Origin of the sequence: Streptomyces sp. NRRL S-244, from assembly GCF_000717915.1 — a bacterium.
Lineage (GTDB): Bacteria > Actinomycetota > Actinomycetes > Streptomycetales > Streptomycetaceae > Streptomyces.
This window is the reverse complement of sequence record NZ_JOCX01000028.1, coordinates 1-55,428: the sequence shown is the minus strand read 5'-3', so window position 1 is coordinate 55,428 and position 55,428 is coordinate 1. Positions and strand designations below refer to the sequence as shown.

The 55,428-nt window shown below is 69.7% G+C and carries 57 protein-coding genes and 1 pseudogene (1 of these 58 only partly in view); 33 read left to right on the top strand and 25 right to left on the bottom strand.

The genetic code is table 11. The features are described 5' to 3' along the window. Positions 1-866 carry the 3' portion of an MBL fold metallo-hydrolase gene (locus IF02_RS0126820; protein WP_051696586.1) on the top strand. It extends 214 nt beyond the left edge of the window, so the window shows 866 of its 1,080 coding nt (coding positions 215-1,080); the start codon falls outside the window, past its left edge; it ends in the stop codon at positions 864-866. 61 nt (positions 867-927) lie between these two features. Here the strand turns inward: IF02_RS0126820 and IF02_RS0126815 are convergent, their stop codons facing one another. Next, entirely contained in the window at positions 928-1,692 is a 765-nt protein-coding gene (locus IF02_RS0126815; protein WP_030161283.1) for an SDR family NAD(P)-dependent oxidoreductase, read from the bottom strand. Positions 1,693-1,763: 71 nt separating this feature from the next. Continuing rightward, the gene (locus IF02_RS0126810; RefSeq protein WP_030161281.1) at positions 1,764-2,099 is read right to left on the bottom strand and encodes a YnfA family protein; all 336 of its coding nucleotides are present in this window, start codon (positions 2,097-2,099) and stop codon (positions 1,764-1,766) included. A 141-nt stretch (positions 2,100-2,240) separates the two neighbouring features. Here IF02_RS0126810 and IF02_RS0126805 point away from each other — a divergent pair, with 141 nt between their 5' ends. Then, positions 2,241-2,771, top strand: a complete 531-nt coding sequence (locus IF02_RS0126805; RefSeq protein WP_051696585.1) for a hypothetical protein — start codon at positions 2,241-2,243, stop codon at positions 2,769-2,771. Positions 2,772-2,791: 20 nt separating this feature from the next. Here IF02_RS0126805 and IF02_RS0126800 read toward each other — a convergent pair whose 3' ends face one another. Together IF02_RS0126800 and IF02_RS0126795 are read right to left on the bottom strand one after the other, a co-directional pair. Then, positions 2,792-3,529: a Mut7-C RNAse domain-containing protein gene (locus IF02_RS0126800; protein WP_030161277.1), complete on the bottom strand. Its 738-nt coding sequence runs from the start codon at positions 3,527-3,529 to the stop codon at positions 2,792-2,794. Positions 3,530-3,569: 40 nt separating this feature from the next. Continuing rightward, positions 3,570-3,989 (bottom strand): winged helix-turn-helix transcriptional regulator, encoded by a 420-nt coding sequence (locus tag IF02_RS0126795; protein ID WP_030161275.1) that lies wholly within the window; start codon positions 3,987-3,989, stop codon positions 3,570-3,572. Positions 3,990-4,162: 173 nt separating this feature from the next. On the opposite strand from IF02_RS0126795, the gene IF02_RS0126790 reads away from it, so the two are divergent. Continuing rightward, positions 4,163-5,062, top strand: coding sequence for an NADP-dependent oxidoreductase (locus IF02_RS0126790; protein WP_030161272.1), 900 nt, complete (start codon positions 4,163-4,165; stop codon positions 5,060-5,062). 90 nt (positions 5,063-5,152) lie between these two features. Here the strand turns inward: IF02_RS0126790 and IF02_RS0126785 are convergent, their stop codons facing one another. From IF02_RS0126785 to IF02_RS0126775, 3 genes are all read right to left on the bottom strand, one after another. Continuing rightward, entirely contained in the window at positions 5,153-5,746 is a 594-nt protein-coding gene (locus tag IF02_RS0126785) for a disulfide bond formation protein B (protein ID WP_030161270.1), read from the bottom strand. A gap of 13 nt (positions 5,747-5,759) precedes the next feature. Next, a complete protein-coding gene (locus IF02_RS34970) occupies positions 5,760-5,921 on the bottom strand; it encodes a hypothetical protein (protein WP_158708573.1) in 162 nt (53 codons plus the stop codon). A gap of 104 nt (positions 5,922-6,025) precedes the next feature. Further along, the gene (locus IF02_RS0126775; RefSeq protein WP_030161268.1) at positions 6,026-7,192 is read right to left on the bottom strand and encodes a TDT family transporter; all 1,167 of its coding nucleotides are present in this window, start codon (positions 7,190-7,192) and stop codon (positions 6,026-6,028) included. 129 nt (positions 7,193-7,321) lie between these two features. On the opposite strand from IF02_RS0126775, the gene IF02_RS0126770 reads away from it, so the two are divergent. Next, positions 7,322-8,791, top strand: coding sequence for an FAD-binding oxidoreductase (locus IF02_RS0126770; protein WP_078622355.1), 1,470 nt, complete (start codon positions 7,322-7,324; stop codon positions 8,789-8,791). An 86-nt stretch (positions 8,792-8,877) separates the two neighbouring features. Then, positions 8,878-9,939, top strand: coding sequence for a serine hydrolase domain-containing protein (locus tag IF02_RS0126765; RefSeq protein WP_234318342.1), 1,062 nt, complete (start codon positions 8,878-8,880; stop codon positions 9,937-9,939). A gap of 13 nt (positions 9,940-9,952) precedes the next feature. Here the strand turns inward: IF02_RS0126765 and IF02_RS0126760 are convergent, their stop codons facing one another. Continuing rightward, positions 9,953-10,390: a hypothetical protein gene (locus tag IF02_RS0126760; RefSeq protein ID WP_030161262.1), complete on the bottom strand. Its 438-nt coding sequence runs from the start codon at positions 10,388-10,390 to the stop codon at positions 9,953-9,955. A 305-nt stretch (positions 10,391-10,695) separates the two neighbouring features. Here IF02_RS0126760 and hemL point away from each other — a divergent pair, with 305 nt between their 5' ends. The 8 genes from hemL to IF02_RS0126720 all read left to right on the top strand — a co-directional run bounded on the left by hemL (position 10,696) and on the right by IF02_RS0126720 (position 18,833). After that, positions 10,696-12,030, top strand: a complete 1,335-nt coding sequence (hemL, locus tag IF02_RS0126755) for a glutamate-1-semialdehyde 2,1-aminomutase (RefSeq protein WP_078622354.1) — start codon at positions 10,696-10,698, stop codon at positions 12,028-12,030. Continuing rightward, positions 12,027-12,701: a histidine phosphatase family protein gene (locus IF02_RS0126750; RefSeq protein WP_030161258.1), complete on the top strand. Its 675-nt coding sequence runs from the start codon at positions 12,027-12,029 to the stop codon at positions 12,699-12,701. The genes hemL and IF02_RS0126750 overlap by 4 nt, the downstream gene beginning before the upstream one ends. 84 nt (positions 12,702-12,785) lie before the next feature. Beyond that, a complete protein-coding gene (locus IF02_RS0126745) occupies positions 12,786-14,027 on the top strand; it encodes a hypothetical protein (RefSeq protein ID WP_030161256.1) in 1,242 nt (413 codons plus the stop codon). A 67-nt stretch (positions 14,028-14,094) separates the two neighbouring features. Beyond that, the gene (locus IF02_RS0126740; RefSeq protein WP_030161254.1) at positions 14,095-14,691 is read left to right on the top strand and encodes a TlpA family protein disulfide reductase; all 597 of its coding nucleotides are present in this window, start codon (positions 14,095-14,097) and stop codon (positions 14,689-14,691) included. Positions 14,692-14,695: 4 nt separating this feature from the next. Beyond that, positions 14,696-15,475 carry a cytochrome c biogenesis CcdA family protein gene (locus IF02_RS0126735; RefSeq protein WP_030161252.1) on the top strand — a complete coding sequence of 260 codons (780 nt, stop codon included), beginning with the start codon at positions 14,696-14,698 and terminating at the stop codon, positions 15,473-15,475. 13 nt (positions 15,476-15,488) lie between these two features. Next, positions 15,489-17,213, top strand: a complete 1,725-nt coding sequence (gene resB, locus IF02_RS0126730) for a cytochrome c biogenesis protein ResB (RefSeq protein ID WP_030161250.1) — start codon at positions 15,489-15,491, stop codon at positions 17,211-17,213. Continuing rightward, positions 17,210-18,298, top strand: a complete 1,089-nt coding sequence (ccsB, locus tag IF02_RS0126725; RefSeq protein WP_030161248.1) for a c-type cytochrome biogenesis protein CcsB — start codon at positions 17,210-17,212, stop codon at positions 18,296-18,298. The genes resB and ccsB overlap by 4 nt, the downstream gene beginning before the upstream one ends. Before the next feature lie 25 nt (positions 18,299-18,323). Continuing rightward, a complete protein-coding gene (locus tag IF02_RS0126720) occupies positions 18,324-18,833 on the top strand; it encodes an SRPBCC domain-containing protein (RefSeq protein WP_030161247.1) in 510 nt (169 codons plus the stop codon). On the opposite strand, the gene IF02_RS0126715 is transcribed toward IF02_RS0126720, so the two are convergent. Together IF02_RS0126715 and IF02_RS0126710 are read right to left on the bottom strand one after the other, a co-directional pair. Then, positions 18,809-19,279, bottom strand: coding sequence for a hypothetical protein (locus IF02_RS0126715; RefSeq protein WP_051696584.1), 471 nt, complete (start codon positions 19,277-19,279; stop codon positions 18,809-18,811). The genes IF02_RS0126720 and IF02_RS0126715 overlap by 25 nt on opposite strands. 31 nt (positions 19,280-19,310) lie before the next feature. Next, positions 19,311-19,778 carry a MarR family transcriptional regulator gene (locus IF02_RS0126710; RefSeq protein WP_030161245.1) on the bottom strand — a complete coding sequence of 156 codons (468 nt, stop codon included), beginning with the start codon at positions 19,776-19,778 and terminating at the stop codon, positions 19,311-19,313. Positions 19,779-19,864: 86 nt separating this feature from the next. Between IF02_RS0126710 and IF02_RS0126705 the strand changes: the two genes are divergently transcribed. Further along, positions 19,865-20,236, top strand: coding sequence for a cupin domain-containing protein (locus tag IF02_RS0126705; RefSeq protein ID WP_030161244.1), 372 nt, complete (start codon positions 19,865-19,867; stop codon positions 20,234-20,236). Positions 20,237-20,322: 86 nt separating this feature from the next. Continuing rightward, positions 20,323-21,210, top strand: a complete 888-nt coding sequence (locus tag IF02_RS0126700) for a hypothetical protein (RefSeq protein ID WP_030161243.1) — start codon at positions 20,323-20,325, stop codon at positions 21,208-21,210. A 22-nt stretch (positions 21,211-21,232) separates the two neighbouring features. Here the strand turns inward: IF02_RS0126700 and IF02_RS0126695 are convergent, their stop codons facing one another. Beyond that, positions 21,233-22,012 carry a YqjF family protein gene (locus IF02_RS0126695; RefSeq protein ID WP_234318341.1) on the bottom strand — a complete coding sequence of 260 codons (780 nt, stop codon included), beginning with the start codon at positions 22,010-22,012 and terminating at the stop codon, positions 21,233-21,235. Between the two features lie 3 nt (positions 22,013-22,015). Then, a complete protein-coding gene (locus IF02_RS0126690) occupies positions 22,016-22,312 on the bottom strand; it encodes a PLD nuclease N-terminal domain-containing protein (RefSeq protein WP_051696582.1) in 297 nt (98 codons plus the stop codon). Positions 22,313-22,402: 90 nt separating this feature from the next. On the opposite strand from IF02_RS0126690, the gene IF02_RS0126685 reads away from it, so the two are divergent. From IF02_RS0126685 to mqnP, 3 genes are read left to right on the top strand one after another with little or no spacing between them, the layout of a single operon-like run. Next, entirely contained in the window at positions 22,403-23,860 is a 1,458-nt protein-coding gene (locus IF02_RS0126685; protein ID WP_030161238.1) for a menaquinone biosynthesis decarboxylase, read from the top strand. Continuing rightward, the gene (locus tag IF02_RS0126680; RefSeq protein ID WP_030161236.1) at positions 23,857-24,333 is read left to right on the top strand and encodes a hypothetical protein; all 477 of its coding nucleotides are present in this window, start codon (positions 23,857-23,859) and stop codon (positions 24,331-24,333) included. Before IF02_RS0126685 ends, IF02_RS0126680 begins: the two co-directional genes overlap by 4 nt. Beyond that, positions 24,330-25,253 carry a menaquinone biosynthesis prenyltransferase MqnP gene (gene mqnP / locus IF02_RS0126675; protein ID WP_420708214.1) on the top strand — a complete coding sequence of 308 codons (924 nt, stop codon included), beginning with the start codon at positions 24,330-24,332 and terminating at the stop codon, positions 25,251-25,253. Before IF02_RS0126680 ends, mqnP begins: the two co-directional genes overlap by 4 nt. A gap of 47 nt (positions 25,254-25,300) precedes the next feature. Here mqnP and IF02_RS0126670 read toward each other — a convergent pair whose 3' ends face one another. Then, on the bottom strand, positions 25,301-25,903 hold the full coding sequence (locus IF02_RS0126670; protein ID WP_030161232.1) for a rhomboid family intramembrane serine protease: 603 nt from the start codon (positions 25,901-25,903) through the stop codon (positions 25,301-25,303). A 78-nt stretch (positions 25,904-25,981) separates the two neighbouring features. Here IF02_RS0126670 and IF02_RS0126665 point away from each other — a divergent pair, with 78 nt between their 5' ends. Beyond that, positions 25,982-26,668, top strand: a complete 687-nt coding sequence (locus IF02_RS0126665) for a UbiX family flavin prenyltransferase (protein WP_030161230.1) — start codon at positions 25,982-25,984, stop codon at positions 26,666-26,668. Between the two features lie 8 nt (positions 26,669-26,676). Here IF02_RS0126665 and IF02_RS35250 read toward each other — a convergent pair whose 3' ends face one another. Continuing rightward, positions 26,677-26,817, bottom strand: coding sequence for a hypothetical protein (locus IF02_RS35250; protein ID WP_166682056.1), 141 nt, complete (start codon positions 26,815-26,817; stop codon positions 26,677-26,679). 138 nt (positions 26,818-26,955) lie between these two features. Between IF02_RS35250 and IF02_RS0126655 the strand changes: the two genes are divergently transcribed. From IF02_RS0126655 to IF02_RS34965, 7 genes are all read left to right on the top strand, one after another. Beyond that, entirely contained in the window at positions 26,956-27,411 is a 456-nt protein-coding gene (locus IF02_RS0126655) for an Lrp/AsnC family transcriptional regulator (protein ID WP_030161227.1), read from the top strand. Positions 27,412-27,467: 56 nt separating this feature from the next. Next, on the top strand, positions 27,468-28,631 hold the full coding sequence (gene mqnE / locus IF02_RS0126650) for an aminofutalosine synthase MqnE (protein ID WP_030161226.1): 1,164 nt from the start codon (positions 27,468-27,470) through the stop codon (positions 28,629-28,631). 89 nt (positions 28,632-28,720) lie between these two features. Beyond that, complete coding sequence (locus tag IF02_RS0126645) at positions 28,721-29,245, top strand: GNAT family N-acetyltransferase (RefSeq protein WP_030161223.1); 525 nt, start codon at positions 28,721-28,723, stop codon at positions 29,243-29,245. Positions 29,246-29,391: 146 nt separating this feature from the next. Then, positions 29,392-29,658 carry a DUF4229 domain-containing protein gene (locus IF02_RS0126640; protein ID WP_051696588.1) on the top strand — a complete coding sequence of 89 codons (267 nt, stop codon included), beginning with the start codon at positions 29,392-29,394 and terminating at the stop codon, positions 29,656-29,658. A 305-nt stretch (positions 29,659-29,963) separates the two neighbouring features. Then, positions 29,964-31,271 carry a dicarboxylate/amino acid:cation symporter gene (locus IF02_RS0126635; protein ID WP_030161219.1) on the top strand — a complete coding sequence of 436 codons (1,308 nt, stop codon included), beginning with the start codon at positions 29,964-29,966 and terminating at the stop codon, positions 31,269-31,271. A 216-nt stretch (positions 31,272-31,487) separates the two neighbouring features. After that, positions 31,488-31,874, top strand: a complete 387-nt coding sequence (locus tag IF02_RS33300; RefSeq protein WP_051696581.1) for a hypothetical protein — start codon at positions 31,488-31,490, stop codon at positions 31,872-31,874. Then, positions 31,871-32,758 (top strand): hypothetical protein, encoded by an 888-nt coding sequence (locus tag IF02_RS34965; RefSeq protein WP_158708572.1) that lies wholly within the window; start codon positions 31,871-31,873, stop codon positions 32,756-32,758. Before IF02_RS33300 ends, IF02_RS34965 begins: the two co-directional genes overlap by 4 nt. Here the strand turns inward: IF02_RS34965 and IF02_RS0126615 are convergent. From IF02_RS0126615 to IF02_RS32745, 3 genes are read right to left on the bottom strand one after another with little or no spacing between them, the layout of a single operon-like run. Further along, a complete protein-coding gene (locus IF02_RS0126615) occupies positions 32,742-33,062 on the bottom strand; it encodes a hypothetical protein (protein WP_051696580.1) in 321 nt (106 codons plus the stop codon). The two genes, IF02_RS34965 and IF02_RS0126615, sit on opposite strands and share 17 nt — an antisense overlap. Beyond that, complete coding sequence (locus tag IF02_RS0126610; protein ID WP_051696579.1) at positions 33,059-34,450, bottom strand: hypothetical protein; 1,392 nt, start codon at positions 34,448-34,450, stop codon at positions 33,059-33,061. Before IF02_RS0126610 ends, IF02_RS0126615 begins: the two co-directional genes overlap by 4 nt. Continuing rightward, entirely contained in the window at positions 34,447-34,893 is a 447-nt protein-coding gene (locus IF02_RS32745) for a hypothetical protein (protein WP_234318340.1), read from the bottom strand. The genes IF02_RS0126610 and IF02_RS32745 overlap by 4 nt, the downstream gene beginning before the upstream one ends. 138 nt (positions 34,894-35,031) lie before the next feature. Between IF02_RS32745 and IF02_RS0126600 the strand changes: the two genes are divergently transcribed. Beyond that, positions 35,032-35,673, top strand: coding sequence for a hypothetical protein (locus tag IF02_RS0126600; protein WP_030161204.1), 642 nt, complete (start codon positions 35,032-35,034; stop codon positions 35,671-35,673). Positions 35,674-35,682: 9 nt separating this feature from the next. Here the strand turns inward: IF02_RS0126600 and IF02_RS0126595 are convergent, their stop codons facing one another. Together IF02_RS0126595 and IF02_RS0126590 are read right to left on the bottom strand one after the other, a co-directional pair. Beyond that, on the bottom strand, positions 35,683-35,931 hold the full coding sequence (locus IF02_RS0126595) for a DUF397 domain-containing protein (RefSeq protein WP_030161202.1): 249 nt from the start codon (positions 35,929-35,931) through the stop codon (positions 35,683-35,685). Then, positions 35,928-36,788: a helix-turn-helix domain-containing protein gene (locus IF02_RS0126590; RefSeq protein ID WP_030161200.1), complete on the bottom strand. Its 861-nt coding sequence runs from the start codon at positions 36,786-36,788 to the stop codon at positions 35,928-35,930. The genes IF02_RS0126595 and IF02_RS0126590 overlap by 4 nt, the downstream gene beginning before the upstream one ends. 155 nt (positions 36,789-36,943) lie before the next feature. Here IF02_RS0126590 and IF02_RS0126585 point away from each other — a divergent pair, with 155 nt between their 5' ends. Together IF02_RS0126585 and IF02_RS0126580 are read left to right on the top strand one after the other, a co-directional pair. Continuing rightward, on the top strand, positions 36,944-37,351 hold the full coding sequence (locus IF02_RS0126585; protein WP_234318339.1) for an ATP-binding protein: 408 nt from the start codon (positions 36,944-36,946) through the stop codon (positions 37,349-37,351). 213 nt (positions 37,352-37,564) lie between these two features. Continuing rightward, the gene (locus IF02_RS0126580) at positions 37,565-38,389 is read left to right on the top strand and encodes a DNA-binding protein (RefSeq protein WP_037837187.1); all 825 of its coding nucleotides are present in this window, start codon (positions 37,565-37,567) and stop codon (positions 38,387-38,389) included. Between the two features lie 65 nt (positions 38,390-38,454). Here the strand turns inward: IF02_RS0126580 and IF02_RS0126575 are convergent, their stop codons facing one another. Further along, positions 38,455-38,775 (bottom strand): hypothetical protein, encoded by a 321-nt coding sequence (locus IF02_RS0126575; RefSeq protein WP_030161193.1) that lies wholly within the window; start codon positions 38,773-38,775, stop codon positions 38,455-38,457. Between the two features lie 178 nt (positions 38,776-38,953). Here IF02_RS0126575 and IF02_RS32740 point away from each other — a divergent pair. Then, positions 38,954-39,308: pseudogene (locus IF02_RS32740) on the top strand (hypothetical protein); the annotation flags it as partial. A gap of 844 nt (positions 39,309-40,152) precedes the next feature. On the opposite strand, the gene IF02_RS0126565 reads toward IF02_RS32740, so the two are convergent. Together IF02_RS0126565 and IF02_RS0126560 are read right to left on the bottom strand one after the other, a co-directional pair. Beyond that, entirely contained in the window at positions 40,153-40,602 is a 450-nt protein-coding gene (locus tag IF02_RS0126565) for a hypothetical protein (protein WP_158708571.1), read from the bottom strand. 11 nt (positions 40,603-40,613) lie between these two features. Continuing rightward, entirely contained in the window at positions 40,614-47,252 is a 6,639-nt protein-coding gene (locus IF02_RS0126560) for a polymorphic toxin-type HINT domain-containing protein (RefSeq protein ID WP_051696578.1), read from the bottom strand. A 425-nt stretch (positions 47,253-47,677) separates the two neighbouring features. Here IF02_RS0126560 and IF02_RS0126555 point away from each other — a divergent pair, with 425 nt between their 5' ends. Then, entirely contained in the window at positions 47,678-51,316 is a 3,639-nt protein-coding gene (locus IF02_RS0126555; protein WP_078622352.1) for an FG-GAP-like repeat-containing protein, read from the top strand. 7 nt (positions 51,317-51,323) lie between these two features. Next, positions 51,324-51,572: a hypothetical protein gene (locus tag IF02_RS0126550; RefSeq protein WP_158708570.1), complete on the top strand. Its 249-nt coding sequence runs from the start codon at positions 51,324-51,326 to the stop codon at positions 51,570-51,572. A gap of 234 nt (positions 51,573-51,806) precedes the next feature. On the opposite strand, the gene IF02_RS35995 is transcribed toward IF02_RS0126550, so the two are convergent. Continuing rightward, the gene (locus IF02_RS35995) at positions 51,807-51,929 is read right to left on the bottom strand and encodes a hypothetical protein (RefSeq protein ID WP_267880930.1); all 123 of its coding nucleotides are present in this window, start codon (positions 51,927-51,929) and stop codon (positions 51,807-51,809) included. An 83-nt stretch (positions 51,930-52,012) separates the two neighbouring features. Here IF02_RS35995 and IF02_RS0126540 point away from each other — a divergent pair, with 83 nt between their 5' ends. Then, entirely contained in the window at positions 52,013-52,447 is a 435-nt protein-coding gene (locus IF02_RS0126540) for a VOC family protein (protein WP_030161183.1), read from the top strand. A 23-nt stretch (positions 52,448-52,470) separates the two neighbouring features. On the opposite strand, the gene IF02_RS0126535 is transcribed toward IF02_RS0126540, so the two are convergent. Together IF02_RS0126535 and IF02_RS0126530 are read right to left on the bottom strand one after the other, a co-directional pair. Then, a complete protein-coding gene (locus IF02_RS0126535) occupies positions 52,471-53,454 on the bottom strand; it encodes a hypothetical protein (protein ID WP_030161180.1) in 984 nt (327 codons plus the stop codon). Positions 53,455-53,725: 271 nt separating this feature from the next. Continuing rightward, complete coding sequence (locus IF02_RS0126530) at positions 53,726-55,345, bottom strand: ABC-F family ATP-binding cassette domain-containing protein (RefSeq protein WP_030161178.1); 1,620 nt, start codon at positions 55,343-55,345, stop codon at positions 53,726-53,728. Positions 55,346-55,428 lie beyond the last annotated feature (83 nt).

Genomic DNA, 55,428 nt, shown 5'->3' with positions numbered 1-55,428 from the left:
TGTTCCTGACCACGCACGGGCATCCCGACCACGTGGCCAACAACGACCTGGCCGACGAGCTGGGCGTGCCGGCCGAGCACTGGGTGCCCGCTCCCGACCTCGACCAGATGCGGGATCCGGACTCGTACTGGGTGCGGTCCTTCGAGCGCATCGCCGGGGTGGCGCCGCTGCCCCCTCCCGCGGTGGTCGCCCCCCGGCTGGTGTCGCTCTTCCGGCCGTACCGGCCCTTCGGCGCGAGCACCCGGACCTACGAGGAGCGGCCGCTGGAGCGGATCCGGATCGGCTCGGCGCGCTTCACCGGGTGGACCTTCGCCGACGGCGCGGTCCGCGTGCTGCGCAGCCAGGGTCACTGCGCCGGGCACGTGGTCGTGCACCTGAGGGACTGCGGCGTCCTGCACCTGTCGGACGAGGCCAACGGGGCCTGCGGTGCGATGGCCGACGCCGACCAGCTCAAGATCCAGACCGTGCTCGGCGCCGTGGCCCTCCTCTTCGAGGAGGGGGAAGTCTCACTCCTCACCGACGGGCACACCTTCGCCGTGCGCCGTGGCGCCGAGGTCGTGGTGCCGTATCTGGACGGCCTGCTGGAGCAGGCCGCCGCCCTGCAGGAGGCGGCGGTCGGGCTGACCGGAGGGGGCGAACCGGTCCGGCCGGGCGAGTTCGCCGCCCGGTACGCGGAGGCCTTCGCCGAACTGGGCGGCGGCGGGGCCAATCCGAACGCGATGTTCGCCGCCATGATGGCGGTCAACCAGCTCCGCGAGCTCGGACTGCGGCCGGAGTCCGCGGACGCCGATGCCCCGTGGTCCCGCCCCGCGATCCACGACCCCGCGCCGCACCCCCCGGCCCCTCCGGGGCAACCGGGGGATTGACGGGGGGGCAAGGCGTGCGGGGCAAGGCGCGGGGCGGGGCGGGGCGGGGCCGGGCGGGCGGTTACAGGTCGCGGTGGACCTTGGTGTTCGAGGCCTGGGCGCGGGGGCGGACCACCAGGAGGTCGATGTTGACGTGGCTGGGGCGGGTCACGGCCCAGGTGATGGTGTCGGCCACGTCGTCGGCGGTCAGGGGGGCGGCGACGCCCGCGTAGACCTTCTCGGCCTTCTCGGCGTCGCCGCGGAAGCGGGTCTTCGCGAACTCCTCGGTCTTCACCATGCCCGGGGCGATCTCGATGACGCGGACCGGCTGGCCGACGATCTCCAGGCGGAGGGTCTCGGCCAGGACGCGGGCGCCGTTCTTGGCGGCGACGTAGCCGGCGCCGCCCTCGTAGGTGGCGTGGCCCGCGGTGGAGGACAGGACCACGACCGTGCCGTCGCCGGAGGCGATGAGGGCGGGGAGGAGGGCCTGGGTGAGGTTGAGGGTGCCGATGACGTTGACCTCGTACATCGTGCGCCAGTCGGCGGGGTCGCCGGTGGCGACGGGCTCGGCTCCGATGGCTCCGCCGGCGTTGTTGACCAGTACGTCGCAGCGGTCGAGGGAGGCCGCGAAGGCGTCGACGGAGGGTCGGTCGGTGACGTCGAGGGCGTGGGCGGCGGCGGAGTGGCCGGCTGCCGTCAGCTCGGCGGCGAGGGCCTCGATGCGGTCCTTGCGGCGGGCGGTGAGGACGACGTGGTAGCCGGCGTCGGCGAGCTGGCGGGCGGTGGCCGCGCCGATGCCGCTGCTCGCGCCGGTGACTACGGCGGTACGGGTGGCGGCCGTGCTCATGTGCGGGCTCCTCGGGTCGTTCGATCGTTCAGTCGTTCGTACGGGCGAATACCCGCCAGCATAGGCGGGGCTCAGCGGCCGCGCGGGGCGTACATGATCACCGCCATGCCGGCGAGGCAGACGAGGGCCCCGGCGACGTCCCAGCGGTCGGGGCGGTAGCCGTCGGCGGCCATGCCCCACAGGAGGGAGCCGGCGACGAAGACCCCGCCGTACGCGGCGAGGACGCGGGCGAAGTCGCCCTGGGGCTGGAGGGTGGCGACGAAGCCGTAGAGGCCGAGGGCGATGACCCCGGCGCCGATCCAGGCCCAGCCCTTGTGCTCGCGTACGCCCTGCCAGACGAGCCAGGCGCCGCCGATCTCCAGGACGGCGGCGAGGGCGAACAGGGCGGCGGAGCGGGCGATGAGCATGGCTCGAAGCGTACGCAGACGGGCCGCGGGTCCGGATCGCCGCCCGCCTGTGCCCGTCGGTGCCCGCCGGTTGGGCGAGGGCTCGCCCTCGTTCGTGTGATGGTCCGACCGGTCGGGGGCGGTGCTGGCTAGCCTCCGCGCGTGGAGGTGGTGGCGGTGCGCCGTGGTGCCGTACGGAGTGTGGTGGTGGCGGGCTTGCTGGTGCTCGGGGTCTCCGGGGTGTCCGGAGTGTCCGGGGAGGCGGGGGCGGCCGCCCGGAGTGGTCCTGGTTCGGGTCCGGGTTCGGGTCCCGAGGCCGACGTGGCGTACCACGGGCGGGTGTCCCTGTCGCAGGGGCGGCTGCGGGTGTGGGTGGTGCCGCAGAACGAGGGGCCGGCCGCGCTGCCCAACGCGACGCTGCGGGTGCGGCTGTCGGCGGAGCTCGCGGACCGGCAGGAGCTGGCGCAGGGCTGTGCGCGGGCCGGGCTGCGCGAGGTGGTGTGCGAGACGGGCGCGCTGCCGCTGCACGGCCGGGGCCGGCACATCGGGCTGCTGCTGGAGCTGAAGGAGCCGGTGTCGGAGGTGGTGGTCCGGATCGACACGTGGTGGAACGGCGGGGCGTCCGACCGCGACCTGTCCAACAACCAGCACGCGGTGCTGGCGCTGGACACGGGCGACTCCTACGCCTTCTGACCCGGCTCTCGTGGCCACGCCTACGGGGTGGCCACGCCGCCGAATTCCTCGACCGCCTCGCTGACGATCCGCTCCAGCCGGGCGTGGTGGGCTCCGCGCCAGTAGACGCGCTCGCACGCCGTGCACTGCGCGAAGACGTCGTACGAGCGCTGCGTCCCGCTTTCGAGGCGGTCCCCGACGCTGTCCTTGTCGGCCTCGCGGAGCGACCCGTTGCACGCGGTGCAGCGGGTCCACGGGGCGAGGGCGGGTGCGAACCGGCCGAGGACGTCGCGGAGTTGCTCGTCGGGGTTGTCGCTGTAGACGTACGCGCCCGCGAACAGCTCGCGGCGGCGCAGCAGTCCGCGGTCGCGGGAGAGCAGGACGCGCTGCTCGGCGGCGGAGCGGGTGGCGAGGGCGGGGTCGCCGATGTCCTCGTTCTCGTACGCGGTGTCCACGCCGAGCAGGCGCAGGCGGCGGGCGAGCGTGCCGAGGTGGACGTCGAGGAGGAAGCGCAGCGGGGCGCCCCCGATCTGCTGCGGGCGCTCGACGCCGAAGACCTCCACGTTCTGTCCGGCCTGCGGCACGTACGAGACGGGCACCTCGTGGCCGTCGACGAGGAGCCGGCCGACCTCGGTGAGCGGGACGCCGGCCGATTCGACGACGTGGCCGAGGCTGGAGGCGCCGTCGGTGGTGGTCGGTACGCGGTCGGCGCGCCGGCTGGGCGGCGCGAACAGGCGTAGTTCGGGGGCGAGGGTGAGCTGAATGCCGGGTCCGTTCACGCTGTCAGCATGCCATTGGGGGGCGGGTGGTGCGGGGGAATTACGAGGTCGCGGCGGTGGCGCCGTCGTAGGCGGTGCGGTGGGCGTCGACCTCGTCGAAGTGGTTCTCGGCCCACTGCTTCACGGAGGTGAGGAGGCAGGCCAGGCTGCTGCCGAGTCCGGTGAGGCGGTAGTCGACGCGGACGGGGACGGTGGGGGTGACGGTGCGGGTGACGAGGCCGTCGCGTTCGAGGGAGCGCAGGGTCTGGGTGAGCATCTTCTGGCTGACGCCGGGGATCTTGCGGCCGAGGTCGCTGTAGCGCATGGAGTTGTCCTCGGCCTGGGCGAGCGCGGCGACGATGAGGCCGACCCATTTGTCGCTGATCCGGGCCAGGAGCTGGCTGGTGGGGCACTCCTTGAGGAAGGCGTCGTAGGCGTAACGGGCCTCTTCGCGGCGGTCGGCGGCGGTACGGGTGGCCATCGGGTGCCCCACTTCCGGGTCGGGTACGCACCTCCAAGTACGTACTTACGAAAGGAGAGTACCTCTCCCTAGGTTAGTGCTCAGCGGAACGCAGGAAACGACCGGGCGAACCGAACCGAGCCCAACCGAACCGGGGAGACACCATGAGCGAGAACGCGCAGACCGTACGGACCATGCAGGCGGCCGTCGTGAACGGCTTCGGCGGGCCGGAGCAGGTGGAGATCGTGCGGGTGCCGGTCCCGCGGCCGGCCGCCGGCCAGGTCCGCATCCGGGTCGCGGCGGCCGGGGTGAACCCGGTGGACGGCGCGGTCCGCGTCGGCGTCTTCGGCGGCGCGGGGACGCGGCTCGGGCTCGGCTGGGACGTGGCGGGCGAGATCGACGAGGTCGGCGCCGGGGTCACCGGCTGGGCGGCGGGGCAGCGGGTGGTCGGACTGCACTACGGGCCGGTCAAGCCGCTGGGCACGCATGCGGAGTACGCGGTGCTCGACGCCTCGGCGGTGGCGGCCGCTCCGGCCACCGTGGACGCCGTGGCCGCGGCCTCGCTCCCGCTGAGCGGGCTGACGGCCGGTCGGGCGGTGGGGCTGCTGGGGCTGGCTCCGGGGTCCTCGGTGCTGGTCACGGGGGCCGCGGGGATGGTCGGCGGGCTCGCGGTGCAGCTCGCGGTACGGGCGGGGCTGGTGGTGACGGCGCTGGCGGGGGAGTCGGACGAGGAGTTCGTACGGTCGCTCGGCGCGACGGAGTTCGTCCCGCGCGGGTCGGCTCCGGCCGGGCCGGTGGACGGGGTCGTGGACGCGGCCGTACTGGGGGAGCCGGCGCTGGGCTTCGTCCGTGACGGCGGGGTCTACGTGGGCCTGCGCCCGCACGCCGGTCCGGCCGCGGAGCGGGGGATCCGGGTGGTGGAGCAGGAGGTCGCGGCGGACGGCGCGCACCTGGCGGAGCTGGTGGGCCTGGTGGACGCGGGCGCCCTGACCCTGCGGGTCGCGGAGACGATCCCGCTGGCGGACGCGGTGAAGGCCCACGCCCGCCTGGCGGAGCCGGGCACCCGCGGCCGCCTGGTCCTGACGACCGCCTGACGGCGCCCGGCCCCCAAGCCGCTCCGGCCCCCGAGCCGCTCCGGCCCCCGAGCCCCTCCGGCCCCGAGCCTTCACCGGCCCCCCGGTTCCTCAGTGGAACAGGGCGTAGCCGGTGGGGTCGCCCGGCATCTGCCAGGCGAAGCCCTGGAGGAAGAAGCAGGCGACCAGGTTGCTCGCGGCGAAGGCGAGCAGCACGGCCGAGGTGACGGTGCCGGCCCGGCGCAGGGCGGGGGAGGTGAGGCCCGCGTCGAGGGGTTCGGAGTGGGGGGTCAGGAACAGCGCGGCTCCGGCGGCGACGGCGGAGGCCAGGAAGGTGATCAGGGCCCAGGTGTAGAGGTGCAGGCCGAACAGGGCGCCGGCGTAGCCGGGGTCCGGGGGCACGATGTGCATCAGGACCTGGGTGGCGGAGACGACGCTGCCGGCGAGCGCGGCGACGATGGCCCAGCCCCAGCCCGCGGCCCATTCCCCGGAGGTGACCGCGCCCTTGCGGGAGCGGGCGATGATCCAGGCCGGGCCCAGTGCGCTGAGCAGGAAGAACATCCGCTGCAGCAGGCACATCGGGCAGGGGTACTCCCACAGTCCGAACTGGAAGAAGTACGCGCCGGCCAGGGTGCCGCACAGGCCGATGACGTAGGCGTGGGCGAACCAGAGGCCCAGCCGGTTGGAGGTGGATGCGGTGCTCACGGGGCTCTTCTCCTCAGAGGGCGATGTGGAAGGCGTGGTCGAGCACGTGGGGGAGGAACGCGATCACGCAGGCGATCAGCGTTCCCGTCCACAGCGGCACCCGGACCCTGGCCGGCCAGGGCCGCAGCACCGCCACGACGCACAGGAAGATGAGGAGGAAGAGGAGGGTGTACATGGTGTCCCAGCTTCATCGGGGGGAACTCTTGCTTTCGGTTCCACCCTCCGCCCGGGGGTTACGCACCGGTAGCGGGATGGTGTCTATACGCCCATAAACGCGCTTTATGGGCGTCCGGCGGCAGCCCCTGCGGCCGGGGCGCCGGCAGTCCCGGCCGCAGGCCCGGCGGCCGCCGGGACGAACGCGCCCGTCGCCAGGCCCCGTACGGTCAGGGAGGCCGCGGTGGCCCAGGCCGCCAGGAGGCAGGCGTACAGGAAGACGGCGAGCCAGCGGTACAGGTCGAGGCCGGTGTGCTGGGCCAGCCCCTCCGCCCCGGTCACGCAGGTGCCCACCGGGAAGGTCAGCGCCCACCAGGTCAGCGAGAACCGCATGCCGAGCCGCCGCGCCCGTACGAGCATCGCGCAGGCGAAGGCGAACCAGAGCAGCGCGAACCCCATCACCGGGACCCCGTAGATCACGGCGAACATCCGGAAGCCCTCGGCGTACGGGGACTGCACCACCCCCGGGGCGGCGTCGGCGAACTTGTTGGCGGCGGTGACCGACTGCCCCAGCGGGCCGAGGACCAGGAACAGCGTCGGGGTCAGCGCGAGCGGCAGCCGCGGGCCCGTCACCATGCGCCCGAAGACGATGGGCAGCAGCACCAGCGTGGCCAGCATGCTCAGCCCGAACATCGTGTAGCAGCCGAGCAGCAGCGCGCGCTGCCACTGGCCGGGCGGCAGGTGCGGGACCAGCAGCGGGCCGAGCGCGGCGGAGACCATCGGGGCGACGACGGGGAGCAGCCAGACGGGTGAGGCGCTGCCGGGTCGGATCCGGTGGCTCTCGACCATCAGGTACGGGATGGCGACGGCGGCGAGCAGTCCGATGGCCGTTCCGGCGACGAAGAGGACGGAGTCGGCGACCACGGCGGCATGGAGGCCGATGACGTCCTTGCCGATCAGCAGCGTGCCGCCGCCGACGGCGAGCAGGGCCATGGCGAGGCAGCCGTAGAAGGGGGCGACGGCCGGGTCGAGCAGATGGGCCCGCGCCTGGTCGCGGTGGCGGGCCCAGTGCAGGGCGCGGGCGGTGAGCAGGACGGCCAGCATGGCGGCGGACAGGGCCCAGAAGGCCAGGCTGAAGGTGTGCAGTCCGCGGACGTGCACGGGCAGGGCGACGCCCGCGTTGGCGACGATGGCGGTCCCCATCACGCTGGCGTACCAGTTGGGGCCGAGGTGCCGGATCAGGCTCGGGCTGACGGACGGCGGTGGCGGTGGCGGTGGCTGGGGCGCGGCCATGTGCTCACCGTGACCCGGGCCGAGGACCTCCGCAACCGGGTGGATCAGTGCTGACCAGCGCAAACGGCGCCGGCTGGCCCGGGTATCCGCGCGGTGGAAGACTCGGGGGAGAGCGGTGAGGAGCGACCCATGGGTGCCTCGACTGCGCCGGCGCCGGGACCCGTACCCGTACCGGCACCCGTACCCGTACCGGTCCGGCTGGACGATTCCGCGTACCACGAGCTGGCGCGATCCTTCCGGGGGAGCCTGGTGCGGGCCGGGGACGCCCCGTACGAGGAGCGCCGGCGGATCTGGAACGGCGCCATCGACCGGCATCCCGCGCTGATCGCGCCGTGCACCGGTTCGGCCGATGTGGTGGCGGCGCTGAAGTGGGCGGGGCGCACGGGTGCGCCGGTCGCGGTGCGCAGCGGCGGGCACAGCTTCCCCGGGCATTCGGTCTGCGACGGCGGTGTGGTGATCGACCTGTCGCCGATGAAGGAGATCCGGGTGGACCCCGAGGCCCGTACGGTCCGGGTCCAGGCGGGGGCGCTGCTCGGCGAGCTGGACGCGGCGACGCAGCCGTTCGGGCTGGCGGTGCCGTCGGGGATCGTCACGCACACGGGTGTCGCGGGGCTCACGCTCGGCGGCGGGATCGGCTGGCTGAGCCGCAAGTACGGGCTGAGCGTGGACCAGCTGCTGTCGGTGGACCTGGTCACGGCGGGCGGGGAGCGGGTCACGGCCGGTGCGGCGCACGAGCCGGAGCTGTTCTGGGGGATGCGCGGGGCGGGCGGGAACTTCGGCATCGTCACGGAGTTCACGTTCCGGCTGAATCCGGTCGGTCCGACCGTGCTCGCCGGGCCGGTGCTGTGGCCGGTGGAGGACTCGCCGCAGGTCATGCGGTTCTACCGGGACTGGATCGAGGGGGCGGCGGACGAGCTGACGACGATCGTGGTCCACCGCAAGGCCCCGCCGTCGCCGGTGATCCCGCCGGAGCTGCACGGCCGGCCGGTGGTGATGGTGATCGCCTGCTGGGTGGGTGAGATGGCCGCCGGTGAGGAAGTGATGCGGCCGATGCGGGAGTTCGGGAGGCCGCTGCTCGACCTGTGCCGGCCGAAGCCGTACCTGGCGCACCAGGCGATGTTCGACGCCTCGTTCCCGCACGGCTGGTGGTACTACTTCCGGGGCTGCGGCCTCGACGGGCTCGCCGACGGCGTCCTGGACGCGATGGCGCGGTACGCGGGGCGGATCGCCTCGCCGCAGAGCGGTTTCCCGCTGTTCCAGCTGGGCGGCGCGGTCGCCCGGGTCGGCGAGGAGGACACGGCGGCCGCGGGCCGCTCCCTGGGCCACATGCTGAACATCAACGGGATCCGCGACACGCCCGAGGGCTTCGCCGAGGAGTGCGCGTGGGTCCGGGAGTTCTGGTCCGCGCTGGAGCCGTATCACGCGGGCGTGTACGTGAACTTCCTGATGGACGAGGGTGAGCAGCGCATCCGCCAGGCGTACGGCTCGCGGGAGCGCAAGCTGGAGCGGCTGCGCGCCCTGAAGGCGCAGTGGGATCCGGGGAACGTGTTCCGCCTGAACCAGAACATCCCACCGGCGGGCGCATTGCGCGGCTTGTGATCATCTCCGGCGCGGCTACGGGCACTCGCCGGGCGGCATGGTCACGCTGGGTGGCGGGATCACCATCCACCGAGCCGGAGGCGTAGATGAACCCGATGAACCAGCCCGCACCGACGTTCACGACCGCCGAGACCAGCGGACTGCACGACCTGCTGCGCGAGATCGTCGACGACGGCGCCGCCCCGGGAGGCGTGGTCGTCTGCGGTACGAGGCATGCCGGCGCTGCGGCGGCCGGCGAGCGCACCGTCCTCGCGGCCGGGGTCGTCTCCCCGTTCACCGGCCCCGGCACGCCCGACGAGCACACCGTCTACGACATCGCGTCCCTGACGAAGGTCACCGCCACCTGGCCGCTCGTCGGCCGCGCCCTCGACGCGGGCCTGCTCGACCTCGACACGCCCGTACGGGAGTTCCTGCCGCCGATGGACGGCGCGATGCCCAGCGGGGAGGCGACCGTACGGCAGCTGCTCTCGCACACCTCCGGCCTGCGGGCCGCCACCCGCTTCGACCTCTACGACCTGACCGGACGCCCGCTGCACGAGCTGATCTGCCACGAGCTCATGGAGAACCTCCCGGGCATCCACCGCTACATCAACCGCGGCTACATCCTGCTCGGCCTGGCCCTCGCCCATGTGCACGGCCGGCCGCTGGACGAGCTCGCCTCCGGCCTGTGGGCGGAGCTGGGCATGGACGACACGGCGTACGGCCCGGTCAAGCAGGAGCCCCGCGTCGCGCCGACCGAGCGGCAGGACGGCCACGACCGGCTCTGGGGCGCCGTCCACGACGACAACGCGGCGATCATGGGCGGCGTCGCCGGCCACGCCGGGGTCTTCGCCCCGGCGGCCGACCTCGCCACGTACGCCGAGCACCTGCTCGCCGGGCGCGAGAGCCCGCTCGGCCAGTGGTTCCGGATGAGCCTCGTCCCCCAGGCGGAGATCGAGCCGGGCCTCCAGCGCGGCCTGGGCTGGATCCTCGGCGCGGGCGGGACGGTGGCCTACCACCACGGATTCACCGGTACGAGTCTCTACCTCGCCCCGACCACCGGCCGGTACGTGGTCATCGTCACCAACGCCGTCCACAACGGCGCCGCCGCCCGCATCCGGATCACGCCCCTGCGCGAGCGCGCCCACAAGATCCTTGCGGCCGGCTGACCCGCCGGAACGCTCAGGGCCAGACCAGGCAGTACGGCTGGTGCCCCGCCTCGTGCAGCCGGTGGCTGAAGTCCTGCCACTCGTGCAGCAGCTGGTAGACGTTGAACGCGTCGCGCGGCCCGCCCCGGTCCGGGACCGTGGACCAGATGAACGCCGCCGCGCCGACCGACTCCTCGCCGATGCCGCGCAGCGGGTCGACGACCGTCATCGGGAGCTTGACCACCGCGTAGTCGGGGTGGAGCACGACCAGCTCCAGCGGGGGCACCTTGTGCAGGGGTATGCCCTCGATGCCGGTCAGGACCATCGCGGCCACCGTCTCCGGCTTGATCTTGGTGAAGAGGCCGCCCATGCCGAGCTCGTCGCCGCCGAGCTCCTCCGGCCGCATCGTGACCGGGACCCGGGCGGCCGTCGCGCCGTCGGGCGCGCCGAAGTACTTGTACGTCACGCCCATGCCGCGGCCCTTGGGCAGGCCGTCGGGGGACTCCAGCGGTCCCGGTACCGGATCGGCCGCGTCCGCGGCCCGGCGCCGGTGCTTGCCTCGGCGGCGGGCTTCGCGGGCCTCGCGGGCGCGCTGCGGGTCGAGGCCGTCCGTACCCTCGCCCGGTCCACCACCGCGTTGCATATCTCCACCCGACTGGTCTTGCCTGCCCCGGCCCCGCGGCCCCCGCCACGCAGCCTGATCATCATGGCAGTGACCTCCCCCGGGGCGGCGCGGTGAAACGCCCGTCCGCAAGTCAGTCGCGGCCTGATGAGACCATGGCTGGTGTGAGCTACCCGTACCCGTATGAAGCCAAAGTCTCGCAGACTCTCTTTGACCGCGCGTCCCTCGTGACGCCTGGCGGCGTGAACTCTCCGGTGCGCGCCTTTCGCGCCGTGGGCGGAACGCCCAGGTTCATGGTGTCCGGTACCGGTCCGTACCTGACCGATGCCGACGGGCGCGAGTACGTCGACCTGGTCTGCTCGTGGGGACCGATGATTCTCGGCCACGCCCACCCGGCCGTGGTGGAGGCCATCCAGGCCGCCGTCGCCCGCGGCACCTCCTTCGGCACGCCCGGCGAGGGCGAGGTCGCCCTCGCCGAGGAGATCGTCGACCGCATCACACCCGTCGAGCAGGTCCGCCTGGTGTCCTCGGGCACCGAGGCGACCATGTCGGCGATCCGCCTCGCGCGCGGCTTCACGGGCCGGGCCAAGGTCGTCAAGTTCGCGGGCTGCTATCACGGCCACGTGGACGCGCTGCTCGCCGCGGCCGGTTCCGGTTTGGCAACTTTCGCGCTGCCGGACACCCCGGGTGTGACGGGCGCGCAGGCCGGCGACACGATCGTGCTGCCGTACAACGACCTCGAAGCGGTACGGGCGGCGTTCGCCGCGCACCCCGGCGAGATCGCCTGCGTGATCACCGAGGCCGCGCCCGGCAACATGGGCGTCGTGACTCCGGCGCCCGGCTTCAACCAGGGCCTCGCGGACCTGTGCCGCGAGAACGGCGCGCTGTACATCTCCGACGAGGTCATGACGGGTTTCCGCACCTCCCGCGCCGGCTGGTACGGCGTCGACGGGGTCAAGCCCGACCTGATGACCTTCGGCAAGGTCATGGGCGGCGGCTTCCCGGCCGCGGCCTTCGGCGGCCGCGCCGACGTGATGGGCCACCTGGCCCCGGTCGGCCCGGTCTACCAGGCGGGCACGCTCTCCGGGAACCCGATCGCCACCGCCGCCGGCCTCGCGCAGCTGCGCCTGCTGGACGCGGCCGCGTACGAGAAGGTCGACGCGGTCTCCGCGCAGATCCAGGGCCTGGTCACGGACGCGCTCGCCAAGGAGGGCGTGGCGCACCGGCTGCAGACCGCGTCCAACATGTTCTCCGTCTTCTTCACCGAGGACGAGGTCAAGAACTACGACGACGCCAAGAAGCAGGAGTCCTTCCGCTTCAACGGCTTCTTCCACTCGATGCTGTCGCAGGGCGTCTACCTGCCGCCTTCGGCCTTCGAGTCGTGGTTCGTCTCCACCGCCCACGACGAGCAGGCGGTCGAGCGCATCGCGGCCGCGCTGCCCGCTGCCGCCCGCGCCGCCGCGCAGGCCACCCCGGAGGCCACCGCATGAGCGAGATCACCGTCGTCCACCTGATGCGCCACGGAGAGGTGCACAACCCGGACGGGGTCCTGTACGGGCGCCGCTCCGGCTACCACCTCTCCGAGCTGGGCCGGGAGATGGCCGAGCGCGTCGCGGACCACCTCCAGAACCGTGACATCACGTACGTGGTCTCCTCCCCGCTGGAGCGGGCGCAGGAGACGGCGGCGCCGGTCGCCAAGAGCCACGGCCTGGTGGTGGCGAGCGACGCGCGGCTGCTGGAGGCGGGGAACGTCTTCGAGGGCAAGACCTTCGGCGTCGGGGACGGGGCGCTGCGCAAGCCCGCCAACTGGAAGCACCTGACGAACCCGTTCAAGCCGTCCTGGGGCGAGCCGTACGTGGAGCAGGTCGTCCGGATGACGAGCGCCATCGAGGCGGCGCGCGACGCGGCGCGCGGCCACGAGGCGGTGGCGGTCAGCCACCAGCTGCCGATCTGGATCGTGCGCAGCTTCGCGGAGAAGCGCCGGCTGTGGCACGACCCGCGGCGCCGGCAGTGCACGCTGGCCTCGCTCACGTCGTTCACGTACGAGGACGACCGGCTGGTGTCGGTGGGCTACAGCGAGCCGGCCCGGGACCTGGTCCCGGCGCACCTGCTCGCGGGGGCGAAGCCGGTGAAGGGCAAGTCCAAGGCGTTCGGCGCCTAAAAACTCGTACAAGTCGTACGGGAATTGCCGCGCCGGACCTCGACTTCGCTGAAAAGTCCGTTTATGTGACTATTCATGAACGGTATGAGCAGGGCGACGCGCGACTTCACCCGAAGGGGGCTGCTCGGGCTCGGCGCGGCCGCGGTGGCGGCCGGTGTCGTCGGCTGCGGCGCCGACGACCGCCCGGGCCGCCCCGGCCCCGGCGGTCCGGGCGGCGGCCCCGGCGCCTCCCCGTCCGCGGGCGCGGTCCGGCCGATCGGCGACGGCTCCACCGCCGACACCGGTCCGCAGCCCCACCAGCCGGCCAAGCCCGTACCGCTCCAGCCGGGCGAGACCCCGCCGCAGTTCGTGGTGTTCAGCTGGGACGGCGCGGGGGAGATCGGCAACGGCCTCTTCCCGCGCTTCCTCAAGCTCGCCAAGGACCACGGCGCGGCCATGACCTTCTTCCTCTCCGGCCTCTACCTCCTGCCCGAGTCGAAGAAGGACCTCTACAAGCCGCCGAACAACCCGGTCGGGGCCTCCGACATCGGCTACCTCAAGGACGAGAACGTCCGCAACACCCTGGGCTGCGTCCGCCAGGCGTGGCTCGACGGCCATGAGGTGGGCACCCACTTCAACGGCCACTTCTGCGGGGGCTCCGGCTCCGTGGCCCACTGGACCCCGGACGACTGGCAGAGCGAGATCGACCAGGCCGTGTCCTTCGTCACCGGCTGGCGGACCAACACCGGCTTCACCGACCTCGAACCGCTGCCCTTCGACTACCGCAAGGAGCTGGTCGGCGGCCGCACCCCGTGCCTGCTCGGCCAGGACAGCCTGCTGCCCGTCGCGCAGAAGCTGGGCTGGCGCTACGACGCCTCCTCGCCCGGCGGCCTCCAGGTGTGGCCGGTGAAGCGGTCGGGCGTCTGGGACCTGCCGCTGCAGTCCATGCCGTTCCCCGGGCACTCGTTCGAGGTGCTGTCGATGGACTACAACATCCTCGCCAACCAGTCGAAGAACACCACCCGGGGCGTGCCCTCCAACTACCCGGCCTGGCGCACTCAGGCCACCGGCTCCTACCTCGGCGGCTTCCGGCGCGCGTACGAGACCAACCGCGCGCCGATGTTCATCGGCAACCACTTCGAGGAGTGGAACGGCGGCATCTACATGGACGCCGTCGAGGAGGCCTTCAAGGGCATGTCGGACAAAAAGGACGTACGGCTCGTCTCCTTCCGGCAGTTCACCGACTGGATCGACGTACAGGACCCCAAGCTGCTCGCCAAGCTCCAGGAGCTGGCCCCGGGTCAGCCGCCGGCCGGCGGCTGGAACGCGTACCTCTCCGCCGCCTGACCAGCGGCTCGGCCGCACCCTCGGGGGGCGGGAAAGATCCGCAAATCGCTCATGCGAAACTTTTCACATGAGAATTGGCCGTGCTCTCCTGCTCACCGCGGTGACCCTCGCGAGCGCCCTGACCCTGTCGGCGTGCGGCGACGGCGGCGGCAAGCCGAACGGTTCCTCCGGCGGGAACTACGTGACCGGCGCCGGCGGCATCTCCACCGTCGCCAAGGACGCGCGCACCGACGCCCCCAAGCTGGACGGCGAGACCGTCGACGGCAAGACCCTCGACACCACCGAGCTCAAGGGCAAGGTCGTCGTCCTCAACGTGTGGGGCTCCTGGTGCCCGCCGTGCCGCGCCGAGGCCCCGAACTTCGCGAAGGTGTCGAAGGAGCTGGCCGACGCCGGCAAGGACGTCGCCTTCGTCGGCATCAACACCCGCGACACCAGCAAGCAGAACGCGGCCTCGTTCGAGGAGAACTTCTCGATCGCCTACCCGAGCCTGTACGACCCGGACGGGAAGCTGCTGCTCCGCTTCCCTGCGGGCACGCTCAACCCGCAGGCCATCCCTTCCACGATCGTCCTCGACAGGCAGGGCCGGATCGCCGCCCGCACGCTCGTCGCGGTCAACGAGCAGCAGCTGCGCTCGATGATCGACCCCGTGCTCGCGGAGCAGTGACCGCGTGGTCCCCGAGCTCCTCACCCTGGCCGCCGAGCCGACCGGTCTGAACACGACGGTCCTCGACGGGGCCCTGATACTGGCACTGCCCATCTCGGTCCTCGCCGGACTCGTCTCGTTCTTCTCGCCCTGCGTGCTCCCGCTGGTCCCCGGCTACCTCTCGTACGTCACCGGCATCAGCGGCGCCGACCTCGCCGAGGCCCGGCGCGGCCGGATGCTGGCCGGCGCGAGCCTGTTCATCGTCGGCTTCACCGCCGTGTTCGTCTCCACCGGCGCGCTCTTCGGGTACTTCGGCGGCACGCTCCAGGCGAACAGGGAGATCATCTCCCGGGTGCTGGGCGGTCTGGTGATCGTCCTCGGCCTCTTCTTCATGGGCCTGATCCCGGGACTGACGATGCGGGAGTTCCGCTTCCACCGGAAGCCGACCGCGGGCCTGATCGGCGCGCCGCTGCTCGGCGTGCTGTTCGGCGTCGGCTGGACCCCCTGCATGGGCCCGACCCTCGCCGCGGTCAGCACCCTCTCGATCGACCAGGCCAGCGCCGGCCGCGGCGCGCTGCTGACCGTCGCCTACTGTCTGGGCCTGGGCCTGCCCTTCATCCTCGCCGCGCTCGCCTTCCGCAAGGCGCTCGGAGCTTTCGGCTGGGTGAAGCAGCACTATGCATGGGTGATGCGGATCGGCGGCGGCATGCTGGTCCTGACCGGTCTGCTGCTCGTCACAGGTTTGTGGGCCAGCATCGTCGACGACATGCGCATCTGGACCCAAGGCTTCACGGTGGGGATCTGAGGACTACACGGACATGAGTACGACAGACAAGGCGTCCACCGAGGCGCCGAACCCGTCCGAGGACGCCGCGGACGCCGCAGACGTCGCGGACGCAAGCGAAGCGGCCGCCGGAGCGCAGCTCTCCACCGCCCCCGCGGAGGACGCCGGCGGTCCCGTCGGCATCGGCGTGATCGGCTGGATCCGCTGGTTCTGGCGGCAGCTCACCTCCATGCGGGTGGCGCTGATCCTCCTCTTCCTGCTCTCCCTGGGCTCCATCCCCGGCTCGCTCGTACCGCAGAACCAGGTCGACGCGATGAAGGTGGCCCAGTGGAAGAAGGACCACTCCTTCTGGGTCCCGGTCGCCGAGAAGCTCCAGCTCTTCGACGTCTACAGCTCGGTGTGGTTCTCCGCGATCTACCTGCTGCTGTTCATCTCGCTGATCGGCTGCATCGTCCCGCGCACCTGGCAGTTCGTCGGACAGCTCACCGGCCGCCCGCCCGGCGCCCCCAGGCGCCTCGACCGGCTGCCCGCGTACGCGACGTGGCGTACGGAGAAGTCCCCCGACGAGGTGCTCGCGCAGGCGAAGACGATCCTCGGCGGGCGCCGGTTCCGTACCGAGGCCGGCGCGTCCGCCGTCGCCGCCGAGAAGGGCTACCTGCGCGAGGCGGGGAACCTGCTCTTCCACGTCGCCCTGATCGTGATGCTGATCGCGTTCGCCTGGGGCCAGCTGTTCAAGTCCGAGGGCGGCAAGCTCGTCCTGCGCGGCAAGGGCTTCGCGAACACGCTCACCCAGTACGACGACTTCAAGTACGGCAGCTGGTTCGACCCCGACGACCTGTCGCCCTTCTCCTTCACGCTCGACAAGTTCGACGCCACGTACGAGGAGAGCGGCCCGCAGAAGGGCACCGCGCGCGACTTCAAGGCGTACGTGACCTTCAGCGACGGCGCGGACGGCGCCCCGCAGAAGCGCGAGATCCAGGTCAACAAGCCCATGGAGGTCGACGGGTCCAAGGTCTACCTGCTCGGCCACGGCTACGCGCCGGTCATCTCGGTGACCGACCCGACCGGCAAGGTGGTCTACAAGGACGCCGTGCCGATGCTGCCCTTCGACGCGAACCTGAGCTCCTCGGGCGCGGTCAAGGTGCCGGACGGCTACCGCGACAAGGACGGCAAGAAGGAGCAGCTCGGCTTCAACGCCATGTTCGTGCCGACCTTCGCCGGCGAGGGCAAGGGCACGATGCTCTCCCAGTTCCCCGACCTGAAGTTCCCGGTCCTCGCCCTCAGCGCCTACCACGGCAGCCTGGGCGTGGACTCGGGCCTGCCGCAGAACGTGTACCAGCTGAACACCTCCAAGATGCAGGAGTTCAAGGACGCCGACGGGCAGCTGTTCAAGAAGCGGCTGCTGCCCGGCGAGACCATGGAGCTCCCGAACGGCGCGGGCACCGTGAAGTTCGAGGGCGTCGAGCGCTGGGCCACCTTCTCGATCACCCGGCAGCCCGGCAGCGGCCTCGCCCTCTCGGGCGCGATCGCCGCGATCGGCGGCCTGGCGGCGTCGCTGTTCATCCAGCGGCGCCGGGTCTGGGTGCGCGCGGTGGCCGGCAAGGACGGCGTGACCGTCGTCGAGATGGCCGGCCTCGGCCGCAGCGAGTCGGCCAAGCTCCCGGAGGAGCTGGGGCAGCTCGCCGCCGCCCTCCACCAGCAGGCGCCCACGGCGCCCGACCAACCTGTCAAGGCAACTGTCGAAGGGGAGCGCGGATGACGCCGCTCGCAGCCGAAGTCAACGAGAATTTGGCGCAGATCAGCAACTACCTGGTCTATTCGTCGATGGCGGTCTACATGCTCGCCTTCTTCGCCCACATCGCCGAGTGGACCTTCGGCAGCCGCAGCAAGGTGGGCCGTACGGCCGCGGCGCTGACCGGCGCCAAGACCGCGGAGGCCGCCGCCGCTCCCGCCGTCCAGGTGCGCGGCAAGGGGGGGACCGCGGTCCTCGACAAGCCGAAGGTCGTCACCCGCTCCGCCGCCGGCACCCGCGACGTCCCGGACGGCCCCGGCGCGGCCGGCGGCACCGTGAACGGCGACCTGTACGGCCGGATCGCGGTCTCGCTGACCACCCTGGCCTTCGTCATCGAGGCGGGCGGAGTCGTGGCCCGCGCGATGTCCGTTCAGCGGGCCCCCTGGGGCAACATGTACGAGTTCTCGGTGACCTTCTCCACGGTCGCCGTCGGCGCCTACCTGATGCTCCTGGCGCTGAAGAAGAACGTGCGCTGGCTCGGCCTGATCCTGGTCACCACGGTCCTGCTGGACCTCGGCATCGCCACCACCTGGCTCTACACCGACAGCGACCAGCTGGTCCCGGCCCTGCACTCGTACTGGCTGTGGATCCACGTCTCCACCGCGATCTTCTGCGGCGCCGTCTTCTACATCGGCGCGGCCGGCGCGGTGCTGTACCTGTTCCGCGACTCGTACGAGGCCAAGCTCGCCGGCGGCGGGCAGCCGGGCCGCTTCGCCACCTCGGTGCTGGAGCGGCTGCCCTCGGCGGCCTCGCTCGACAAGTTCTCGTACCGGATCAACGCGGCCGTGTTCCCGCTGTGGACGTTCACCATCGTCGCGGGCGCGATCTGGGCGGGCGACGCCTGGGGCCGCTACTGGGGCTGGGACCCCAAGGAGGTCTGGTCCTTCGTGACCTGGGTGGCGTACGCCTGCTACCTGCACGCCCGCGCCACCGCCGGCTGGAAGGGCCGCAAGGCGGCGTACCTCGCGCTCTTCGCCTTCGCCTGCTGGATCTGGAACTACTACGGCGTGAACATCCTGCTCAGCGGCAAGCACTCGTACGCGGGCGTCTGACGCGCGGGAGTGGGACGCTGGTGGCATGACGCTTACACCGGTGAGTCATGCCACCAGTGAGAGCCGCGGCGAGGGCCGCTGGCTGCTGCGCTTCGAGGTGCACGTGCCGAGTGCGTACGAGGCCGTGTGGCCCGCCCTGACCACGGCGGACGGGCTGCGCGGCTGGCTGGCCGCGGCGGACGTGCTGGAGCGCAGGCTCGGCGGGGCCGTCACCCTGCGCTGGCTGAACACCGGGACGACGGTCTCCGGCCACGTCACGGCGTGGGACGTCGAGCGGGTCGTCGAGTACACGGTCAGTGAGCACGGCCGGATCCGCTTCCACCTGGAGGCCGTCGGCACGGACTCGACCGTGATCCGCTTCCTGAACGAGCGGGCCGGCTCGGACGAGGACCGCCTCGACTGCCTGGCCGGCTGGCACCACCACTTCGAGCTGCTGCAGTCCGCCCTCCAGGGCCATCCGACGGACTGGTCCCGGTGGACCGACGCCCGCTGGGCGGAGCTGCGCGCGTCCTACGGGTCCTTCTCCAGGACGTAGGCGCTGCGCGCGTCCGGATCGCCGTAGAAGAAGTACAGCTCGAGCGTCTGGCGGTGGTCGCGGCGCAGCTCGAAGGTCCATTTGTAGAGGTCGGGCAGGCGCAGGCGCACGTGCTGGCCGTAGTTCCAGCCGGCGGGTTCCCGGCTGATGAGCTTCCAGGTGCCGGTTCCGGAGAGCCGCCAGCCGTGGTCGTAGTCCCGCTCCTGCCCGTTGAGCAGGGTGACGGTGGCCGTTCCGTCGGCCCGGAAGACGACCTCGGTGCCCTCGACGCAGCGCCAGGTGCCGACGATCTCGTCGGCGCGCGCGTCGTAGACGGCGGGGGTGGAGCGGTGGGTGTGCGGATTGCCGCCGGCCATGGCGAGCAGGGCGGCGACGGCGACCCCGTACGCGAGCAGATTGCGCAGGATCGTGTCGACGACCCGCGGTCCCCCGCTGTTCCTCGGCATCCGCCCATTCTTGCAGCCGCCTTGAACGCGTTCAATGCCAGACGGGCCGCAGTGGCGGAAGGTCCCCCTCCCCGTTGAGTGCGCCCAGCAGGCCGGTGAGCTCCCGGCGCAGGGTGGGGAGGTCGACGTGGGCTCCGAGCTCCGCCTCCAGCTCGTGCAGGATCCCTCCCGCGACGGCCAGGTGCTCGTTCGCGGCCCGGGTCAGGACCACCAGCTTGCGCCGGCCGCCCTCGGGGTGGGGCTCGCGTCGTACGTAGCCCCGCTTCTCCAGGTCGTCCACGAGTTGCCCGGCGGCCTGCTTGGTCACCCCGAGCCGTTCGGCGAGCTCGGTGGCGGTGGCGCCGGGCCCCTTGAGCGCCTGGAAGGCCATGCCGTGCGCGGGCCGCAGGTCCCCGTACCCCACCTCGTCGAGGCGCCGGGTGAACTCGCCGACCAGCAGCTGGAACCCGAGCCCGAGCAGAATGCCGAGCTCGATGCCGGTGTCTTCGTTTCTCGTCACGGAAAACATGGTGACACGGCCGAGTCAAGCTGCTTTACTCGTGGATGTAAGTAAAGCGGCTTGACTCAGGAGCGAGGGATCTCGACATGCACGTCATCACCACCTCACCCGACCACGTCATCACGACCCCCAACGCCGTCATGACCGGCCTGGCCGCCCCCAGCCGGGGCAGCTGCGAGCTCAGCACCTGGCACGTGGCCATGAACGCCGGCGCCACCGGCCCCGAGCACTCCATCGACCGCGAACAGGCCTGGACGGTCGTCGCGGGCACCCTGGAGGTCACCTCGGCCAGCCGTACAGACAAGGTCTCGGCCGGCCAGACCCTGCTCCTGCCGCCGGACGTACGACGCCGCATCCACGCGCCGGAGGCGGCCGAGGCGTACGTCGCGATGCGCGCGGACGCCCTGGTCTCGGTCCCGGGAGAACCGGAACCCCGCGTCCTCCCGTGGGCCCGGTAAGGGCGGCTTCGGCCGCCGGCTCCCTGGGGCCTGTACGGCTCCCGTGATGCGGTGTGGGCCGCGTCGTCGCGCGGCACACTGACCCCATGACGCACTCCTGGGGGTCCGGGATGTCGGCCGGGGCCTGGGCCGAGCGGCAGATCGCCTCCGTCCGCGACGATCCGGCAGGCCGGCTGGCCTTGATGCAGCGCTGCTACCGCGGTCCGTTCGGCAAGGCACCACGCCACCTGCCCTATCGCCGGGCGGCGGCGTCCTTCATGCGGTGGCAGCTCCGGCGGGGTTTGTTGCGGCCCCTGTCCGGCGACCGTCCCGGCAGTCCGTGGTGGCGCGCGGTGAACGAGCGCATCCTTCGTGACGGCTGCGAGGCAGTGGCCCTGAGCGGAGACCTTCCCGGTCCGGCCTCCTCGCGGACGGTGGACTTCTGGACGGCCTTCGCCGGCCATCCGACGGCGCGGGCCTGGTACCGGGCACACAACGGGAGCGTGGTCGCCGCCTACCTCGGACACCGCGACCTGGCGGAGGCGGAGAACGAGGCCGAGCGCTTCTTCATGAACGTCGTGCTCTGCCGGGTGCTCTACACCCACGCCCTCGTCGCGGCCCCCCGGATCTCCCTGGGGTGGCTCCGCCCGCTCGGCCCGTTCTTCGGTGACCCGAGACTCGGCATGATCGGCGTATTCCTGCAGCTGTCCCGGATCCTCCCGGACGAGTACCCCCTCACGGCCGGTGTCCGGTTCTACCTCGGTGACGAACGCGGATTCGGCCGGCTTCTGGACTACGGGATGATCGCCCCGAGGTTGCAGCGGCTCTACGAGTGGTCGGCTCACGAGCTGGAGGCGCCGGACCTGCTGGACTGCGTCCATGACGGGGTCCTGACCTACGCGTGGCCCTTCGAGGAGCGCGGTGTCTGGCAGCCGCCGAAGTCGTTTCCGGTCCGGATGGCCCATCGGCTGGTCCCACCGGAACGACGCGGCTGATGCGCACGGGACCGGCTCGATGTCAGGCGGGAGCGCCGAAGCGGACGGGGACTCCGGGTGAGAACAGAACGCTGACCGGCGGGTCGGCGGGGCGGGGCAGACCGGCCGCAGTGATCAGGTTCTCGTCGAGGTGCAGCAACTCGGCGCGGTGCAGTCTCCACCGCGGGTGCGCGTTCGGGAGGTAGAGGGTCCTGCCGTGCCGGTCGCTGTGCATGCCCCAGCGGGCCGTGAGGAAGTCTTCGAGCCCGCTCGGCTCCGCGATCCGCGCACCGATGCGCAGACCCAGTCGGGCGTGCGCTCCGCCGCCGCTCCCCGCTCGCGGCCAGCGGCGCCGGGTGGCGTAGTCGATACCGTCGCCCTTCCGGCGGACCGACATCCCGGCCCACATGTACGGAAGCCGGAAGCCCAGGCGTGCGATGAGCACCGGGAGCAGCCGCGAGGCCTCGAACGACCGGAAGACCACGCCGCGGCGGCCGCGTTCGTCCACCGAGTACAGGCGCACGTTCGTCTCCGGGAAGTTGCCGAAGTACGGCACGCCGGGCAGTCCGAGCCAGCCGACCCGGTGCATCCGCAGGGCGATCAGACCCACGTACGTCGCGCCCTCGTACACGTCGGGACGGACTCCGCGGGGCAGCAGCCCGCCCACCGACTCCGGGGCCACCGCCCAGTGCACGAAAGCGACGTCCAGCCAGGACTGGTGGAGCAGCGTCCTGCGGAGAGGGTGCAGCGGCTCGGGTGTCACCGGCTCGGGTGTCACCGGCTCGACCGGTGCGGACCCGGCTCCGTCGTGCGGATCGCTCACCTGTCAGTCCTTGTCTTTGTCCCTGTCCTTCTCGCGGTCCTCGCCGAGGGAGCGCAGGAACTCCGGGTTGTCGTCGGGCGCGACCCACTGCGTCCGGCGCGCCCGGCCACCGCCGACCGCGGAGCGCTGCCGGCCCGCGAACAGCCACACGACCGGTCCGACGATCGAGAACAGCAGGATGATGATCACCCAGACCACCTTGGGGAGGTGCTTGACCTCTTCCTCCGGCGTGTTCAGGCAGTCGATGAAGGCGTAGATGGTCAGCGCGATGATCAGCAGGAACGGCAGATAGCGCAGCACGGTGTGGGACCGACTCCCCAGCAGTGACGGGGGACCCGCCTCGGGCCCCGGTGACACTCCCAGGCTATCCGGTGACGGATACTGGCCCCTATGGCTTACGACGATCTCCGCTCGCTGCTCCGGGCTCTGGAGCGGGAGGGCGACCTCAAGCGCATCAAGGCCGAAGTCGACCCGTATCTGGAGGTCGGGGAGATCGTCGACAGAGTGAACAAGGCGGGGGGTCCCGCCCTCCTCTTCGAGAACGTCAAGGGCTCGGCGATGCCGCTGGCCATGAACGTCTTCGGCACCGACCGCCGGCTGCTCAAGGCCCTCGGCCTCAAGTCGTACGGCGAGATCAGCGAGAAGATCGGCGGCCTGCTCAAGCCGGAGCTCCCGCAGGGCTTCATCGGTGTGCGCGAGGCCTTCGGCAAGCTCGGCTCGATGGTGCACGTGCCGCCGAAGAAGGTGAAGGGCGAGTCCGCCCCCGTCCAGGAGGTCGTCCTCACGGGCGACGACGTGGACCTGGACCGGCTCCCGGCCCTCTTCACCTGGCCCAAGGACGGCGGCTCCTTCTTCAACCTCGGCCTCACCCACACCAAGCACCCCGAGACGGGCGTGCGCAACCTCGGCCTCTACCGCCTCCAGCGCCACGACAAGCGCACCATCGGCATGCACTGGCAGATCCACAAGGACAGCCGCAACCACTACGCGGTCGCCGCCAAGCGCGGCGAGCGCCTCCCGGTCGCGATCGCCTTCGGCTGCCCGCCGGCCGTGACGTACGCGTCGACCGCTCCGCTGCCCGGCGACATCGACGAGTACCTCTTCGCCGGGTTCGTCGCGGGCAAGCGCATCGAGATGGTCGACTGCAAGACCGTCCCGCTCCAGGTCCCGGCCAACGCCGAGGTCGTCATCGAGGGCTGGCTGGAGCCGGGCGAGACGCTCCCGGAAGGCCCCTTCGGCGACCACACCGGCTTCTACACCCCGCAGGAGCCGTTCCCGGCGCTGAAGATCGACTGCGTGACGATGCGCAAGCGCCCGCTCCTCCAGTCGATCGTCGTCGGCCGCCCTCCCACGGAGGACGGCCCGCTCGGCCGCGCGACGGAGCGTTTCTTCCTCCCGCTCCTCAAGATCATCGTGCCGGACATCGTGGACTACCACCTGCCCGAGTCGGGCGGCTTCCACAACTGCGCGATCGTCTCGATCGACAAGAAGTACCCGAAGCACGCCCAGAAGGTCATGCACGCCATCTGGGGCGCCCACATGATGTCGCTGACCAAGCTGATCATCGTCGTGGACTCCGACTGCGACGTCCACGACCTGCACGAGGTGTCCTGGCGGGCGCTCGGCAACACGGACTACTCCCGCGACCTCACGGTCGTGGAGGGTCCCGTCGACCACCTCGACCACGCCTCGTACCAGCAGTTCTGGGGCGGCAAGGCGGGCATCGACGCGACGAAGAAGCTCCCCGAGGAGGGCTACACCCGCGACGGCGGCTGGCCCGACATGGTGGAGTCCGACCCGGCGACGGCGGCCCTGGTGGACCGCCGCTGGAAGGAGTACGGCCTGTGAGCCCGATTGTCGTGGGGGGTCCCGAGCTCTTCCTCGGCGCCGGCGACGTCTACGTGGCCCTGCTGCGCCCGAAGATCGACCCGGCGGACCCGGGCGTCCGGCAGGCCGCCGAGCAGGCGGGCGTCACGCCCGAGGAGTTCGCCGGATCCGGCGACGTCTGGACGCTGATGTACGAGGACGGCCCCGGCCACGGCGAGTTCGAGCTCCCCGGCGCTCGGGACGTCGAGGCGGACGGCTTCGCGGAGCAGCTCCAGGCCGCCCTGGCCTCGGGCGGGCCCTTCACGGTCGAGGCGGGGGACTTCCTGCGCATCGACGCCCGCCCGGCGGCCGACGCCTGGCGGCTGACCGCCCGGGTCACCCCGCCCGAGGACGAGGAGGACGGCGCCGCCGCCCCCCGGACCGTGGAACTCGGCGCACTCCCGGCGGCGCAGCTCCTGGCCGACCTCGAAGACTTCCGGAGAGCCCTCGCATGATGACGACCGCCGACGGAGTCATCGGCCCCGGTTCCGCGCCGCAGGCACCCGGCAAGGTGAAGGCGTTCCTGCGGCTCGTGATGATCGAGCACTCGGTCTTCGCGCTGCCCTTCGCGTACATCGCGGCGCTGACGGCCATGTTCCGGCTGGACCGGACCATGCACTGGGCCGAGCTGCTGCTCGTCACCGTCTGCATGGTGGGGCTGCGGACCTTCGCGATGGCCGCCAACCGGATCATCGACCGGGAGATCGACGCCCGCAACCCCCGTACCGCCGGCCGTGAACTCGTCACCGGCGCGGTGTCGGTCCGCTCCGCCTGGACCGGGGCCGGGATCGCGCTGGCCGTCTTCCTCGGCTCGGCGGCGCTGCTGAACCCGCTGTGCCTGGCGCTGGCGCCGGTCGCGGTGATCCCGATGGTGGTGTACCCGTACGGCAAGCGGTTCACGAACTTCCCGCACGCGATCCTGGGCCTGGCCCAGGCGATGGGACCGGTCGGGGCCTGGCTGGCGGTGACGGGCGAATGGTCCTGGGACGCCGTGATCCTGGGCCTGGCGGTGGGCGTCTGGATCGGCGGCTTCGACCTGATCTTCGCCTGCCAGGACGTGGCGGCGGACCGCGCGGACGGCGTGAAGTCGGTCCCGGCCCGCTTCGGCGTCCCGGCGGCCCTGTGGGGCGCGCGCGGCGCGCACGTGGTGACGACGGCCCTGCTGGCGTGGTACGCGGTCGCGACGGACGCGGGCCCGTTCTTCTGGTTCGGCCTGCTGGTCGTCGTCGGCGCGTTCCTGTACGAGCACACGATCGTGAAGCCGCACGACCTGTCCCGCCTGAACCGCGCCTTCTTCACGGTCAACGGCTTCATCGGCATGGCCCTCTTCGCCTGCGCCCTGGCCGACCTCGTGGCCCGCGGCCTCATGCCGTAACGATCCGGCGCCGGGCGACGGCGCCGCGCAGTGCCCCCCGGCCCGGCCTATGCCCGGACGGCCTGCCGGGGGAAGCGGAACGCACAGGCGACGCCCGTCAGCAGGCCGAAGAGGTGGCCCTGCCAGCTGACCGTCGAGTTCGTCGGCAGGATGCCGGTCAGGATGGACGTGCCCCAGAACGCGGCGATCGCGACGGCGATCAGCACGCCCAGCGGGCGGCGTTCGACGAAGCCGCGGACCAGCAGGTAGCCGAAGAGGCCGAAGATCAGGCCCGAGGCGCCCGCCGTGACGGTGTCCGCCCCGGAGACCAGCCAGACGCCGAGCCCGTCCACCGCCACGACCACCGCGCAGAGCGCGAGGAACCGCCGTATCCCGCTCAGCGCGGCGACGAAGCCGAGGACCAGCAGCGGGATGCTGTTGGACGCCACGTGGTCGAAGCCGAAGTGGAGGAACGGGGCCAGGGGGATCCCGGTCAGTCCGTCGGCGGTGCGGGCGGTGATCCCGTAGGCGTCCAGGGCGTGCCCGGTGGCCAGATCCACCACCTCGACCAGCCACAACAGGGCCACCCAGCCCAGCATCAGCTTCCCTGCGGCCTTGGCACGGTCCGCCCGGTTCCACTCGTCGAGACGTACGACGCCTGCCTCGGCCATGTCCTCAAACCCCCACCCATCGACGCTCGGGCCACCTTACTCAGCGTCGTCCGCCGGTGGCCGGATAGTCTCGGAGCTATGACTGACGGCAAGCGCACCCCGTGGGTGGTCGGGGTTTCCGGGGCGTCCGGGACGCCGTACGCGGCGGCGGTGATCCGGGGGCTGCTGGCGGCGGGGGAGAGCGTGGACCTCGTGGTCAGCCGTGCCTCGCGGCTGACCCTCCTCGACGAGACCGGCATCGCGTTCCGCGACGCGCACTGGCGGGACGATCTCGCCGCCTGGCTGGAGCGCGGAGCGGACGGCAAGCCCGCGACGTATCCACGGCCGGAACTGGACGACGTCCGCCACTGGGGCGCCGGCGACCTGGCCGCCGGGCCGAGCTCGGGCTCGTACCCCGTGAAGGGGATGCTGATCGTGCCGGCGTCCACGGCCTGTGTGGCGGGGGTGGCGCTCGGGCTGTCGAAGGACCTGCTCCAGCGCGTCGCGAGCGTGACGCTCAAGGAGCGGCGGCGACTGGTGGTCGCGGTGCGGGAGACCCCGCTGAACGGGCAGACGCTCAAGCATCTGGTGGCGCTGGACGAGGCGGGCGCAGTGGTGCTGCCCGCCTCTCCGGCGTTCTACGCGGGTGCGACGCACATCCAGGACCTGGTGGATTTCGTCGCGGGGCGGGTGCTGGATGCGGCAGGGGTGCCGCACCGGCTGTACCGCCGGTGGGAGGGGGAGCTCGGTGGAGCGTCCCGCCCCCGGGAGGCAAACGGTGACTAGCGCGGCAGCTAGCGCTTCTTGGCGCGGACAGCGCCCGGCTTGCGGGTCCGGTCGACTCGGTGGGCGGCGGCGGGCTGGTCGGTGCGGGATCGGTTGGCCAGCTCCTGGAGCTGTCGCATGTGCGCGTAGGCCATCTCGATCGTGTACACGGTGAACCACTCCTGATGTCGTCAGATCAGCGAGATCATCGCCGATCTGTTGAAAGATTCACAGGGTGTTGACCCTGTGCGCCTTTGATTCTATACGTAAACTTGCGGGATCGCCGAATAATGGAAGGCTCCAGGTATATGGACGCGGTGGATAGGCAGCTCATCCAGGCACTTCGTGAGAACGGACGTGCCTCGTACGCGGAGCTGGGCCGGCTCGTGGGCCTCTCCGGCCCCAGCGTCACCGACCGGATCAACCGGCTCGAATCGGCCGGCGTGATCACCGGCTACCGCGCGACCGTCAACGCGGCCTCGCTCGGCCTCGGCGTCACGGCGCTCATCGGCATCTCCCTCTCCGACGCCGCGGACCACGAGGACGTGGCCCGCCGCCTGCGCGACCTGGCGGAGATCGAGGACTGCTGGTTCATCGCCGGCGACGACTCGTACATGCTCAAGGTCCGGGCCGGCGACGTGGACGGGCTGGAGCGGATCATCCGCAAGCTCTCCAGCACCAAGGGCGTCTCGCGCACCCGTACCACCATCGTGCTCTCCACGAAGTGGGAGAACCGGGTCGGGGACCTGCCCGAAGAGGGCTAAGAGTACGGTGGGTGGCGGTTGCAGGCAGGACAGGACCCGTAGAGGAGACGACCGGAATGGACGCTGGGCTCAAGCGTGAGCTGGAGGACAAGGTTCGCTCCGGCGAGCGGCTGACCCGTGAGGACGGCATCGCCCTCTACGAGTCCGACGACCTGGCCTGGCTGGGCGCCCTCGCGCACGAGGTGCGCATGCGCAAGAACGGCGACGTCGTCCACTTCAACGTCAACCGCCACCTCAACATGACGAACGTGTGCACCGCCTCGTGCGCCTACTGCTCGTTCCAGCGCAAGCCGGGCGAGAAGGACGCGTACACGATGCGCATCGAGGAAGCCGTACGCCTGGCCAAGGCCATGGAGAACGACAACCTCACCGAGCTGCACATCGTCAACGGCCTGCACCCGAGCCTGCCGTGGCGGTACTACCCGCGCTCGCTCTCCGCGCTGAAGGAGGCGCTGCCGAACGTCTCCCTGAAGGCGTTCACGGCGACCGAGATCCACCACTTCGAGACGATCTCCGGGATGTCGGCCTCCGACATCCTGGACGAGCTGATCGAGGCCGGTCTGGAGTCCCTCACCGGTGGCGGCGCGGAGATCTTCGACTGGGAGGTCCGCCAGCACATCGTGGACCACAAGACCCACTGGGAAGACTGGTCGCGCATCCACCGACTGGCGCACTCCAAGGGCCTCAAGACCCCGTCGACCATGCTCTACGGGCACATCGAGGAGCCGCGCCACCGCGTGGACCACGTGCTGCGGCTGCGCGAGCTCCAGGACGAGACCGGCGGCTTCCAGGTCTTCATCCCGCTGCGCTACCAGCACGACTTCGTGGACATGAAGGACGGCAAGGTCCGCAACAAGCTCCAGGCGCGCACGACGATGGCGACGGGCGCGGAGGCCCTCAAGACCTTCGCCGTCTCCCGCCTCCTCTTCGACAACGTGCCGCACGTGAAGGTCTTCTGGGTCATGCACGGCGTGCAGACCGCCCAGCTGGCGCTCCAGCACGGCGCGGACGACATGGACGGCTCGGTCGTCGAGTACAAGATCACGCACGACGCGGACAACTACGGCACGCCGAACAAGCTCGGCCGTGACGATCTGCTGGAGCTGATCCGCGAGGCCGGCTTCCGCCCGGTCGAGCGCAACACGCGCTACGAGATCATCCGCGAGTACCCCGGCCCGGACGCGGACCTGCGCGAGACCCCGCAGGCGATGCGCGTCTGACGTCGCCGACTTGGTGGAAGGCCCCGGTCCCACGAGGACCGGGGCCTTTTCCGTTGCCCACCAGGGTAGGTAATAGATATTCTCCAGCTATGACCCTTACCTTCACCTTCGAGCCGACGGTCGACCGGGCGCTGCGCGACGGCCTCGTACGTCTGTGGACCGACGTCTCCAACGCGGGCGGGGCGGTCGGCTTCGTCCCGCCGGTGACCGCGGACGCCATCCGCCCCGAGCTGGTCAAGCACCTCGTGGCCATGGCCGAGGAGCGCAACCGGCTCGTTGTCGGGCACGACGCCGACGGACGCGTGCGCGCGGCCGCGTGGATCGGGCACAACGGCCACGCGCTGCAGCGGCATTGGGCCTGGGTCTACACCGTCATGGTCGGCCCCGAACTCCAGGGGCGCGGTGCGGGGCGGGCGCTGATGGAGGCCGTAGCCGACGCGGCGCGCTCCCTGGGCGGCCTCGACGCGCTGCGGCTCAGCTGCCGCGGGGACCACGGGCTGGAGCACTTCTATGCGGCCTGCGGCTACAAGGAGGTCGGCCGCGTGCCCGGCGCCATCCGGGTGGCCCCGGGCGACGACCGCGACGACATCACGATGCTGCTGCCGCTGCACTGACCCCCGGCGGGTGACCCCCGGCGGGTTTGTCCGTACCTGCGCCGTGCTTCACTGGACGGGCACGCAGCCGACCGAGCACGAGTACCGACGAGAGAGAAGGGGTCACCGTGTCCCTCAAGCCGAGCGCGACGATCCGCTACACCGCGATGCGGCTGGGCATCTTCGTCGGATGCCTCGTCCTGGTCGCCGTCCTGGTCAACGTGGGCTGGGTGCCCGCCGGCCTCGGTGACGCCAACCCCGCCTGGGTCGTGCTGCTCGCCCTCGTGATCTCCGCGCCGCTCTCCTTCGTACTGCTGCGCAAGCAGCGCGACGAGATGTCCGCGCAGATCTCCGGTCGCGTCGCGGGCGCGAAGGAGAAGCTCGCCGCGAACCGCTCCCAGGAGGACGCGGCCGACGACGCCGCCCGCGCCTGAGTTAGCTTCCTCACACACCGAACCGCCCCAGCCCACGGGACTCTCCCGTGGGCTGGGGCGGTTCGGCGTTTCCGGGGGTGCGGCTCCCTCTGACTCAAAGTGCACCTTTGAGATTCTCAAAGGGAAAGTGTTAGCGTGTTAAACATGTTGACCACAGTTGCGCACGAAATGACCGCGAGCGTCCCGCTCGTGGCGCGCCTGCACGTCGACCTCTGCCGCCGCGTGTCCGCGGCCTGTTGTGGCTGTCGCTGAGCCCACGCCGTTCTTCTTCTCTTCCCCCCTTCTTTGCGCATCACCCCCGGAGTGTGTCCGTGTCCGCGACCCCTCAGGCCCCCGCCAAGGCCTCTTTCAAGTTCCCGTTCTGGGCCCAGATCGTCACCGGCCTCGTGCTCGGTGTCCTGTTCGGCTGGCTCGCCCGCAGCCAGGACGTCAGCTGGCTCGCCAAGACCCTTGAGCAGGTCGGCGACATCTTCGTCCAGCTGCTGAAGCTGGCCGTTGCCCCGCTCGTCTTCTTCGCGATCCTGGTGTCGATCACCAACCTGCGGAAGGTGAACAACGCCGCCCGCCTCGCCTCGCGCACGCTGCTCTGGTTCATGATCACCTCGCTGATCGCCGTCGGCATCGGCCTCGGCATCGGCCTGCTGACCAACCCGGGCGCCGGCACCGGCCTCACCCCGCAGGACGGCAAGCTGCCCAAGCGCACCGGCTCCTGGCTCGACTTCCTGACCGGCATCGTGCCGACGGACGTCATCACGCCGTTCACCGAGCTGAACGTGCTCCAGATCGTCTTCATGGCCGCCGTCGCCGGTATCGCCGCCCTCCAGCTCGGCGACAAGGCCCAGCCGCTGCTCACCGTCGCCGAGTCGGTCCTGGAACTCCTCCAGAAGGCCCTGTGGTGGGTCATCCGCCTCGCCCCCATCGGCACCGTCGGCCTGATCGGCACCGCCATCGCCTCGTACGGCTGGGAGCTCATCGGCAAGTACGCGACCTTCACCGCGGACGTGTACGTCGGCTCCGCGCTCGTGATGTTCGGCGTCTACCCGCTGCTCCTCGCCACGGTCGCCAAGGTCAACCCCATCCAGTTCTTCAAGGGCGCCTGGCCCGCGATCCAGCTGGCCTTCGTCTCCCGCTCCTCGGTCGGCACGATGCCGGTCACGCAGAAGGTCACCGAGCGCCTCGGCGTCCCGAAGGAGTACGCCTCCTTCGCCGTGCCGTTCGGCGCGACGACGAAGATGGACGGCTGCGCCGCGATCTACCCGGCGCTCGCCGCGATCTTCATCGCGCAGATCTTCGACGTCCAGCTGACGATCACCGACTACCTGCTGATCGCCTTCGTCTCCGTGGTCGGCTCGGCCGCCACGGCCGGCCTGACCGGCGCCACGGTCATGCTGACCCTGACCCTCTCCACCCTGGGCCTGCCCCTGGAGGGCGTCGGCCTGCTGATGGCGATCGACCCGATCCTGGACATGATGCGCACCGCCACCAACGTCGCCGGCCAGGCCCTGGTCCCGGTCGTGGTCGCGGCCCGCGAGGGAATCCTGGACAAGAAGGCCTACGAGAGCGCCTCGTCCTCCCCGCTGGACGAGCGCACCCCGGTCGCCGTGGCTGCCTGACCGGCCCGGCCCCCCCCGCAGCCCCCGCCCCCGTCCGGGCGGGGGCTGCGGCGCGTTCCGACACCCCCTCCCAGGCCGTTAGCGGCACCCGTGGCGATGCATTAACTTGTCTGCTCTCACGGGAAGTTCACCCGTGCACGCATGCCGCTGACCGGGAGGAACAGGGTGCTGACAGAAGCGCTGGAGTTACTGGCTGCCACGGGTGGCACGGCTTTGGTGAGCGCGGCCGCGACCGATGCCTGGCAGACGACCCGCTCCGGCTTCACCCGGTTCCTGGGACGGGGGAACCCGCAGGCCGAACAGACCGCGGCCGGCCGCCTCGACCGCCTCGCCGCGCAGCTGGGCCGGGCCGCCTCCCCGCAGGAGCAGGAGGCCGTACGACGTGCACTCGAAGCCGAGTGGTGCGGCCGGCTGAAGGACCTCCTGGAGGAGCAGCCCGAGATGGCGGCGGAGCTCGGCGAGCTGATCGCCCGAGTCCAGGGCGAGCTGCCGGCGCCGCAGCAGACGTACGTACAGAACAACACGGCGTACGGCGGCGGCATCCAGAACATCACCCAGGGCGGCGACATCATCGTCGGCGACCCCGCCCGGCGGCAGCGGTGACCGAGCCCGACCGCCAGGACAACGCCGCCTATGACGGTGGGACCCAGAACATCACCCACGGCGGCAACGTCATCAACAACAACTTCAACCTGTACCCGTCGGCGCCCGCCGAGCCGGACGCGTCGACGGCCGGGAGCCGTGTACGGGTTTGGCCATCGGGCCGCCGTCTCGCCCTCGTGGCAGCCGGCACCGCGGTCGCGATCGCCGTGCCGGTCACCATCCTGAACCTCCCGCACGCCCCGCTGAAGGCCGCGAACGCCGACAGCGCCCGGTCCGTCGCACCCAGTGGCCCGCCCTCGCCCAGCACCTCCGCCGCCGCCTCGCCGTCCCCGTCGGCCACGCCCCCACCGCCGGGCCCCGAGATCGCCGCAGCCCCGGCCGCGACACCGACACCGTCGGCCTCGCCGAGCCGCCGGTCGGCCACGGTGGGCTCTTCCCCGTATCCGTCCAAGGACGTGGCCTGCCCGACCAGATGGCTTCCGACCAGCGTCATGAACATCGACATGCAGCCCTGCACCCAGGCGGTGAGCGGAACGGGTGCGGCCCAGTTCGGTGTCGCGCTGAGGAACGTGGGCCCCACGCAGTTGGTCGTCACGGTCTCCGTGAAGCCCGTGGTGAGCGCGACCTACGGAGCGTGCCCGCTGCATCCGGGGCCCTGGCGGCAGGTCGTCATCGACCCGGGCAAGGTCTGGTACAGCTCGTTCTCGGACTGCTCGGTCAGCGGAAGCGTCAAGGGGCACCGGGTGCAGTCCTCGGCCCGGGTCGCCGGCGAACTCGCGAGCGATGCGGAAGTCGGGGACGCCAAGCTCGGCCTCGGGCGGGCGTTCGACATCAAGCCGGACGGCACGGCCACGATTGCCCCCCTGACTACCCCAGGGTCGTGACCCGGAAGTACGCGACGGCGCCGAGGGCGAGCGGTACGGCGTACCACCAGCGGTTCATCGTCCGCCGGTAGACCGGGAGGAGCGAGAGCAGCAGCCCGGCGAAGGTGATGCACAGCGCGACGGCGCCCATCGCGTGGATGTCGTCGCGCGTGCGCTGGTCCGCGGGGGCGATCGGGTCCGCCATCAGCAGGAGGAAGCAGATGTAGGCCGCAGGCAGGTAGATGAGGGCCAGCGGGACGCCCAGGACCCACTGGAGGCAGCCCCGGTCCTCGGGCAGGTCGATGCTCTCGCGCCCGTACGTCATTGCATTGCCTTCTTCACGTTGCCGAGGTTGCTGCGGAAATCATCGCCGTAGTCCTGAGCCTTCTTCGACTCCCAGTACGGGCCGCCGTTGTAGCGGGCCGCGATCTCCTGCATCTGGGCCTCGGTCAGCTGGTCCGCCGGGACGTTCGCGTACCCGGTCTCCTCCTTGATCTGCGCCAGGAACCCCGCCGCGATGAAGGCGTTCTGCTTCGGGTCCTGGAGCGCGGACTTCACCACGTTGCGCTGCTGGTCCGTGAGGTTCTCCGGGTCGTAGCCCAGCACCTCCGCCCCGCGCCGCAACTGCACCGCGATCGGCCCGAAGGAGGTCTCGTCCGGCTTGCCGCCCGCCCGGTCCGGCAGGTTCTCGGCCGTGACCGGGCTCAGCCCCCACGGCGCGTCCGCCGCCTGGCGGAAGAAGTCCACGCCGTCGTCGAAGATGCCCGGCTGGCCGCCGACCTCCTTCCACGCGATGCCGGCCACCATCTCCTCCGGCAGCCCCGCCCGCTGCGCCGCCGCCCGCAGGATCTCCTTGTTGTTGCGGATCCACTCCGCCCGGCCCTCGTCCGACTGCGGCGGGTCCCAGTAGTTGTCGTCCGCTTCCGGCAGCCCCGCCACCCGCATCCGGATGTCGCGCAGCTCGGGGGAGACCGGCTCGCTCCCCACCGGCCCCGTCATGTCCTTCTTCGGGCCGCTGCCCGGCAGGTGCGTGAGGGGGTTCGTACGGGCCTCCGCCGCCTCGCGCCGGATGTCGGCCATCGCGGCGTAGACGTCGACCCCGCCCCCGCCGCCCTTGACCTTGAACTCGGGCAGCAGCTCGTACGCCTGCTTCATCGCGTGCACGCACACGCTGCGCGCCTCCTGCTCGGCCGTCTTGGCCAGGTGGAAGCTGCCTCCCGCGTCATCGTGCAGCCGGTTCGCCTCGTCGCGGATGTCGTCCACGTCCATGGTGATCTCGGCGAAGAAGTCCATGACGCCGGTCGTCGCCCGCATGTCCTCCCACTGGCACATCGGCTCCGCCTCCTGCGCCGTGCGCGTGATCGCGGTGCCCTTCGTGGCGATGAGCGCCGCGAGCTTGCGCTCGGTGCGCTTGCCGTTCGCGTAGTGCGACTTGGCGGTGGTCAGGGCCGCGGCGTACGCGTGCAGGGCGCTGGCGGCCTTGTCGAACCCCTCGGCCATGTGGAGGACGAGCTGGCGGGCCTCCGAGAGCCGCGAGGTGTACGTGTGGCTGCCGTCGCTCTGCCACTGCGTACCGGTCTCGGCGCGCCGTGCGGGCTCCTCGGCCTGCACCAGCAGCTCGCGCAGCCGCTTGAACTCGGCGGCGTTGCGCTCCACCAGCGCCGGGTTGCACTCCTCCAGGAACTGGACGTCCTTGCGGTGGCTCAGGCTCACTTCGACTCCGGCTTCACGTACTGGCCGCCGTCGAGGATGCCGTTGAGGAAGTTGCGGGCGGTCCCGTCGTCCACCTGCGCGAAGCTGGTGCCGGTGGTCTTGAGCTTGGTGGCCAGGGCGGCGAACAGGTTGATCGTGTCCTTGAACTGGTCGTCGGCGAAGCGGGCGAAGCGCAGGGCCTCCGCCGAGACGTCCGCGTGGGCCCGGGGTGCGCGCGCCATGGTGCTGGCGTCCCCGTCCGGCCGCCCCTCGTGGAGGAGCGCGGCGATCTCGATCAGCAGGTTGGCGTTGCCGTTGATGGACTGCGCCCCGGCGACGAGGCTCCCGGCCGGGCTCCCCGCCGTGCTCGCGTCGGCGGGTACGTGATTGAGGCGCATGGCGGGCGACGGTTGCTGCGCGAGGGCGGCGGCCTTGTGCTGAGCCCATTCCGCATCGAACGACATGTGTCCCCTGGGTAGTTGATAACCGGACATGACCAGATTCGACTGGTCATGTCCATGAGAGACGTGGAAGGGGATCGTACGGTTCCAGGCCCGCGGCTATAGTCGGCCGCTGTTGATCAACCGACCTTGTACGGGGGCATGGTGACGGTACGGGAGATACGCGCGGCGGCGCAGATGATCGGGCGGCGCAACGCACTGCGCTACCTGGCGATCGGCGTCGGCGCCTCACTGGTCGCGGCGTGCGGAGGCAAGGGCAAGGACCCCCTGCCCGGAACGCCGGCAGCCCCCGGGGACGCGGCGGCGTCGTCCCCGGCTTCGTCCTCCCCGGCGCCGGCCTCGTCGGGCCCGCTCGCCCGGGCCTTCGACGCGTTCATCAAGGGCGACTGGAACCTGGAGTCGACCACCCCGAACGGCGAGACCGTGAAGGGGAAGGCCACCGTGAACGCGGACGGCGGCGGCAACTCCGGCTGGACCATCACCTGGACCAGCGGCCCCGCCCCCATCACCTGGCACGGAGGCTGGCTGCTGCGCGGCGGCCACCTGGTCCTCGACGTGTACGAGGCCCCCAAGGGCGTCAGCCGGCTGACGGGCGGCGAAGCGCTCACCGTCCCGGGGGAGGTCGCGGAGAACGTCTCGCTCACGCTCCCCTGGAAGCCCCCGGGCCACAAGGACACCAGCGACGGCCAGGTGCTGAAGGTGACCTACAAGAACAACGTGGTGCGGATCGTCCACAGCGAGGGCGGGCACAGCGAATCGGTGCACGTCTGCACCCGCGCCTGAAGCCAGCCGTCAGTTCCCGGCCGCGTGGGCCACAAACCCGGCCCACGCGCCGGGCCCGACCGTCAGGTGGGGCCGCTGAGTGTCCTTGGAGTCCCGGACGAGGACGGCGCCGGGGGTGTTGGCCACCTCGACGCAGTCGTTGATGTCGCCGCTGTCGCTGTAGCTGCTCTTGCGCCAGGCGACCTCGACGCAGTCGTTGCCGTCGCTGCTGCTGCTGTAGCTGCTTTTGAACCACTCCAGCTCGGGCTCGTGGATCATGTCTCTCCCAGCACTTGCTCGATGAATGCGACGGACTCCCGTGGCGTGAGAGCCTGGGACCGGATCATTGCATGGCATTGCTCAAGGATCCGGACCTGCCTCGGATCGGAGACGGGACGGCCGTTGAACGCCCCCTCGGAGCGCTCTGCCGCCGATCCATCCGCGAATTTCAGCAGTTGGATCAATCCACCCATTCCGGCGTGCTCTTCGAGATGGGTGGGCATGACCTGGATCGTCACGTGCCGCAGCTCTGAAACCTCCAGCAGGCGTTCGAGTTGCCCACGCATCACCATTGTCCCCCCGATGCGGCGCCGCAGGGTCACCTCTTCCTGGACGAAGCACAGAGCGGGCGCGGGGCTGCGGTCGAAGATCGACCGTCGCGCCTTCCGGGCGGCCAAACCGCGTTCCACCTCCTCGATGGTCTGTGGAGGCTGCCACATCTCGAACAGGGCCCGCGCGTAGTCGTCCGTCTGCAACAGGCCATGGATGTTGTGATTGCCGTACGCGGACAGTTCGACTGCCTGGCTTTCCATCTTCGCCAGGCCCCGGACCTTCCTTGGGTAGCGGACCTGTTCAAGGTCGACCTTCATCGCCTTGATCTTGCCGCCGGCGTTCAGTACCTCGTCCGCCCGGTCCAAATATTCGGCGCGAGGGATGCGCTTCCCTGCCTCGACCTTGCGGACCTGGTCCTCTCCGTACTGGATGGCGGCCCCGAACTCGGCGGCCCGCATGCCGGCCGACTCTCGCCAAGTCTTGAGCTGTCGACCCAGGGCGGCGACCACCGCCACGCCCTGTTCGTCCTCCGGATCCACGTCCCAGCCGGGTTCTTCCGTACCGTCACTGCTGTCCACGCTCATGCGCGCCCACCTCCGACGAGCCGATGTCCTCAGCGCCCCGTACCCGTCAAGTCGGTCCGGACAGCTGCTACAGCGCTGGACAAGCACCGGACAAACGCGGGACGTACAGGCGGTGTTGCTTCCAACGGTACGCACGTGCGGCCACGCTGAGTGACGTGATTCCTCAACTCGTCGACTTTCACGTCCAGCTGTCCGCGACCCCGCGCGGAGCTCGACTCGGCCGCGTGCTGGCCGCCGAACAACTCCGTGCCTGGGGGCTCCCCTTGGAGGTTCCCGAGCAGATCATCGCGGAGCTCGCGACCAACGCCGTGACCCACGGCCGGGTTCCCGGACGGGACTTCAAACTCGCCCTCACCATCACCCCCGACACCTTGCTCATCGAGGTGACGGATGCCCGGGGCGACCGGATCCCGGAGATCCGCGACGCGGGTCGGGGCCTGGTCCTGGTCGAGGCGCTCGCAGACCGTTGGGGCGTACGGGAAGGGCCGCTCCCGTGCAAGGTGGTGTGGGCGGAGGTGTCGCTCACACCCGTGTCCCGGGGTTCCGCGATCCGGCGTGCTTAGACGCAAAAGACCAAAGAACCGGGGGAAAGAACCCACCAAACCCACCCCACCAGCCCCGCCATCGCTCGGACGGGTGAACTGTGCCAACTGGGCTGGATTTCGGGCCGGTTGCCGGGCATATGCTCGCCCCGACAACCGCAGACATGAGACGGCCCCCGACGGGACTGGCATCCCGGCCGAGGGCCTGACCAAGCAGGAAGTAGCACCTTCCCTATGGCTCTTGAGCACCCTACCGCGCCCGCATGCACCCCGCCCGGACTTCCCGCCGGGACCCCCCGATCCGGTGTAATCCACGTCAACGCGCGGCACGCGAGTCACTTCACAGTGATCGGCAACCACCTCCTCCAGCACCGCGAGCTGTCGGCGACTGCGATCGGGGTGGCGGCGTACATCCAGTCGCTCCCGGAGGGCGCCCCAGTCGGCATCAAGGCCCTGGTGGCCCGCTTCCCGGAGGGCGAGATGCGCATGAGCTCCGCCCTCCGCGAGCTGGAACGCCACGGCTACCTGGAACGGCGGCGCGAGCGGCTGGAGACCGGGCGGGTGGTGACCCGGACGTACTCGTACAACAAGCCGCTGACCACGCCGAACGAGCCCCCTCCGCCGCCGGACCCGGAGCCGGTACCGCTCCCGCACCCCGAGCCGCAGCGGATCACCGACCCCGAGCCCCAACCCGCACACCCCGGCGCGGCCGACCTGCTGGCCAACCTCCGCCGCCACGACCCCCGGCTACTGCTGGCCGAGCGCGACGTACGACGCCTCGCACCCGGCGTCTCGGCCTGGCTGGACCGCGGGGCCGACCCGGAGGCCATCGGGCTGGCCCTGACCGCGAACCTCCCCGAACCGATGCGCAGCCCCGCCTCCGTACTCGCGTACCGCCTGGAGGCGCTCCTCCCACCCCACCTGCCACAAGCCCCGCAGCCGAGGCCGATCAGGCGCCCGGACCCCTTCCAAACCTGCGACGGCTGCGACCGAGCCTTCCGCGCCCCCCACCCCGGCCGCTGCCGCGACTGCCCACCCCTGCCCGCCGTAGCGGCCTAGCCGAGCTTGGTCGTGTAGTCGGAGTAGAAGGTCTTGCCCGAGGTGTGGTCGATGACCTTGGCCCGTCAGGTGCCGCGGGCGCCGACGGCGAGGACGTAGCTGCGGGTCTGGTTCGGGCTGATCCAGAACGCGCCCTGGTCGCCGTAGGTGTAGCCGTTCTGGCATTCGAGGTTGAAGTCGACGTAGTGGGCCTTGCCGTCGTCCCACGGCCGGATCCACTCGGCGTCGTAGCCGTTGTCCACGGTGCGGACGCAAGAGTTGCCCTCGTTCCAGAAGCGGCACTTCCACGATCCCGCGGCCTCGGCCGAGGAGGCGAAGGCGATCGTGCCGGTGACGACGGTGAGGGCGGCGGCAGCCAGTGGGCCGATGCGCTTGACGACGTTCATACAATCCCCCTGTTTGGACATTCGATGCGGCACGTCGGAACGGACACGGGCAACGTGAGCCGTCGCGTCCTGATACCGACGTTTATTCGAACGTATCGGCGAGGGCGGACAGTTCGAGGAATGCGACGCGCCGGTGGCGCGGCCGACCAAGCAGTCGCGCGCGGTGGACGTGGCAGCCCTGGGCTGCACGACTTACGCACTTGTGATCGGGTACGACCCGCAGGCGATACCCGGTGTGGACGGTGAGGCTCTCCGCGAATCTCTGGACAAGGAGTTGGCCCGCTTCGGCGAACACGGCATCGACGCGGCCATGGCACTGGTCGTCTTCGACAAGTCGGGCGAACCTGCACTCGTCGCGACGCTGGCGGAGCGCCCGTGGGACGTGGTGGTCGCAGAGGCGGGATCCGCAAGACGGAGCAGCTGCTCCCGCTATTCGAACGGATCGTGAACCTGGTCCGCTGGCACGCCCCCAGGCGGCCATCGCGTTCAACACCAACGGCGGCGACAGCGTAGAGGCGGCCCAACGCTGGCTCTGCCCCCGCCCGATCGACCACCGCCGGGTCTCGGCCACGAACTGGCCGAGGTCGACGGTTGCGCTGCGGGAGATGTCTGTGGTGGGGAGGTCGGTCAGGGCCGCCGCGAGGTCGGGGAGTGGGGTTCATGCCGACGGCGGTTGGGTGACCTGTAGCAGCAGGTCACCCGGGTAGTACCACGCGTCCAGCAGTGGCTCCCGGAGGCGCAGTATCCGCCGTATCCTCCAGCGCACCAACTCTGGGGGCCTGACCGCCCTCCCGACCAAGACCCAGAGTTCCGAAGGGCGCATCGCCCTGCCGACGCCGTGCCTGCGCTCCCTGGAACAACACCGCAGCCGATAGCGCCAGGAACGGGAAGCAGCAGGCGAAAGCGGGCAGGACAGCGGCTACGTCTTCACCCGGCCCAATAGGGCCCGATCGAAAGGGACACCCTCACCCGGCACTTCACCACCTTGCTCCACCGAGTAGGACTCCGCCGCATCCGGTTTCGCGATCTCCGCCACTCGGCGGCGACCCTCCTCCCGGAGCAGGGCATCGAACTCGTCGTGATGACAAGGAACTCCACGGCCACGCCCTCCGCGACTCCGCCGGCCAACCCGGCGACCGTGGCGATCCACCGCTCTGCGCAGTCACCGTTCCCTAACGTAGCCGTCAACTACTGCCCTCAGACACCTCTGAAGCCCCATCAGCCGTAACTGATGGGGCTTCAGATTTATGCTTGGAAATTCAGGCGGCTCGGATAAAGTTCCCATTTCCGATAGGGCCAGGTTGTCGGATCGCTCACCAGGAGAGCCTACCCACCCCGGCGATCTGACAGCGAATCCTTTCCATCGCAATCAGCAAATCACGAAATGGAGGAACTGTTGATGCTCGACCAATAACCGCGAGCTGCCGCGATAATCGGATCATACTCGTCAGATGTCACGACGGTGACCAGCGTAGGGCCCATCAGTGATCCATCCTCGTCACCTCGCGCCACCACAACTACGTTCCCCTTGTATACGTATCCGTGGATCAACCAGTCGTCCAACGACTCGGCGATAGACAGGGTTGTGCGGTCGTGGAGCTCCTCCTCAGTCAGCAACGCTGAGAGTACGGTATCCCTGTCCGAGAACAAGAGATTAAGCCGGTCGTCGTCCAGATGTGTCAGTTCTCCCAGCCTGGACATGGCTGTGCCCAGAATGCACGGTTCAGTGTCACCGATCAATTGACTGTCGATGATGAGCTGGAACCGGAACATTCCGCGGCCCTGCAAAGGGGCGACAAGAAGGCCGAATCGGCCGTCGTCGGTCAAGAATCTCATATCTAGCCTCTCTTGACCTGAATTGGAACACGACTCATCGGAATCGGAACCGGAGTACCCGACTTCGTCACACCACGGGTACTGCCACTCCAGTGCCACTTACCGTTGCCGTCATCGAAGTAGCGGTAGTATTCGGCATCCTTGCCGGAACCGACCTTGGTCCACCTAGTGCCGTCGACGAGGACGCTCTTGGCGAATTGCTCCTCAGCATCACCCGGCAGCACCGCCTTCTTCGGGACATACGGATTCGGGCCACCCGTCGGGTCATGGTGCCCCGGGTTCTCATACTCAGGGCACGTACTGTTGTGAACGAGTACCGGGGTCTCGCCCGCCAGCACATAGTACGTGTGTAGGTTCTCGATGGTCAGGTTAAATGTCGGCGCGTGCTGCGTGTACGCCTCGTTGCCTGCGACGATCGCCGTGCCGCCAGCCCCTGTCAGGAGCGTCATGCCGGGTGTCAGTTCGCGAGCTTCAACCCAGGCCTTCTGTGAAGGTGACCAGAAGGGGTGTTCCTGTGTGGCTGTGAGCTGTTCGACCCCGGCAGGTGTGACGATTGAGAGCTTGTTGAAGTGTTTGTCGTTCTCGGTCCTGATCAGCCGGGTTACGCGCTGTTTGGAGGTTTCACCGGACCTGGGGTCTGTTGCCAGGACTTCGTCATCGACATTAACTTCCTCGATCTTTTTGAGGCTGCCGTCCGCCATCACGACCTCTGTGCCTGCAAGGAAGCACATGCAGCCCGTGTTGACCCTCTTTCCGATGCGCACCCCTGCGCCGGGTAGTGGAGCCATCGGCATCCCTGCGCCTGGCATTCCTTCGTAGCCTGGGAATTGGGCGGATTTGAGAAGGTCCAGGCCAAGGAAGGCTCTCCGAACCTCTTCGGGGCACTGCACTGTGCCAGGGCCCATGCATATGTTGGCGGCCATGGATATTCGGTCGTTCTCGGTAGTGAACCCAGATTTCGCCCGGTATGCGCTCATCGCCTTCTCGTATTCACTCCTGAAGGCGGCATACGTGGCACTGTCCATGTATGCCCGGGCAGTGTTCGTTATGTAGCGCTCGACCTCGTTTTCGATGTTGTCGGCCGAGGCTTCGTCGTTATCGCTGGGCCCCTCGTCCGCATAGGTCCCGTCCGGCTCGCGATGCTTGGTCTGGGTGCCGTCTCGCCTCGTGGAGTGGCCCGTGCCGTCGTCGGTGTACAGGCCGGTGGGGTCCGAGAAGGTGAGCGGGTTGCTGTTGGAGTACGTGTACCCATGCATCTGTTGGGAATCGCTGAGGTCCATGATCGGGTCCACCGAGACGAACCGGCCGATCGTGGGGTCGTACTCGCGTGCGCCGATGTGGGTGAGGCCGGAGTCCTTGTCTTCCGTTCCGCCCACGAAGCCCTTGTCGCCGGCCCAGGTGGGCTGGGGGCCTCGGTCGTCGCCGAACAGGCCGGTCTTGCGCCGGGTGACGGCCTGCGTGGTGTCACCTGCGATCTGGGTGGTGCTGGTGTTGTGGTGGTCGGTGAGGGTGTAGGCGATCTTTCCTGCGGTGCGCAGGGCGATGCTGCCGTAGTAGCGGGTGCCTGTGACCTTGCCGGCCTTGTCGAGCTTGAGTTCGTTGCCGGCGGGGAGGTAGAGGGTGGTGCCGGTGGTGTCCTTGCGCAGGAGGCGCTGGCCGGAGGCGTCGTAGAGGAATGAGCTCGTGGACGTGCCTTGGGCCAGGGACTTGAGGTGGCCTTCGGCGTCCCACTCGAGGTACTGGGTTTCCGCAGTGCCGCTCTTACGGGTCTTGGTGTTGCCCGTCTGGTCGTAGGTGAAGGTTTCGTCGTGGGCGTCGGTTCCAGTCTGGGTGACCTTGGTCAGGTCGTGCTTACCGGCGGTCGGGGCCGAGTACGTCCGCACGGTGTCGGCAGTCGGGCCGGAGGCCGTCTTGTGCTTGGTCTCCTTCTTGCGGTTGCCGACGGCGTCGTAGGTGTACGTGGTCCAGTACGGGTCCTCACCGCCAATGACGCTCGCTGACGGGGTTGCCGCGCAGGTCTCACCCTTATTGGTCCAGGCCTGAGTGGCGCGGCGCAGGGCATCGAGGCTGACGCACTGGGTGTCGGTGGTGCGCTGGGTGTCCTGGCCGTAGGCGGTGGCGATCGAGGTGACGTTGCCTGCGGGGTCGTAGGTGTACTGGGTCTCCTCGATGCGCTTGGGCGCAATGTCGCGGTCGGTGTAGGTGTGGGTGACGGCGCTGGTGTGCTCGTCGTACTCGGTCGTTTGGTAGATGCGTTGGCCGGCCGCTCCGCGTTCTTGGCGGATGTTGCGTCCGTAGTGGTCGTACTGCATGGATGTGACGAGGCGGCTGCTGCCGGCGTTCATCGTGTTGAGTAGGCCGGAGACGGCGGTGTAGGTGCTCTCGACCACCTCGGCGGGGAGGCCGCCCATGGCGGGCTGCTCGGTGCTGGTGACGTTGCCGGTGATGTCGTAGGTGGTGACCCAGTTGTAGGTGCCCGCCAGCGCTCCGGTGTCGGGGCTGGAGGGGATCGTCACCTGGGTTTCGATGGGCTGGTACAGGTCGTCGTAGTAGAGGACTTCCGAGGTGTAGGCCTTGCCGTCGACGTACCGGGCGGACTTGGTCAGCTGGCCCTTGGCGACGGTGTCGTAGGTCTGTGCCGTCAGGGTCGTGGTGCCCTGCTTGGTGGCGGTGGGCCGACCGAGTTCGTCGTAGTCGGTGTGGATGGTGACGTTGCGTGCGTCGGTGACGTCTGTGGCCCGGCCACCCTTGTCGTAGGCGGTTTTGGTGGTGCCCTTGTCCGGGTCAGTGGCCTCGGTCTGCAGGCCGCGGACGTCGTAGGTGTAGGTCCACTTGGCGTTGGAGGCGTCCGTCACCTGGCCGAGGCGGCCGAGCTTGTTGTAGGTGTAGAGGGTGGACTGGGATGCCGTGCGGGCGGCGTCGGTGTACTCCTTGAGCTCGACGGTACGGCCGAGTGCGTCGACGACGGTGGTGGTCGCGGTGCCGCCCTGGGGCGGGACGACGGTGGTGGTGTCGCCCGTGTAGCTGGTGGTGGCCCGCTTCGTTTCGACGCCGAATTTCTTGGAGATGACGGCGGTGGGGCGTCCGGCGCCGTCGAAGAGGGTGTCGGTGGAAGCCGGGTAGGTCAGAGTGCTGCCGGTCACCAGTTGTGCCGAGGGAACGCCTTCGGCGTAGTAGGTGCCGGAGTTCCGCCAGGCGAGTCCGCGGGTGTCGTAGAACGCCTCGGTGATCAGGCGTCCTGTCCGGTCGGGCGACTGGGTCTGCGTCTGTCGTTCGCGCAGGAGACCGTCCTGGATGGAGTACGTGGTCGCGTACTGCAGGTCGTGGGTGAGCGACTTCGAGGTGACGACGTTCGGGCCGTCGGTGCGAACCAGGTAGTCGAAGGTGCGACTCGGTTTGTCCGGGTAGTCCTCGGCCGGCCAGTTGGGTAGCCAGACCTTCTTGATCCGGCCCAGGGCATCGTAGGTGAGCGTGGACACCTTGCCGTTGACGTCGGTCTTCTTGGTGGTCTGGCCACGCAGGGGGTCAAGTTCCGCCGTGGCGGTGTGGCCCTTGGGGTTGGTGACCGACAGAGTGGTCGGTACCTCGCCGGTGGCGGGCGTGTACGTGGTCGTCGTGACCTTGTCGTACGGGTCCGCGACGGCGAGCTGGCGGCCGTACATGTCGTAGCAGAGCTGGTTCTTGGCCGCGCCGCAGGTGGAGGGTACGGACATTTGGGTGTCGTAGCCGTCACCCTTGCCGTTGATGGTCTCCGTCTTCGTGGGCAAGCCAAGGCCGGGCAGGGTGCCCAGGGCCCCGTTGTCGTAGTACGTGCGAACGTCACTGATGGTGTCCGCGGGTCCGGTCGATGCCGTGCCGCAGGGAACGGCGACGGTCACGACCTGGCTGACCTTGTCGAGGATCCAGCTGTTGGTGTTGCGCGCGCGGCTGGTGACGACGCAGGTTTCGTCGCCCTCCTTGGAGGTGTCTCCGGTAGCCGATTCTGTGTCGACCATGCCGTACTCGTCGAAGTGACGGTTCGTCTCGGTCGTGCGGGTCCCGCCAGTGACGGCGGTGCGGGTTGCCGTCTTCTCGGTCCCGGTCTTGTAGGACTCGAGGTCGGGCAGTCCAGGCCGGGCGCGCTTGGCAACGTTGGCCGAGCGCCACGGAGTGTAGGAGGTAGCGCTGACGAGCTTGTTGGTGTCGTCACCGTCGTAGCCAGCGGTTTCCCGTGGCATGCCCGCGAACTGCAGGCGGTCGGTGACCGGAGTGCCGGTGCTGTCCTTGACTTCGTTGCCGTCGAGGCCTCGGAAGTAGCGGGTCTCGGACAGCGTCTTCGGATCGTCGCCGGCCCCGGTGCGGGTCTGGACCAGTCCGTATCCGCGCGAGACCGAGTGGACCCGGTCATCAGCCTTGGTGAACTCGCTGCTGTCCTTGGCCCAGGCGGCTCCGCCCAGGTAGGAGTAGGAGGTCACCTTGTCCGGTGACTCGGCGAGATTGTCACCTTCGGTGACCTGGGTGACGACATAGCTGTTAAACCAGTCGACCTTGGAGGTGTCACCCTCCCAAGCCCATTTGACGGGGTAGCAGCGGGTGGTGTTCGAAGCGTCGGCTGCCGGCAGAGTGGTGGCCGTGCAGTCGGGCTGCGAGTAGGTGACCCCGATGGTCCCGCCGGACTCCGTGGTGATCTGGCTCATGCGGAGCCGGACGAAGGGAGCGAGGCCGTCACCGGTGCTGTCGACGCGGTTCGACTTCTGCTCGCTCGCGAAGGAGACGGTCAGAGGAGTGGTGCCGGCTGCGTCGCCGGCCTTGCCGGTACGGGTGATGGACTTCAGCCACATGGGCCTGGAAATGCCGTCGCCGGCTGGAGGGAAGGAGTGATCGAGCGTCCACGAATCGACGTCCTTGTACGCGCCACTGGTGAGGATCTTGGTGGTGATGCCGGTGAGGCGCATACGCGACCAGAAGGTCGGCGCGAACTGGCTCTTGCACTCAGTGGACCCGTCCTTGCAGAACAGGTCGTAGGGCGCGTCGGGCCAATTCTTCGAGGTCGTCTCGTCGAAGGTCCCGCACCCGCTCAGGCATCGCTCCTGGACATCGAACTGGACCTTGCCCATCGCCTTGCCGGTGTAGACGACATCCGAGCGCAGGCCGTAGTCGATGTGGTCGAGCCAGCCGCCGCGGATGTAGGGGGTGACGGTGGCCTTGCCGGTGGTGGTGGAGACGTTGCGGCCGTAGTTGTTGGTCTCCGTCTTCCAGTAGTACGCCGAGGCATCGCCGCCGGGCGTGACGATGTAGTCGACCTGCCATCGCCATGCCTGCTGGCACCATGCGCTCGCGAAGGATGCGTTGTAGCAGGGCTCGCCGGCCTGGTTGCCGAAGACCGGGACGGTCCAAGTGGAGTTCGTCGTCGGGTCGTCGGCGGCCGCGCCGTTGTCCTTCCAGCCCGGGAGACGATTCAGGCCGAAGAAGTACTGGGTTCCGTCGGTCGTGGTGACCTTCCAGTGCTCGCCCGCACCGTCGACTCCGGCCGTGCCCTGGTCGCCGTTGATGGCGCCGGTCAGTTTCTCTACCTTCTCGCCGGAATCGGAGGCCGGATGCCAGCCCTTGCCCTGCTCGAAGACGAGCTCAGTGGACTTGCCGCCCAGCGACAGGGTTGCGTTGTCGTTGAACCAGCACCGGTCGCCGACCTTGGTGGTGTTGGTGCCACCCGTCTTGTCGTCGTCACAAGCCTTGTACTTGCGTTCGATGAACCCCGGCTCCCAGTCCCAGCCGTCACCGATCCAGGACGCTTGGTTGTTGGACGCCGCCATGCGTCCGTCCACGGACTGGGAGTTGTAGCTCAGGGAGACGTTGGGTGTGCGGCCGCTGGGGACGGACGGTACCGGGATGTTGTAGGACCAGGTGAAGGCCCCGTTGGAGCCTCCGCCGCTCCATGCACCGGAGGGCTGAAGGGAGGTCGCCTTGTAGTCGCCGGTCGGGCCGGAGGTGTCGGCGGTCACGCCCAGCACGGTCGCCGCCGGTGCCGACGCGCCGGATGCATTGGCCGCCTGGCCGGTCTTGGCCGTCGCTGCGTGCGCGGCCGGAGCGGTGACTTCGGCGGTGACCTTCCCGGAGCGGGTGTCGTTTCGGGTCTGGAGCGGCTTCTGCGTCTGACACTCGGCAAGGTTCGGAGTGGTGAGGGCGCAGGCCGGAAGCTCAACCAGGTGCAGGCGGGCGGCATAGTCACCGCCGTAGGCGTCCCGGAAGGTGCTGTAGTCCACCTCGACGCGCGCGGTCCCGGACTGCTGGGAGCCGTCGCCCCGGCCGACGGACAGCAGCAGTCCGTCGATGCCGGCCTTACGGGCAGAGTCCTTGGCAGCGACCTGGATCTTCACCTTCGCCGGGGCCTCGGCGGCTTTGCCTGGCGCTGCGGACACGGCGACGGGAAGCTTGCCCGCACGCCGCGGGCCCGAGTCGACGGCCGGAGCGTTGGCGACGTCGGAGAGAAATGCCTTGGACACCGGTCCGGTACTCAGGTCCACTTCGGCCGAGCCTGCCGCCGGCCAGGCGGTCTTGGCGGCAGGCCGCGGATTCTCCGCTGCGGCATCAGGGCCGGCCTCCCCGTCCCAGCGCACTTGCTTGACTGGTACGGCCTTCGGCTGCTTCAGCTCGGGCAGCACTGGCCGGACTTTGCTATCGGCTACCGCTACGGAACCTGGAAGTACGCCTGAGAGGACTATTGCGGCCAGCGCCGCAGAAAGCCCTCTCCTGTGAGATCTTCTCACACCCCACCCCATCTATCTACTAAATTTACGGGCGCAGAATAACAGTCCGACTTCCCGCATCTGACGCTATGGCAGAAGCAGGAATCGGCCAATTACTTTAGCGAAGTTCGAAAAGTGGATCTTGAGCAATAAAAGGGGGCGATCCCTCATAAAGCTGCCATAAAGTCGCAGGTCAAAGCTATCTAGCTTGGGGTAGTCGAGGGTAGAGTCGATGCATCTATCCCAGGTTTGGAGTTTGCGTGAGAAGAAGAGGGGGCCTGCCGGATAGTCCGGCAGGACGGGGGGTTCTGAGAACTGCATCGCTGGTCCTGGCTTGCGTAATGTCGGCGTCAGGATTGTGCGTTCTCTATCCGGAAGTCGAAGCGGCCGCCGCCACCGATCCGGTCGCCGCAGGGCGCATGACCGCCGAGGATTTCGCGCTCGCCAAGGCGAAGGAGACCGGACAACCGTACGAGCTGGCTTCCGCACGGACGGAGACCTCGGACACGTGGGCTCTGCCGACGGGCAAGTGGTTCGTCAAGCGCTATGGCGCCACGGTGCGGGTGCGGCGAGGGGGGGTATGGGTCGCCGTCGATCCCACCCTTGCCTTCGACTCGAACGGGAAGGTGAGTCCAAGGGCGGCGGCCGTGCAGGTCGCTTTTTCCGGCGGCGGCGCAGATCCGCTGCTGAGTGCCGTCAAGGACGGGCGGACGCTGTCACTGACATGGCCGAAGGCCTTGCCCAAGCCGACGCTCGCTGGGAACGTGGCGACGTACGCGAACGTACTGCCTGATGTGGACCTGCAGCTGAAGGCCGAGGCCGAGGGCTTCTCTCAGCTCCTGGTGGTCAAGACTGCTGCTGCGGCGCAGCATCCGGATCTTGCCACGCTGAAGTTCAAGCTCGACACCGTCGGCCTGAACGTTTCCAGCGATGCGGCGAGCGGCTCGATCAATGCCGTGAATCCGGCTGGGCAGACGGTCTTCACCGCCTCCACCCCGATGATGTGGGACTCGACCACCATCGCACCCGTTAAGACGGCCAAGTCCACCGCGTCAGCCCTGGTAGTCGCAGAGGGCAAGGCGGCTCCCGCCGACGCGTTCGTCGCCCCGTCGGGGGCCAAGGACGCCAAGATGCCCACGTCGATCGTGGGTAACGCCTTGGAGATCAAGCCGGACCAGGCCCTGCTTCAGGGAGCCACCACGAAGTACCCGGTCTTCATCGACCCCTCGGTCGCCTGGCCCAGCCAACAGAACTGGGCCTGGGCCTACCGCGCCTGGCCGAACAACTCCTACTGGAACACCAAGGAGGACGTGCGCGTCGGCTATGAGACCGTGACCGGCGGGCTCTCCCGGTCCTTCTTCGAGCTCGACACCTCCAACATCAAGGGCGCACAGATCATCAGGTCGACCTTCCGCGTCAGGGAGACCTGGGCGTGGTCGTGCACCGAAACGCCGGTAGAGCTGTGGACCACCGGGCCCATCTCGCCGCAGACGACGTGGAACAACCAGCCCGGCCGTCGAGCCCTGCAGCAGAAGGTCAAGGCAGCCAAGGGGCGCCCCGAGTGCGAGTCCGGAAACGTCGAATTCGACGCCACCCAGGCTGCCAAGGAGTCCGCGTCCAACGGATGGTCTGCCGTGACCCTGGGCCTGTATGCCTCCGACGAGGGTGATACGAACCAGTGGAAGCGCTTCGACCCCAAGACGGTCACGCTGGAGACGGAATACAACAATCCGCCGGACACGCCGTCCAATCCGGGGACGTTCCCCTGGGTTCCGTGTGCCGAGGGCGGCTCTATCGGCGACACGACCGTCAGTCTCTACTCGACGATCACCGACCGCGACAGCGGAAACCTGTCCGCTGATTTCCAGCTTTTCAAAACCGGTCAGTCCGCCCCGTACCTCACCCAGACCCTCCCGGCCAACAACGGGCGGGTCGCCAGCTGGGCCATCCCCGACGACAAACTTCCCAGCGGTGGCTACACATGGAACGTCCGGGCCAAGGACCAGGACGGGAGCACGTCTGCCTGGGCACAGACTTGCACGTTCACCATCGACCGTGCCCGGCCGACCAAAGCACCCAAGATCAGTTCGACCGCCTTCCCTGACGGCAGCGCGGGCTGGCCTGATGTAACGGGCAAGGCCCGCCAGTCCGGGACTTTCACAGTTCAAGCCAACGGCGTCCCCGACGTCACTTGGTACGGCTACTTCACCGACTGGGATACCCAGGTGCAGAGCGCTCAGGTAGCCGCAGGTGCCTCTCACAGCTTCTCACTCATCCCGCCGTCGGCCGGACCGCACTTCGTGTATGCCTTCAGCCAAGACAAGTCCGGCAACCGCTCTGACACGACTGCCTACCAGTTCTATGCAGACCGGATCGAAACCGCGGATGGTCCCGGCGACCTCAACGGTGACGGCTACCGTGACATCTGGAACAACGACCTTTCCGGCAAGCTCCTCGCCTACACGGGTCAGGGCAACGGCAGGTTCCACACGGCGAACAGTTCGGACAAGCCCTTCGCCGGCGCTCAGGTCGCAACTTTCGGTCACTGGGACGACGACGGCTACAACGACCTCCTCGCTCTGCAGCAGGTCGAAGGCGTCAGCCGCAAGGAACTCGTCATCCACCCCAACAACGGACAGGGTGTCGCGGTCGACAACGCCACGAAGCTGACCGTGAGATGCCCGCTCAAGGACCCTGCCAAGGGGTGCTCGGGGGCTGGCAACGGGCCGGACTGGACCGGTGACGACCACTGGTACAACGCAGAACAGGTCCTTGCCCCCGGAAACCTTGGCTCGGGCGATTCCTCGGACGTCCTGGTGAAGCAGGGCAAGCAGCTCTGGGCGTACTTCGGCGGTGTCGGCGCGCGCATCGACGTCAACGGGAAGCCGGTGCTCGTCGGCGGCAGCGACTGGGACAAGTTCACCGTGATCACCCCAGGTGACCTCGACAAGGACGGGGTGCCCGACCTGTGGCTGCGGGACAACGCCACAGGTGACATCCACAGCACCCTCGGAAAGCCGTCCACCGAGGCGGACCGTGCCGTCGACCTCGCGACTTGGGGAACGCAGGTACGTACCAAGATCGGCTCCTCGATCAGCCAGGCCGCATACCCGATGATCGGCTCCAGCGGTGACGTAACCGGCGACAACATCCCCGACCTCTGGGCTCGGCAGGCTGACAACACCCTGGTCGCCTGGCCTGGCATCCTGGCCGCCGACGGTAAGACCGTTGGCTCGTTCGGAAGCCGTATCGAGATCGACGGCGTCCCCGGGGCTCGCATTGTTTCCGGAACCACCCTGGCATCAGGGCAGGAGATCAGCAGTGGCAACGCCAAGCTGACCATGCAGGCCGACGGCAACCTCGTCCTGTCAGTCAATGGCAAGCCCGTCTGGGCCACCAAGACCCAGAGCCCGGGGGCAACGGCCCGGATGCAGAGTGACGGCAAGTTCGCCGTCTACACGGCCGACGGCAAGACCGCACTGTGGAACAGCGGAACCTCCACGCCGTACTCGTACGCCGTGCTGCACCCGCGCGGCGTGCTGGTCATCTACAACGCCTCCGGACAGAGCCTGTGGACCAGCGGCTCCCAGAACCGCCCGGACTGGAACGGTGACGGCCGCACCGACGTACTCGCCCGCGATGCCAACGGCGACGTGTGGGTGTACCCCGGCACCGGGGCGGCCGGCACCGGAACGCTCGATGCGCCGTATTTCATCGGCAATGGCTGGTACCGGGACTACTGGGTAGACGCCTACACGGCTGACCTCAACAACGACGGCTACACCGACATGATCGGCCGCAACCGCAACGGCGACCTCTACTTGTACCCCGGCACCGGCGGGACCGGCACGAACAGCGTCGGCAAACCAGTCCTCATCGGCAATGGCTGGCAGACGTACGGCACCCTGGGGTTCGCCGACCTGAACAACGACGGTCGTACGGACGTGGTTGGTCGCGACAGTGCGGGTCAGTGCGGGTGACCTGTGGGTGTACCCGCACGCTGGAGGCACCGGTACGCAGACGCTGGGTAGCCGGGCCCTCATCGGCAACGGCTGGCAAACGTACGACACACTGCGTTTCGCTGACGTCAACGGTGACGGCAGGAGTGACATCGTCGGCCGCACCCCCCAGAGCGGGCTGTACGTCTACGCCAACACGACCAGCGGCGGAAATGTGAGCTTCGCAGGTCGTGACTACATGGGAACGGGCTGGAACGCCCTGGACGTCATCCTCTGACGCCTGATCAGTCCGGCGTGGGGTGGGCTCCGTACGGAGCCCACCCCACGCGCGTCGTAACGGGGCGGACGGAGTCCCCATCAGGCCGCAGCGTCCGCGGTGCGTACACCGATGAAGTACGGGCGGCGGCGGAGGGTGAAGTCCGTCGACTCGTAGAGGGCGATGGCACCCGTGTTGTCCGACGCCGCATACGGTGCCGGGGCCGTGCTGCGTGTCAGGATGGTGGGGTGGCGGTCAGCGGGTTCGCTGGACTCGGCGTTCGTCCCAGACCGGCTCGGCGGTCTCCCTGACGACTCCGTCCGAGCCGAAGACCAGGTAGCGGTCGAAGGAGCGCGCGAGCCAGCGGTCGTGCGCCACCGCCGGCACTATGCCCTCGTACGCCTCCAGCCCGGCTCGTCCAGCAGGAGGACCTCGTCCGGCCCGCGCAGTACGGTTCCTCCATGGCAGCGGGATTCGATCTGACGCTTGACGGTGCCGACGTGCAGGCTCTCGCCGTCTTCTGGAAGACGGCGCTGGGCTATGTCGACGAGCCGCCGCCTGCTCCCTTCACGACACGCGAGGAGTGGTTCGCGCAGTTCGACCTGCCGGAGGAGGACTCCGTGGACGACGGCGCGTGGCTCTGTGATCCCGACGGCGGCGGTCCGCGCCTCTGCATCCTCAAGGTCCCCGAGCCCAAGACGGCGAAGAACCGGCTCCACATCGATGTCCGAGTGCCGGGTCACGGCACTTCGGACGAACGATGGGCACGGATCGAGGCGGAATCCGAACGTCTGGTCCGGGCGGGCGGGACCGTCCTGGAGGAGTTCGACGGACACCATGTGGTGATGGCCGACCCGGAGGGCAACGAGTTCTGCGTCGCAGCAGCCTCCGCGTGATGGGTCGCTAGGTAGCCCTGGCCCTAGCCCTGGCCCTGGCCCTGGTCGAGGTGGGCCAGGAGGAGGTTGGGGTTCGTCACGGGGCCAAAGTAGGACGAGCTCGTCACGTAGACGTTCTTGTCGTGCACTGCCACGGCGGTCGGGTTGGACAATCCGTCCGGCGCGGTGAGGACGATCGCGTGGGTGCCGTTCGGACGCACGAGCGTGACTGCGTTGTCCATGCCCAGCGTGGCGAGGACCGTGTCGTCCTTCCCGATGAAGGCGAAGTCGTCGATCCAGTCGAGTCCGGCCGCCTTGGTCTGGATCGCGCCGGCGCCGCCGTTGCGGAGTACGGGGATGCGCAGCAGCGTCCGGCGGTCGGTGTTGGACACCCACACGGCGCCGTTGTGGAGCTTGATGCCGTTGGCGCCGGCCTGGTAGCCGTCGAACTCGGGGAGGGGCTGGAGCGCGGTCCCCGCGGCCCAAGCCGTGGGCGAGCCGCCCTTCTGCGGGACGCGCCAGACGATTCCGCGTGCCGTGTCGGCCACGTAGAACACCCCTCGCTGCTCGTCGAGGGCGAGGCCGTTGGGGAGCGTGTCGGTCGGGAGCTGCGCGATCTGGACGGGCGTGCCGCCGTGGGGTCCGATGCGCCAGATGCCGGTCGCGCTCGTTCCGGTGGCGTAGGTGACGTACAGGGTGCCGTCGTGAGCGCGCACGATGCCCATCACCAAGGCCAGGCCGAAGACGGGCGTCTGCGGGTTCGCCACGGCCGGCAGGACCGAGAGGAGCCGAGAGGACCCGTGCTTGTCGACGCGGACGACCTGCCTGGCGTAGGCCAGGGTCAGGTTCGCGGAGCCGTCGGGTTCGAGGGCGATGTTCTCCGGCGCCTCTCCGGTGTCGAAGTGGAAGGGCGCGACGACACGTGGATCGGACAGGGTCGGCTCGTCGGCCGACGCGGTGCTGGGGGCGAGCAGGGTGAGGGCGGCGGCGAGCGTGGCGGTGGTGGCCAGGCGTGGGAGTCGGAGCATGGGCCTCTCCTTGGGCGGCGCGGGGTGCCGGGGGTACGCGGCACAAGGAAGAGGTGACGCTGCATCAGCCCGAAGTGGTGGCAGCCACGGCCGGAGGATCGCCTGCTTGGGCCACCACTTGGGACCGGTTGGCCCGGCCGCCCGCAGTGGAGGGAGCGGCGCGCCACCGGCGCCCCCGCTGACCGCCGCGGTGACGGTCAGCGGGCGCGGCGGCGGTCAGCGGCGGCGGTCAGCGGCGACGGGTCAGCGGCGACGGGTCAGCGGCGGCGGGTCAGCGGGCGCGCTGGACTCGGCGTTCGTCCCAGACCGGCTCGGCGGTCTCCCTGACGACTCCGTCCGAGCCGAAGACCAGGTAGCGGTCGAAGGAACGGGCGAACCAGCGGTCGTGCGTGACCGCCAGCACCGTGCCCTCGTACGCCTCCAGCCCCTCCTGCAGTGCCTCCGCGGACTCCAGGTCGAGGTTGTCCGTCGGCTCGTCGAGGAGTAGCGCGGTGGTGCCCGCCAGCTCCAGCAGCAGGATCTGGAAGCGCGCCTGCTGGCCGCCCGACAGCTTGTCGAAGGGCTGGTCCCCCTGGCGGTCCAGCTCGTAGCGGCGCAGCGCCGACATCGCGCCGCCGCGGTCCCTGGCGTGCTCCGTCCAGAGGATGTCGACCAAGGTGCGCCCCATGAGTTCGGGGTGCGCGTGCGTCTGTGCGAAGTGCCCCGGCACCACCCGCGCGCCCAGCTTCCGGCTTCCGGTGTGCGCGACGGGCTCGCCCGCCAGCAGCCGCAGGAAATGGGACTTGCCCGAGCCGTTCGAGCCGAGCACGGCCACCCGCTCCCCGTAGAAGATCTCCAGGGAGAACGGCTTCATCAGGCCAGTGAGCTCCAGGTCCTCGCAGACCACGGCCCGTACGCCCGTCCGGCCGCCCTGAAGGCGCATCTTGATGTCCTGCTTGCGCGGCGGCTCCGGCGGCGGGCCGATCTCCTCGAACTTGCGCAGCCGGGTCTTGGCCGCCTGGTAGCGCGAGGCCATCTCGTCACTGCGCGCCGCGTACTGCTGCATGTCCTGCACGAGCCGCTTCAGCTGCGCGCGTTTCTCGTCCCAGCGCCGGCGCAGTTCGTCGAAGCGCGCGAACCGCTCCTCCCGCGCCTCGTGGAAGGTGCCGAAGCCGCCGCCGTGCACCCATACGTCGGATCCGGCCGGGCCGGGCTCCACCGCGACGATCCGCTGCGCGGCCCGCGCCAGCAGCTCCCGGTCGTGGGAGATGAACAGGACCGTCTTGCGGGTCTCCCGCAGCCGCTCCTCCAGCCACCGCTTCCCCGGGACGTCGAGGTAGTTGTCCGGCTCGTCCAGCAGGAGTACCTCGTCCGGCCCGCGCAGCAGCGCCTCCAGTACGAGCCGCTTCTGCTCGCCGCCGGACAGCGTCCGCACCTCGCGGAAGCGGGCCCGGTCGTACGGCAGGCCGAGGGCCGCCGTCGTGCACATGTCCCAGACGGTCTCGGCCTCGTACCCGCGGGCCTCGGCCCAATCGCTCAGCGCCTGCGCGTACTTCATCTGTGCGGCCTCGTCGTCCACCGTCATGATCAGGTGCTCGGCCGCGTCCACCGCTGCCGCCGCCTCCCGGATCCGCGGCTGCGACACCGAAACCAGCAGGTCGCGGACCGTGCGGTCGTCCCGTACCGAGCCGACGAACTGGTGCATGACGCCGACGCCGCCGCTGGAAGTGACGGTTCCGCCGTGCGGCTGGAGCTCGCCCGAGATCAGCCGCAGCAGCGTCGTCTTGCCGGCGCCGTTGGCGCCGACGAGGGCCGCCACCGAACCTTCACCCACTCTGAACGAGGCATCGCCGAGCAGTACGCGCCCATCGGGCAGGTAGTACTCCAGGTGCGAGGCTTCGAGATGTCCCATGATCCGGATCCTCGCCTGCCGTACGGCGGCGGCACAACGCGTTTTCGGCGCGCAGATGGGAGGGAGGGGAGGGAGGAGCGGGA

Bases quoted from the DNA above. Each gene is read 5' to 3' on its own strand.
- IF02_RS0126535 (WP_030161180.1), bottom strand. From the start codon at position 53,454: ATGCTCCGACTCCCACGCCTGGCCACCACCGCCACGCTCGCCGCCGCC.
- IF02_RS0126810 (WP_030161281.1), bottom strand. From the start codon at position 2,099: ATGCTCATCGCCCGCTCCGCCGCCCTGTTCGCCCTCGCCGCCGTCCTG.
- IF02_RS0126655 (WP_030161227.1), top strand. From the start codon at position 26,956: ATGGACGCGGTGGATAGGCAGCTCATCCAGGCACTTCGTGAGAACGGA.
- ccsB (WP_030161248.1), top strand. From the start codon at position 17,210: ATGACGCCGCTCGCAGCCGAAGTCAACGAGAATTTGGCGCAGATCAGC.
- IF02_RS0126645 (WP_030161223.1), top strand. From the start codon at position 28,721: ATGACCCTTACCTTCACCTTCGAGCCGACGGTCGACCGGGCGCTGCGC.
- IF02_RS0126600 (WP_030161204.1), top strand. From the start codon at position 35,032: ATGGTGACGGTACGGGAGATACGCGCGGCGGCGCAGATGATCGGGCGG.
- IF02_RS0126670 (WP_030161232.1), bottom strand. From the start codon at position 25,903: ATGGCCGAGGCAGGCGTCGTACGTCTCGACGAGTGGAACCGGGCGGAC.
- mqnP (WP_420708214.1), top strand. From the start codon at position 24,330: ATGATGACGACCGCCGACGGAGTCATCGGCCCCGGTTCCGCGCCGCAG.
- IF02_RS34970 (WP_158708573.1), bottom strand. From the start codon at position 5,921: ATGTACACCCTCCTCTTCCTCCTCATCTTCCTGTGCGTCGTGGCGGTG.
- IF02_RS0126705 (WP_030161244.1), top strand. From the start codon at position 19,865: ATGCACGTCATCACCACCTCACCCGACCACGTCATCACGACCCCCAAC.
- mqnE (WP_030161226.1), top strand. From the start codon at position 27,468: ATGGACGCTGGGCTCAAGCGTGAGCTGGAGGACAAGGTTCGCTCCGGC.
- IF02_RS0126760 (WP_030161262.1), bottom strand. From the start codon at position 10,390: ATGGGCGTGACGTACAAGTACTTCGGCGCGCCCGACGGCGCGACGGCC.
- IF02_RS0126665 (WP_030161230.1), top strand. From the start codon at position 25,982: ATGACTGACGGCAAGCGCACCCCGTGGGTGGTCGGGGTTTCCGGGGCG.
- IF02_RS0126790 (WP_030161272.1), top strand. From the start codon at position 4,163: ATGCAGGCGGCCGTCGTGAACGGCTTCGGCGGGCCGGAGCAGGTGGAG.
- IF02_RS0126740 (WP_030161254.1), top strand. From the start codon at position 14,095: ATGAGAATTGGCCGTGCTCTCCTGCTCACCGCGGTGACCCTCGCGAGC.
- IF02_RS0126540 (WP_030161183.1), top strand. From the start codon at position 52,013: ATGGCAGCGGGATTCGATCTGACGCTTGACGGTGCCGACGTGCAGGCT.
- resB (WP_030161250.1), top strand. From the start codon at position 15,489: ATGAGTACGACAGACAAGGCGTCCACCGAGGCGCCGAACCCGTCCGAG.
- IF02_RS0126590 (WP_030161200.1), bottom strand. From the start codon at position 36,788: ATGAGCGTGGACAGCAGTGACGGTACGGAAGAACCCGGCTGGGACGTG.
- IF02_RS0126580 (WP_037837187.1), top strand. From the start codon at position 37,565: ATGGCTCTTGAGCACCCTACCGCGCCCGCATGCACCCCGCCCGGACTT.
- IF02_RS0126530 (WP_030161178.1), bottom strand. From the start codon at position 55,345: ATGGGACATCTCGAAGCCTCGCACCTGGAGTACTACCTGCCCGATGGG.
- IF02_RS0126555 (WP_078622352.1), top strand. From the start codon at position 47,678: ATGTCGGCGTCAGGATTGTGCGTTCTCTATCCGGAAGTCGAAGCGGCC.
- IF02_RS0126615 (WP_051696580.1), bottom strand. From the start codon at position 33,062: ATGACGTACGGGCGCGAGAGCATCGACCTGCCCGAGGACCGGGGCTGC.
- IF02_RS0126595 (WP_030161202.1), bottom strand. From the start codon at position 35,931: ATGATCCACGAGCCCGAGCTGGAGTGGTTCAAAAGCAGCTACAGCAGC.
- IF02_RS32745 (WP_234318340.1), bottom strand. From the start codon at position 34,893: ATGTCGTTCGATGCGGAATGGGCTCAGCACAAGGCCGCCGCCCTCGCG.
- hemL (WP_078622354.1), top strand. From the start codon at position 10,696: ATGGCTGGTGTGAGCTACCCGTACCCGTATGAAGCCAAAGTCTCGCAG.
- IF02_RS0126700 (WP_030161243.1), top strand. From the start codon at position 20,323: ATGACGCACTCCTGGGGGTCCGGGATGTCGGCCGGGGCCTGGGCCGAG.
- IF02_RS0126715 (WP_051696584.1), bottom strand. From the start codon at position 19,279: ATGCCGAGGAACAGCGGGGGACCGCGGGTCGTCGACACGATCCTGCGC.
- IF02_RS0126795 (WP_030161275.1), bottom strand. From the start codon at position 3,989: ATGGCCACCCGTACCGCCGCCGACCGCCGCGAAGAGGCCCGTTACGCC.
- IF02_RS0126815 (WP_030161283.1), bottom strand. From the start codon at position 1,692: ATGAGCACGGCCGCCACCCGTACCGCCGTAGTCACCGGCGCGAGCAGC.
- IF02_RS0126770 (WP_078622355.1), top strand. From the start codon at position 7,322: ATGGGTGCCTCGACTGCGCCGGCGCCGGGACCCGTACCCGTACCGGCA.
- IF02_RS0126745 (WP_030161256.1), top strand. From the start codon at position 12,786: ATGAGCAGGGCGACGCGCGACTTCACCCGAAGGGGGCTGCTCGGGCTC.
- IF02_RS0126685 (WP_030161238.1), top strand. From the start codon at position 22,403: ATGGCTTACGACGATCTCCGCTCGCTGCTCCGGGCTCTGGAGCGGGAG.
- IF02_RS0126720 (WP_030161247.1), top strand. From the start codon at position 18,324: ATGACGCTTACACCGGTGAGTCATGCCACCAGTGAGAGCCGCGGCGAG.
- IF02_RS0126775 (WP_030161268.1), bottom strand. From the start codon at position 7,192: ATGGCCGCGCCCCAGCCACCGCCACCGCCACCGCCGTCCGTCAGCCCG.
- IF02_RS0126575 (WP_030161193.1), bottom strand. From the start codon at position 38,775: ATGAACGTCGTCAAGCGCATCGGCCCACTGGCTGCCGCCGCCCTCACC.
- IF02_RS0126750 (WP_030161258.1), top strand. From the start codon at position 12,027: ATGAGCGAGATCACCGTCGTCCACCTGATGCGCCACGGAGAGGTGCAC.
- IF02_RS0126640 (WP_051696588.1), top strand. From the start codon at position 29,392: ATGCGGCTGGGCATCTTCGTCGGATGCCTCGTCCTGGTCGCCGTCCTG.
- IF02_RS0126765 (WP_234318342.1), top strand. From the start codon at position 8,878: ATGAACCCGATGAACCAGCCCGCACCGACGTTCACGACCGCCGAGACC.